A 55,679-nucleotide genomic window follows, 5' to 3' on the forward strand; every position below is an offset into this window, starting at 1 on the left:
CCACACCCCTGCAGCACCCACCGCCCCCACCGCACAGGAGATCGACGACGATGCCCCTCAGCCCGACACCGCCCGCCCCCGCCCCGATCGAGGTGACCTCGTGAGCGTCGAGATCATCGCGCTGATCGTCCTGGTCGCCGTCTTCACGATCTCGGCCGTGCGCAACATCCACATGGGCGCCCTCGCGCTCGTCGCCGCCCTCGTGGTCGGCGTGCTCGTCGTCGGCGAGAGCCTCGACGACGTGCTCGGCGGGTTCCCCGTCGACGCCCTGCTGATCCTGCTCGGCATCACGTACCTGTTCGGCATCGCCAGGGTCACCGGCACCATCGACTGGCTGGTCGACCGCTCGGTGCGCCTGATCGGCGACCGCGTCGCGCTCATCCCGTGGGCGATGTTCGTCATCGGCACGCTCGTCGCCTGCCTCGGTACGTCGCACGCCGCGTTCACGATCGTCCCGATCGCGATGAGCCTCGCCCACAAGCACAAGATCCACTCGACGATGATGGGCATCGTCATGAGCTCGGCCATCGTCGGCGGCGCGCTCGCCCCGACGAGCATCAACGGCATCACCGTGATGACCGTGGCCCGCACCGCGGGGATCCCCTACAACCCCGCGCTGATGTTCGGGCTGTCGATCGGCATCAACACGCTCGTCGTGCTCGTCGCCTTCTTCCTGTTCGGCGGGCGCGAGCTCATCGCCCGGACGCGCGCCGCAGGTGCCGCCGCCGCCGCGGGCTCGGGTCGCTCGGGCTCGGGCTCGTCGCGTCGCCGTGCCGGCGGCCCCGGGATCGGCGGCTCCGGCCTCGCGACGACCGTCGCCACGAGCGAGGGCGCCGTCGGCACAGCCGCCACCGGTGCGGACCGCGCCCAGGCGGGCGCCGCCTCCTCGGCCACGACCGCCTCCGCGACGTCGACGGCCACCGCGACCGCCGCCTCCTCGGCCGTCTCGCTCGACGACGCCCCCGCCGAGAAGCTCAGCGGCTACCAGCTGCTCGTGCTCGTCTCGATCCCGGTGCTGATCGTCGGGTTCTTCACGATCACGCTGCTCGACGTCGACCTGAACCTCGGCGCCGTGGCGCTGACGATCGCCGTGCTGCTCGCCTTCGTGAACCCCGACGTGGGCCGCCAGGCGCTCGGCCGCATCGACTGGGGCACCATCCTGCTGCTCGGCGGGATCATCACCTACGTCGGCGTGCTGACCCGCCTCGGCGCCATCGACCAGCTCGGCGAGGCCGCCCGCTCGGTCGACTCCCCGCTGCTCGCCGCCCTCGTGATCTGCGTGATCGCCGGGCTCGTGTCGGCCTTCGCGTCGACGATCGGCATCCTCGGCGCGCTCATCCCGCTCGCCGTGCCCCTGCTGATCCCCGGCGGAGGCCTCGAGATGACCGGCTTCATCTACGCGCTGGCCATCTCGGCGTCGCTGGTCGACTGTGCGCCGTTCGGCACGACGGGCGCGACGATCGTCGCCTCGGGCGTCGAGGAGGAGCGCCCGCGCCTCTACCGCCACCTCATGTTCTGGGGCCTGTCGATGGTGATCATCGGGCCGGTCGTGACGCTGCTGCTGTTCGTGGTGCCCTTCCTCTGGGCCTAGCCCCGCCGGGCCGGCGCTGAGCCGACCCGAGAGCGACGAACCTCCGTGATGTCCCGCGGAGGTTCGTCGCTTCCACGTCGGCACCTTCCTCTGCGAGGAGGCGCGGGTCAGGCCGCGGGGGAGCTGCCCGTCACGGGACGCAGCAGCGCCGCGACGACGTCGCCCATCAGGTCGCCGGGCGCGACGTCGCCGGTGGCCGGCGCGTCGAACGCGGAGCCGACCGAGATGGTGATGAGGAGGCGCGCCAGCTGGTCGGAGGAGAGCCCGGTCGCGTCGGGCGTGCGTCCCTGGAACACCTGGTCGACGAGGCCGCGCAGCGTGTCGAGCACGGCCCGTCGCTGCTCGACGAAGACCTCCATGACGCGCGGCTCGGCGAGCGCCTGGGAGCGGAGCTCGGACATGAGGCTGAAGTCGTCGGCTGTGCCCGGGCCGTACGGCGCGAACGCCGCGCGGATCGCGGCCGGCAGGTCGGGCAGGTCGGTGCCGGGCACGCGCATCTCGTGCAGGGCCCGGAGCGCACCGTCCGTCTCGCGACGCAGCAAGGTGACGACGAGGTCGGCCTTCGAGTCGAAGTTCGAGTAGACCGCGCCCTTGCTGAACCCGGCCGCCTTGGCCACGTCGTCGAGGGTCGTCGTGTGGACGCCGTGGCGCGCGAAGAGCCGGCTCGCAGCCTCGATCAGGCGCTCACGCACCTCGGCGCGCGGCGGGCGCTTGGCGGGGGCGCTCCCGGTCGTGGACATGCCGTCACCCTAACGTCCGGGCGACGGCTGTCGTCTGCGGCGCGCAGGGCCGGGATCCCTTGCATACTCGCGGGTATCCACCCGCTAGGATCGTCCTGCCTGGTGGACCCGAGGCACCAGGAACGACTGAGCGCGCGTCGAGCGAGGCCGCCCGAACGAGCCGCCGCCCCGCGCGCTCGGTCCCGCTCCTCCTCCCGGGCTGCCCGGTGCGCGGCCCGCCGCGAGGTCGTCTCGCCTGCCCGCCGCGTGCGCACGGCCCTGCTGTGGATGAAGGAGGTGTAGCGCCTGTGCACTTATCCACAAGGGACAGCGCAACAAAAGTCCTGATCAGAGGCCCGCGTCCGAGTTACAGCCATGTAATTTCCACACAGTAGTCCACAGCTCGGACCAGTTATCCCCCGAAGGAGTCGCTCACGACACACGTTTTCCACACACTTCTCCACATGCTGTGGGGAGGGTCGCGCATCCCTCCTGCACCCCCGGGCTGGGTGCACCTGGCCCTCGCGTCGAGGCGCGGGCGCTCGCTAGGCTCCCGACCGTGTACGTCCTCTTCACCGTGGCGATGTTCGCCGTCAGCCTGATCGCCCTCGTCGACATCGTGTCGCGCGACGACTCGCAGGTGCGCGGGCTGCCCAAGCTCGTCTGGGTGCTGCTCGTCGTGTTCGTGCCGCTGCTCGGCAGTGCCCTGTGGTTCATCGTCGGCCACGACTGGAGCGCCGCCCGCGCGGCGGGGTCGTTCGGGGGGAGGTCGTCCGAGAACGTCTCGTTCGGGGACCCGCGTCGATCGGAGCGGGTCGGCTTCGGGGGCTCGCGTCGCGCCTCCTCGTGGTCGTCGCAGCCGACCGCCCCGCGGCAGAAGACGACCGAGGAGCAGCTCGCCGACCTCGACCGCGAGATCGAGTTCCACGAGCAGCAGGCCCGCCTGCGCGCCCTCGAGGTCGAGGTGGAGAAGCGCAAGCGCCTCGAGTGACCGCGACGCGGCCTGACCGGGCGGCGGGCTCGACCGCGATCGGGCCTCAGTCGTAGACGCGGCCGAGCACCCACTGCCCTGCGCCGTCGCGCAGCACCTCGAACATGTGCGTCGTGCCGACGCCGTCGGTGGCCTGGAACCGCCACCCCACGAACTGCTGCGGCGGGTGCGTGATCAGCGCGGGCACGAAGGCCGGCTCGTGCCACATCTCGGTCGGGGTGTCCGTCACGCGCCACCGGGTGCCGTCGTGCACGAGCCGGTCGGGCGTGCCGTCGACGAACCAGAGCGCGACGGCCGATCGGGTGGTGGAGATGTTCATCGGGGCCGCCTCTCTCTCGAACACGCGTTCGAACAGGAGGCGAGTGTAGGCAGGCCGGATCGGCTCGCGCAACCGCTCCGGCGTGTCGTCAGCCGCACCTCCTCGATGCTGCCCCTGCCCCTCCTCGACGCCGGCCACAGCCCCTCCCGAACCGCGTTCCGAACCATGAACCGGGTTTGTTCGCGGTTCATGGTTCGGAACGCGGTTCGAGGTGTGGCGCACACTCGGGGACGCCTCGGCGCGCGGCCGCAGGCATGCGCCGCATCTGCCCGCCGCATGAGGGCAGCGGCAGCGTCAGCCGCGCGCGGGCAGCGCCCCGAGCGGCATCCCGAGCGCGGCGGCGACGCCCGGCGCGACGACCGCGCCGGCGACGACGTTGAGCCCCGCGGCGAGGGCCGGGTCCGCCGCGGTCGCCGCCTCCCAGCCCTGGTCGGCGACGGCCACGACGTACGGCAGCGTCGCGTTGGTCAGCGCGCGCGTCGACGTCTCGGGCACGGCGCCGGGCATGTTCGCGACGCAGTAGTAGACCGTGTCGTGCACGGCGAAGGTGGGGTCGTCGTGGGTGGTCGGTCGCGACCCCTCGAAGCAGCCGCCCTGGTCGATCGCGATGTCGACGAGCACGGCGCCCGGCTTCATCGTCGCGACCATCTCGTCGGTGACGAGCTTCGGCGCCGCCGCCCCCGGGATCAGCACGGAGCCGATCACGAGGTCGGCCTCGCGCACCTGCGCGGCGATCTCGAACGGCGACGAGTGCCGCGTCGCGACCCGGCCGTCGAAGCGCGACTCGAGCGCACGGAGGCGCGGCAGCGACAGGTCGACCACGGTCACGTCCGCGCCCAGGCCGAGGGCGTTCGCGGCCGCGTGCTCGCCGGCGACCCCGCCGCCGATCACGACGACCTTCGCGGCCGGCGTGCCGGGCACGCCGCCGAGCAGGGTGCCGCGACCGCCGGAGGCGCGCATCAGGTGGTACGCCCCGACGGTGATCGACAGGCGCCCTGCGACCTCGCTCATCGGCTGCAGCAGCGGCAGCGAGCGGTCGCGCAGCTGCACCGTCTCGTAGGCGATCGCGGTCGTGCCGGAGGCGACCAGCGCCTCCGTCAGGGACCGGTCGGCGGCGAGGTGCAGGTAGGTGAAGACGACCTGGTCGGCGCGCAGGTGGCGGTGCTCGGACGCGATCGGCTCCTTGACCTTGAGCAGCAGGTCGGCGGCCGACCAGACCTCGTCGGCGGTCGCGACGATCGTCGCGCCGACGGCGGAGAAGTCGTCGTCGTGGATGCGCGAGCCGAGCCCGGCGCCCGCCTGCACGAGCACCTCGTGGCCGCGACGCACCAGGGCGTCAGCCCCGGCGGGCGTGAGGGCCACCCGGTTCTCGTTGTTCTTGATCTCGGTGGGGACTCCGACGCGCACGGTTGCTCCGATCTTCGTCAGGAGCGCCTCGTCGCGACCCTGCTCATCCAGTGTGACCCGATCGTGGCGATCGTTCGTTTCAGACCTGTTTCGACCGAAGGATCTTCTGCGAGGATGCCCCATGGCTGCATCCGACCCGAGAGAAGACCTCCCCGCGAGTCCGGGGCCGAACGATCTTCGCGCCTCCGGCCCGCTCGACGAGCTCGACCTGCGCCTCCTCGACGTGCTCGGGACGGACGCGCGCATCTCGAACGCCGCGCTCGCCGCGGCGGTGGGCGTCGCGCCCTCGACGGCGCACGTGCGGCTGCGCTCGCTGATCGACCGCGGGGTGGTGACGGGGTTCCTGACGAGCATCGACCAGCGCAGCCTCGGGCTGCCGCTGCAGGCGATCGTCGGCGTGACCCTGCGGCCGGGGTCGCGGCAGGCCGCGATCACCGCGTTCTCGGAGGCCGTGCGGAGCCTGCCGCAGGTGCTGCAGGTGTTCTTCCTCGGCGGGCACGACGACTTCATCGTGCACATCGCCGTGGCCGACTCGAGCGAGATCCGCACCTTCGTGGTCGACCATCTCTCGGCCCAGCCGTCGGTCGCCTCGACCCGCACCAGCATCGTGTTCGACTACCACCGCAACGGGGTCGCGGCGTCGTTCCGCTGAGGTCGGGCACGAGGAGGCGCGGGTCACGACCCGGCAGGAGGCGCGGGTCACGGTCCCCTGGGAGTCGCGGTCGGCCTCCGCCCGCCTCGCCTACCGTCCGCCTCATGAGAACGACACGAGCAGCCCTCATCACCAAGACCCCTGCCCGCACACCCTCCAGCCGCACACCCTCCAGCCGCACACCCTCCACCCGCACGCCGTCGGCCCGCGCGACCCTGACCGGCGCCGCGCTCGCCGTCGCGGTGCTCGGGGCCACGGCCGGCTGCACCTCCGCGGAGGCCGAGGACACGACCCCCACGGTGACCGTCACCTCCGCATCCGACCCCGTCCCGTCCGAGTCGGCGACCTCCGCCGTCTCGCCGGCGGTCGAGCTCGTCCGCGAGTACCTGGACGCCGCCACGGCCGGCGACGCGGCCGCGGCCTGGGCCCTGCTCACGCCCGAGGCGCAGGCCTTCTACCCGTCCGAGCAGCAGTTCGCGTCGGCGTTCGGCCGGGACGGCACGGTCACGCCCGAGGCGGCCGGTCAGCTCGCCGGCGCGACCTTCCAGGAAGTGGAGGCCCTCGAGGGCGCCGTCACCGTCGTCAGCGCGACGACCGAGGCCGAGGCCGACGCGTGGATCGTCCGCGAGTCGTCGGCGGGCCTCCGCATCGACGACGCCGGCGTGCCCTCGACCGGCGACTCCGTCTACGAGTGGACGAACCCGGCCGCGGGGGCGGAGGACGTGCAGTCCGACGCGGGCGCCGCCTCCTTCGACGACTCGGCACCCGCCTCCCTCTCGTTCGCGTCGCCGGCCTCGGCCGACGCGACCGGGCCGTCGACGGTCGGCTACCCGACCGGCCTGTTCGCCTTCATGGACGGGGTCGAGACGCCCGTCGACGAGCCCGTCTCGGCCGGCTCGGGCAGGGAGTTCACGATCCCCGTGGGCTCGGCCTCGACCGACGGCGCACCCCGAGGGCTGACCGTCGTGTGGCAGGTGGGCGACGCGCCGGCGTCGTTCCGCAGCAGCACGGTGCTGCTCTGACCGCGGCGGGCGCGGCGGCTGCGGCGGCTGCGACGACCGTGACGACCGTGACGGCCGCGGCCGCGGCCGCTGCCGCTGCCGCGCCCGCCGATGTCCGTCCGGCGCACTGACCACCGCCCTGCCCGCCGGGGCAGGTAGCCTCGCCCTCATGGACGACAGCGACCTCGCGGGATCCCTCCTCGCGGCCCTCCCCGTGTCGGGAGTGTCCGTCGCGACGATGGGCGGGCTGCTGCGCACCGAGACGGTGTCGGCGAGCGACCCGGTGGCGGCACGGCTCGACGAGCTCCAGTTCGACCTCGGCGAGGGTCCCTGCTGGGACGCCGTCAGCGAGCGTCGCCCCGTCTTCGAGGCCAACCTCAGGATCGCGCCGCGACGCACCTGGCCCGCCTTCTCGCGCGCCCTGCTCGACCACGACGCCGTGGAGGCCCTCCACGCGTTCCCCCTGCTGCTCGGCCCCCTCGCCCTCGGCGCGATGGAGCTCTGGTGCGACCGCCCGGGCGACCTGCCCGACGCGAGCGCACGCCGCGCCTCCGCCCTGGCCGGACAGGTCAGCCGGCACCTGCTGCGGCGTGCGGTCAGCGACGTCGCCGACGACCAGGCCGAGGAGGTGCGGGTCGACAAGTACTCCCGGCGTCGCATCCACCAGGCGACCGGCATGGTGCTGGCCCAGGCCGACCTCTCGGCCGAGGACGCCGAGCTGCTGCTCCAGGGCCACGCCTTCGCGCAGGGCGTGCCGATGCGCGAGGTCGCGGACGCGGTCCTCGACGGCCGGCTCAGCTTCGCGTCCGGGGCCGACGGGATCGTGGAGCGATGAGCGCCGACGGCCGCGACGCCCGCGGCGAGGCGAGCCGCGAGGCCGTCCTCGTCGACACCTTCGCGGCCCTCGCCGACAGCCTCGTCGCGGGCTTCGACGTCATCGAGCTGCTGCAGACGCTCGTCGAGACCTGCAGCCGGGTGCTCGACGTCGACGAGGCGGGGATCCTGCTGGCGGACGAGGACGGCGACCTCGAGGTCGTCGCCTCGACCAGCGAGTCGAGCACGCTCGTCGAGACCATGCAGCTCGACGCCCGCTCCGGCCCGTGCTGGACGAGCTTCACGACCGCCGCGCCCGTCTCGCTGCCCGACGTCGACGTCGACCGGGAGCGCTGGCCGGAGTTCGTCGAGGTCGCACGGGAGCAGGGCTTCCGCTCGGCGCACGCCGTGCCGCTGCGCCTGCGGGGCACCGTGATCGGCACCCTGAATCTGCTCCGGAGCACCGTCGGCGAGCTGAACGACCGCGACGTCCGGGTCGCGCAGGCGCTCGCCGACGTCGCGACGATCGGCATCCTGCAGGAGCGCACCCTGCGCGAGAGCGCCGTCGTGCAGCAACAGCTGCAGGGCGCCCTCGACACCCGCGTCGTGATCGAGCAGGCCAAGGGCGTCGTCGCGCACGTGCGGGGCGTCAGCACGGACGAGGCGTTCGTGCTGATCCGCCGCCACGCCCGCGAGAAGCGGCTGAAGCTGGCCGACGTCGCCGCGCAGCTCGTCGAGCGCCGCCTGACGCTGTAGCGCTGGGCCCGGCGCCGCGGCGCGCCGTGCGCCCCCGCCACGCTCCGTACCCCGCGAACCCGCGCACACCCCTCGGCGCGAGCGCGGGTCTGCGCGGGTCCCGAGGGTGCGGACGCCGCTCGCAGGGCGAACGGAGCGGCGGTCGCGCGCGCCTCCGTGAACCGCGACGGCGGCAGCGCCGTACATTCGGCAGATGCACCTCTCCCACGAGGTCGACCCCCGGTCGGCCACGGCTGTCGTCCGCGCACGCCTGCCGCGCTCGGTCGCCGACTCCCTCGCCCTCGCCGCCGACCTGACCGGTCGAGGAGGTGCGGCGCCCGTCCCCGGAGCCGGCTCCACCGCCGACCTGTGGTTGGCCCTCGCCACCCTCGCGGCCCACGACGTGGGAGCGGCCCGGGCCGTCGAGCCGCACCTCGACGCGACCGCGATCCTCGACCAGGCGCGGGAGGCGGGCACGGTCGTGCTGCCGGCCCGCGCCTCCTCGGCGGAGGGGTTCATCTGGGGCGTGTTCGCGGCGGAGGGCCCGGGCACGAAGCTCGTGGCCGAGCCCGCCGACGCGGCCCGCACCTCCTGGACCCTCAGCGGCACCAAGCCGTGGTGCTCGCTCGCGGGCGTGCTCGACGGCGCGCTCGTGACCGCCTGGGTCGGCGACGAGCGTCGCCTGTTCGCCGTCGACCTCCGCCAGGCCGGCGTCGAGGTCGTGCCCGGCGCCTGGCACGCGCGCGGCCTGGTCGAGATCCCGTCGGGACCGGTGACGTTCGCGTCCGTGCCCGCGACGCCCGTCGGGGAGCCCGGCTGGTACCTCCGCCGACCCGGCTTCGAGTGGGGCGGCATCGCCGTCGCCGCCTGCTGGTACGGCGGGGCGGTCGGCGTCGCCGGCGCCCTGCTGAGGTCCGCGGTCGCCCGCGACCCCGACCCCTGGGTGCTCCGTGCGCTCGGCGTCGTCGACGAGCGCCTCGGCGACGCACGTCGCGCACTCGAGGAGGCGGCCGTCGCCGTCGACTCCGGCCGGGCGGTCGGGCAGGAGGCGCGGCTCCTCGCGAAGAGGACGCGCGCGACGGTCGCCCACGCGGCCGAGGACGTGCTCGCCGCCGTCGGCGGAGCGCTCGGCCCGGCGCCGCTCGCCTCCGACCCGGAGCACGCCAAGCGCGTGGCCGACCTCGAGCTGTACCTGCGGCAGCGGCACGCGTCGAAGGACGACGCGTCGCTCGGCGGCGCCGTGCGCGACGCGGCCGTCACCGCGGCTGCAGCCGTCGCCGCGGCAGCCGCCGTGCCCACGGCCGACGAGGTGACGCTCCCCGGGGGTCCCGCGGCGCCGGACGCCCCCGGAGCGTCATCTCGACGAGCCGCCGACGTCGGCGGAACCGTCGCTGGCGCCCGCACCGCCAGTGCGGGCAGCACGGGCAGCACGGGCACCGCGGGGATCGCCCTGTGGTGAGCTTCGACGCCCGCGAGCCCGGCACCTCCGTGGCGACCTGGCGCTCCGACCCGCGCTGGGCGACCCTGCCTGCTCCGCGCCCGCTCGACCCCGCGCTCGTGCCCGCCGTCGCCGAGCCGGACGCGCCCGGCGCGTTCGACCTGGTCGCCGCCTCCGGTCCGGTGGTCGTCCTCGCCGCGCACGCCGACGACGAGACGCTCGGCGCCGGCTCGCTGATCGCGCAGCTCGTGCGGCACGGCCGTGCCGTGACGGTCGTCGTCGTGACCGACGGTGCGGCGTCGCACCCGCGCTCGGCGTCGACTCCGGCCGGGTCGCTCCGCGAGCTCCGCATGGCCGAGGCCCGCGCCGCGCTCGACGAGCTCGCCGGGCTCGGCGAGCTCGCCGACCTCGGCGACCGCGTTGGGCTCGGCGACCCTGCCGGCTCGGGCGACCCTGCCGGCTCGGGCGACCCTGCCAGCCTCGGCGACCCTGCCGGCCTCGGCGACCCTGCTGACCTCGGCGACCCTGCCGGGCTCCGCGATCCTGACGTCCAGGGCGCCCGGATCGAGCTGGTCGCCCTCGGCGTCGCCGACGGCGGCCTCCGCGAGGCCCGCGACGACGTCCGTCGCCAGCTCGCCGACCTGCTCGACGCACGGCGGCCCGTGCTCGTCCTCGCCCCGTGGCGGGGCGACGGGCACCGCGACCACCGGGTGCTCGGCGAGGTCGCGGCGGAGCTCGTGGGAGGCGACGGGTCCGCGCTGCCGGACGCCCGCCTCCTCGAGTACCCGATCTGGATGTGGCACTGGGGCGGGCCCGACCACCCCGACGTGCCGTGGGACGCGCTCGTGCGCGTCGAGGGCGACGAGGAGGCGGGCCTCGCGAAGCAGCGGGCGCTCGCGCGGTACTCCTCGCAGGTGCTGCCGCTGAGCGACCGGCCCGGCGACGAGGCCGTGCTGCGGCCCGACTTCGTCGAGCACTTCGTCGGCGGCGCGGAGGTCTTCGTCGAGGCGCCCGCCCCCGCGCCCGCACCCGCACCCGCACCCGAGCCGACGCCCTCCGCCGAGGCCACGTTCGAGCTCGCACCGTCGTTCGACGCGACGCACGCCCGCCGCGACGACCCGTGGGGCGTCACGACGCGCTGGTACGAGCGCCGCAAGCGCGCCCTCGTGCTCGCCTCCCTGCCCGACGAGCGCCTCGGCCGCGTGCTCGAGATCGGCTGCTCGATCGGCGTCGTCACCGAGCAGCTCGCCCCGCGCGCGGACTCCGTGCTCGCCGTCGACGTCTCGTCGGTCGCCGTCGAGCGGGCCCGCGAGCGCCTGGCCGCCCAGCCGCACGTGCGCGCGGAGGTCGCCGACGTCTCGGCCGGGCTGCCCCAGGGCGACCACGAGCTCGACCTCGTCGTGCTCGGCGAGGTCGGCTACTACTTGTCTCCCGAGGCGCTCGGAGCGCTGCTCGTCGACGTCGACCGCGTGCTCGCGCCCGGCGGCTCGCTCGTCGCCTGCCACTGGCGGCACGGCGCGGACGACTTCGCCCAGGGCGGCGACGAGGTGCACGAGGCGCTCGCCGCCTGGGCCCGCGACGCCGGCCTGACGCGCGTCGTCGGCCACGTCGAGGAGGACTTCCTCCTCGACGTCTTCTCGCGCGACCCCCGGTCGGTCGCGAGCAGGACGGGCCTCCGATGACCTCGCAGCCCGTGACCCCGCAGCCCGCGACCCCGCCGCGCATCGCCGGCGTCGCGGTCGTCGTCCCCGCGCGCGACGAGGCGGAGCTGGTCGCCCGGTGCCTCGCCTCGATCCGCGACGCGCGCCTCCTGCTGGCCGGTCGTGCCGCAGCGAACGGCTCCGCACCAGACACGGCAGCAGGGAAGGGCCGAGACGAGGAGGTGCGGGTCGTCACCGTCGTCGTGGCCGACGACTGCTCGGACGACACGGCCGCCATCGCGGCCGCCGCGCCCGACGTGACGGTGGTCGAGACCCGCCTCCGCTCCGTCGGCGCCGCCCGCTCGGAGGGCGCCCGGGTCGCCTTCGCCCGGCTCGCCGAGCTCGGCGTCGCCCCCGACGCCGTCTGGCTGGCCGCCACGGACGCCGACTCGGCCGTCCCGCCCGCGTGGCTGACATCGCAGCTCGACCTCGCCGATCGCGAGGGGGCGGACGTCGTCGTGGGCACGGTGCGCCCGGACTTCGCCGACCTCTCGGACGCCCAGGTCGCGGCCTGGCTGTCGCGGCACACTCCCGGCCGGCCGAACGGACACGTCCACGGCGCCAACCTCGGCCTGCGGGCGACGGTCTACGAGGCGGCCGGGGGGTTCGGCGAGCTCGACCTGCACGAGGACGTCGAGCTCGTGGCCCGCGCCCGCGCCGCCGGGGCGGTCGTCGTCGCGTCGGAGGCCGGCGAGGTCCTCACCTCGGGCCGCCAGGTCGGCCGCACCCGCGGCGGATACGCCGGCTACCTCGCGAACGACCTGCTCGCGTAGCGCCGCCGCACCCGCGCGCGCCCGGACGACTCGACGCGAAAGGGACGAGGAGCCGCGGGGCCCCGCGTCATCTCGTCCCTTTCCCGTCGCCTAGGCCTGCTGCGGCAGCGCCGCCTCGATCACGCCGACGATCGCGGGGTCGTCCGGCTCCGTCGTCGGGCGGAAGCGGTGCACGTCGCCCGAGGGCGTGACGACGAACTTCTCGAAGTTCCACTTGACCTTGCCGGCCTTGCCGTCGGCGTCGGCCGTCTTCTTGAGCTCGGTGTAGAGCGGGTGCTCCGAGCGGCCGTTGACGCGCACCTTCTCCATCATGGGGAACGTCACGCCCCAGGTCGCCGAGCAGTACTCGTCGATGGCCTCGGACGAGCCCAGCTCCTGCAGGAACTGGTTGCTCGGGAACCCGACGACGGTGAAGCCGCGCTCGCCGTAGGTCTTCTGCAGCTGCTCGAGCTTCTCGTACTGCGGCGCCAGGCCGCAGCGCGACGCCACGTTGACGACGAGCACCACCTTGTCGGTGAAGGCGCCGAAGCGGGTGTGCTCGCCGCGGAGGGTGGTCAGGTCGATGTCGTCGAGGTCGCTCATGGGCGCGACGCTACTCGCACACCTGACGAGCGACCTGCACCGCAGCACGACGCCCCTCCTCTCGTCAACCCCCTCTCGGCGACTTGTCCCGGCCTGCGTCTCCGGCCAAGATCAGGGGGATGTCCGCCGATCCCCGACGCCGTGTCCTGGTGGAGGCGCACGGCGACGACGTCGACGGGGCGGCCCGGTTCTTCGGCTCGGGCTACGGCGAGGTGGGCGGCCTGCGGTTCGTCGCCTCCGACCAGCCCTTCCACTGGCGGCACACGACGCGCGGCGACGGCGAGCTGACGCTCCGCACGACGCACTTCTCGGGCGAGGTCACCGGCACCATCCAGCCGCGGGGCGAACGCATCATCCAGTGGATCGGCCGTGGCTCCGCCCTGATGGACATCGGGCGCGACGAGGTGACGCCCGAGCTCGGGCAGCCGATGCCGTTCCCGTGGGGCCGGCCCTTCTCGTTCCGCGTGACCGACGTCGAGCAGAACCTGCTGCACCTCTCCGACCGCGTGCTCGACGAGGTCGCGTCCGAGCGCGAGGACGCCTACCCCGGCTCCGTGCGCTTCGACCACACGGCCGTGATCGACGACGAGGGGCGCACGCGCTTCAACGCCGCCCTCCGCCACATCGCGCGGACCTACCTCGACGACGCGTCCGACGACACGGTCCGGGCCGAGACGGCGCGCTACGCGGCGAGGGTCCTGCTCGACACGTTCCCGCACACCTCGCGTCGGCTCCCCGACGAGGTGCTGGCGCCGCGCAACGCGTCGCTCCGCGAGGCGGTCGAGTACGTCCACTCGCGCGCCCACGAGCCGATCACCCCGAGCGGCGTCGCCAAGCACGCCGGGCTCACCCCGCGCGGGCTGCAGCAGGCGTTCAGCCGGCACCTCGACACGACGCCGTCCGAGTACCTACGCGCCGTGCGGCTCGACCGCGTGCGGGAGGAGCTCGTCGAGGGGTCGGCGGACACCGTGACGGTGGCCGAGGTGGCCCAGCGGTGGGCGTTCGCGCACCTGGGACGCTTCTCCGCCTCCTACGTCCAGCGCTTCGGCGAGTACCCGCGCGAGACGCTGCACCGGGCCTGACCGGCCTGCGGCCGGGTCGTCCCGGGTGCGCCTCGGCCCGGCCGGGGGACGACCACGGCCAGGTCGCCGGAGGTGCGGTGCGCGTACCGTGGGAGGCTCGCCCGAACGACCGGAAGAGCCGCATGAAGCGCATCAGCTACGCCGAGGACCACCTGGTCACCGGCGACGACATCGCCGACGCGGTCCTGGCCTACGCCCAGGCCCTGGCGATGAAGGGGCGGTCGGACTCGATCGACGTCCCGGCGATCGACCGCAACGGCGCGCCCCGGGTCTTCAGCATCCTCGTCGGGCCGGCGAGCCAGATGCTGACCTCCGACTCGCTCAGCGTCGACGAGGCCCGCGGCGCCGAGATCACCGACGAGGGCCTCGTCGCCGAGCTCGCGAGCCGCACCGCCGCACTCGCCGGCCCCTCGCCCGTGTCGGTGCCGCGCGGCACCGAGGTCGTCGACCTCGAGACCGAGCAGTTCGGCGTCGCCGACCTCGGCAGCGACGCACCCGACGAGGACGCCGACGACGCCGACGACGAGGGCGACAGCCCCAGCCGTTAACCCGGCGGCCATCTCTGCGGCACGTGTCGTGCATATGGTCGTGGCGTCCCGACGCCCGACCGTTCCGAACGCACGACCGACCCGGTCGACCCGACCGCACCAGAGAGAGCTCCCGCATGCGCGCACGCCGCCCGGCCTCCCGCCCCACGACACCGCCCTCCACACCGGCCGCGGCCTCGACCTCCTCGCGGGCCGCCCGCGTCCGACGCCCGCTCGGCGCCGTCGCCCTCACCGGCACCGCGGCCCTCGCCGCCGCCGGCCTGATCGGCCTCTCGGCACCCGCGAGCGCGGCCGTCGTCGCGGCCCCGATCGAGGTCTTCGCCGACCAGGAGGCCTTCGACCTGCAGCCGGTCGGCTCGTACGAGACCGGCACCTTCGACGCCAGCGCCGCCGAGATCGTCGAGCACTGGACCGGCCCGGACCGTGAGGATCCCCGCGCGACGCTGCACCGCCTCCTCGTCGTCAACGCGGCGGAGGCGGTCGTCGAGGTCCTCGAGATCGGCGACCCGCAGGCGCCTGAGCGCGCCGACTTCACCGTGCAGACCACCGGCGTCACGGCCGCCGACGGCTCGGTCGTCCCTGCCGGCGCCGTCGCCAACTCGGTCTCGGTGCGGGCCGACGGCCTCGGCGCCGTCGCCGTCGAGAGCGACGACAAGACCGACCTCGGCTGGGTCGTCTTCTTCGACGCCGCAGGCGACGGAGGCGCCCTGGGCGCCGTGCGCGTCGGCTCGCTGCCCGACATGGTCGCCTTCAGCCCCGACGGCGCCCGGGTGATCGTCGCGAACGAGGGCGAGCCCGCCGAGGACTACTCGGTCGACCCCGAGGGCACGATCAGCGTCGTCGACGTGCCCGCGACCGTCTCCGCGCCCGCGCAGGCGGCCGTCAGCACGGCCGACTTCCACGACTTCGAGGTCGGCGGCAGCTCGGTCCTCGACCCCGAGGTGCGCATCTTCGGCGGTCGTGACGACGCCGGCACGGTCACGCCCGAGTCGCCCCTGCTGTTCCCCGTGAGCGAGAACCTCGAGCCCGAGTACGCCACGTTCTCGGCCGACGGCGCGACCGCGTGGGTCTCGCTGCAGGAGGCGAACGCCCTCGCGATCGTCGACGTCGCCTCGGCGACCGTCACCGAGGTCGTGCCGCTCGGCACCGTCGATCGCGCGGTGGTGCCCTTCGACCCGTCCGACCGTGACGCCGGCATCGCGATCGGCACCTGGGCCGGCGTCGAGAGCTACCTGATGCCCGACACGATCGCCAGCTACGAGGTCGGCGGCTCGACCTACGTCGTCACCGCCAACGAGGGCGACTCGCGTGACTGGGACGGCTACAGCGAGGTGTCGCGGGTCAGCGCCCTCGGTCGCGGCGGCGTCCCGCCGGTCTGCGCCACGTCCCCCGCCGCCGGCTCGCTGGCGCCCGCCGCGCTCGGCCGCCTGAACGTCACGACGGCGAACGGCCTCAGCGCCGACGGCTCCTGCTACGAGACGCTCTACACGTTCGGGTCGCGGTCGTTCAGCATCCTCGACGCGAGCGGTCAGCAGGTCTTCGACTCGGGCTCCGACTTCGAGGAGGTCACCGCGGCCGCCGCGCCCGAGTTCTTCAACTCGAACCACACGGAGTCGAACCTCGACGGCCGCAGCGACGACAAGGGCCCCGAGCCGGAGGGCGTCGCCCTGGGCGAGATCGACGGACGCACCTACGCCTTCATCGGCTTCGAGCGCGTGGGCGGGATCGCCGTCTACGACGTGACCGTGCCGACCGCCGCCTCCTTCGTGGCCTACGTCAACAACCGCGACTTCACGGCGCCGCCGGCCGACGCCTCGCAGGCCGCGCTCTCGGCGGCGGGCGACCTCGGGCCGGAGGGGCTCGCGTTCATCCCCGCCGCCGACTCGGCGACCGGCGAGCCCATGCTCGCCGTCGGCAACGAGGTCTCGGGCACGACGACGCTCTTCGCGATCACGGTGCCCGCGGCGGTCGAGCCGCCCGTCGTCGTGCCGCCGGTCGACCCGCCCGTCGTGGTGGACCCGCCGGTCGTCGCGCCGGGCGACGGCGCCGGCACCCCGGGTGCGGGTGCGGGTGCGGGTGCGCCGGGTGCCGGCACCGGTGCAGGCGCAGGAGGCGCGGGCACGTCGTCCGCAGCCGGCACGACCCGCGACGGCCTCGCCTACACCGGCTCGGAGCTGGCCACCTGGGCCCTGCCCCTCGCCGGCGGACTCGTCGCCCTCGGCGCCGTGCTGCTGGTCCGCGCCCGTCGCAGGGCGGCCCGCCTGCGCGGCTGACGCCTCCTCCTGCTGGGTGCAGCGCTTCGAACCGCGTTCCGCTCAAAGAACCCCGTTGCTCGGTGGTTCTTTGAGCGGAACGCGGTTCTGTGCGGTGTGCGGTGAGCGGCGTGCGGTGCGAGGCGTCAGGCGCGAGGCGCGTCCTCAGGCGGAGGTCGAGGCGGCCGGCGCGATGACGTGCAGCACGCCCGGGGCGACCTCGACGGTGACCGGCATTGGCCCGACGCGCTCGCCGTCCGCGTAGGCGACGATCCCGTCGCCCGACTCGATGACGACCTTCCGCACCCGATGCACGTGCACTCGCGGGTCGGCGAGGTGCGTGCCCTTCGCGACCTTGAGGAACAACCGCAGGAACTGCAGCCGCCCGAGCCGCTCAACGATCAGCACGTCGAGCAGGCCGTCGTCGAGGCGCGCGTCGGGCAGCACCGTCATGCCGCCGCCGAACGAGCGGCCGTTGCCGACGGTGACCAGCGTGCCCCGCACCTCGCGGGAGTCGCCGTCGAGCTCGAGCCGGTACGAGAGCGGCCGCAGGCGCAGCAGCTCGATCAGCAGGGCGAGGTCGTAGCGGCGGCGGCCCTTGGGCCACCGCAGGGCGTTCGTCCGCTCGTTGACCACGGCGTCGAAGCCGGCCGAGACGATGCAGCCGAACCAGGTCGACCCTCCGTCGTGCGTGACACGGCCCGCGTCGATCACCAGCGGCGGCCGGTCGAGCAGCGAGACGAGGAGGCGCGTCGCGGCCTCGGGGTCGTCGTGCGGGATCCCGAGGGTGCGGGCCATGTCGTTGCCGGTGCCCGTCGGCACGATCCCCAGCGCGACCGGCACCCCCGCGACGAGTCCGACGCCGAGGTTGACGACCCCGTCGCCGCCCACGACAACCAGCGCGTGGGGGAGGGTCAGCACCTGCGCGCGCGCGGCCGCGGCGAGGGCCTCGACCGTGGGCTCGCGGAGCGGGACGACGTCGTGGCCCGCTGCGCGGAGGGCGTCGACGACGGCGTCGCCCACGCCTCGTCCGCGTCCGGACGACGCCGACGGGTTGATCGCGACGACGACGCGGCGGCGGGGAGTCGGTTCCATCCCCCGATCATGTCAGCGCGGGCGCCGCGCCGCCCCGGCGGCTGCGCCGTGCGGCTGCGCCGTGGCCGGGCCCGGCCGCCGGCCTGGCCCGGCTCTGTAGGCGACATGGGACGAGGGAGGCGTGGGCCCGCACCGTCCCCGTCCCTTTTCCCCGCCGATCTAGGCCCGCGGTGTGCGGCAGCGCACTGCACCGGGAAACGAACACTGCACCAGGTCTAGACCCGGTGCAGTGTACGAAACGCGGTGCGATGCCGCGCGGCAGCGGCGGCTCAGCGGCGGCGGCGCTCCGCACCGATCGCGGTGAGCAGCAGCACGCCGCCCGCGACGAGGTGGGTGATGTCGTCGCCGAGGTTCAGCGCGAGGAAGTTGACGTCGGTGTCGCGCACGAGGAACCCGGCGACGCCGAGCACCACGAAGAGGAGGCCGACGGCCCCGTTGATCGTGCGGGCGGGGGCACTGCCGGAGGCACCCGCGATGAGCAGCGCCGCGCCCGAGAGCACCCAGATGACGATGAGCGCGGGGTTGACGTTGAGGAACCCCAGCTCCGCTCCGGTCGTGTCGAAGAACGAGCCCATGTTCTCGGCGAAGAACCCGCAGGCGCCGACGAGCAGGACCAGCGTGCCGATCGTCAGGGCTGCGGCCCGGTTGGGCGACTCGCGGATCGTGGGCTCGTACGCGGCAGGGGTCGTCGTGGTCATCCCCCGATCATGCCAGAGCGTCCCCGAGGGAGGTGCGGTGCGGCTCGCGCCGCGGCCCCTCCCGCCGCCTTCGGCCCCTCCCGCCGCCTTCGGCGCCCCGGACCCGAGATTCGCCCGCACCGCGTCTCGTGCTGAGCGCCGCGTCCAGTCCCGGTGCAGTGCACGGAACGCGGTGCGCTGTGGCTCGCGCCGCGGCCCCTCCCGCCGCCTTCGGCGCCCCGGACCCAAGATGCGCACCGCATCGCGTCTCGTGCACTGCGCCGCGTCTAGTTCGGGTGCAGTGCACGGAACGCGGTGCGCTGTGGAGCGGCTCGCGCCGCGGCCCCTAGCTGGCGGCGTCCGCCGCCGCCGCGCCCTCCGGCGCCGCCGCGGCGCCCGCGACGCCGCCGTCCGCCGCCGCGGCCGCGTCCTCCGCCGCGCGGATCGCGGGCACACGCGTCGCCTGGCTCATGAACCGCCGCACGTCGAGGTCGACGATGATGTCGGCGGGCCGAAGCGGGCGGGTCAGGTAGAGCCCGTCGAGGGCGGTGATGCGGCTCAGCGCGACGTAGGTCTGGCCAGCGCTGAAGACCCGCGTGCCCAGGTCGACGATGGCGCTGTCGTACGTCTTGCCCTGCGACTTGTGGATCGTCACGGCCCAGGCGAGGCGCAGCGGGAACTGGGTGAACTCGGCCACCACGTCCTTCCGGAGCTGCTTGGTCGAGGCCGACCACGAGTAGGCGAACTTCTCCCACACGGCCGGCTGCACCTCGTGCTCCTCGCCGTCGACCTCGACGAAGACGGTGTCGCGCACCTTCGTCACGGTGCCCGTGGTGCCGTTGACCCAGCGCTGGTCCTGGTCGTTGCGGAGGAACATCACGCGGGCCCCGCGCTTCAGCTCGAGCGCCTCGTCGGCGGGGAACGTGCGTCCGCCGAACTCGCCGCTGACCTCGGCCTTGGCCGTCAGCACGCGCCCGGGCAGCCGCTCGAGCTCGACCTTGTTGATGCGGGTGACGGTGTCGTTGCGGGTCGCGAGCGTGATGGCGGTGCCGTCGGTCGGCGCGGGGCGGGCACCGGCCCCGTTCAGCGCGCCGGCGATCTCGGCGGTGACGCGGCCGTGGCGGACGGCGTTGAGCATCTCCTTGAAGTCGCCCTCGGTCTGCCGGTGGATGAACGCCAGCTCGTAGATGCGCAGCGAGGCCTCTTGCCAGACGTGCGCGTCGAAGAACCACATCGACCGGTAGTTGTCGCGGAAGTACGCGCGCTCCTCGGCGTCGCCGGGCACCGGGGGCAGCTGGTACGGGTCGCCGAAGAGCACGACCTGCACGCCGCCGAACGGCTCGGACCGGCGCTGGCGGGCCTGGCGCAGCGAGCGGTCGATCGCGTCCATCAGGTCGGCGTTGACCATCGAGACCTCGTCGATCACGAGGGTGTCGATCGTGTTGAGCAGCTTGCGCAGCTCGCTCTTCTGCTCGATGTCGTGGTCGGCGATCAGCCCGATCGACAGCCGGAAGAGCGAGTGGATCGTCTGCCCGCCGACGTTGAGGGCGGCCACGCCGGTCGGCGCGCAGATGACGACCTGCTTCGACGTGTTCCACGACAGGTGGTTGAGCAGGGTCGACTTGCCGGTGCCGGCCCGGCCGGTGACGAAGATGTGCTCGTTCGTGTCCTCGATGGCGTCGAACACGGCCTGCTGCTCGGCGGAGAGGGCGACGGACACGGGCGGCACGGACCTTTCGGGCGGGGGGAGGCGGAACACCCAACCTACCCGCGCCTCCTCGGCTGCACGGCGGATCGTGACCTCGGCCGACCTATGCTGTGGACATGTCTTCGTCCGTGGGGGAGAGGAGGCGACCGTCGTCGTGGTGGCCCTTCGTCGCCATCTGGGGCGGCGCCGCGCTCTTCGTGGTCATCGGGTTCGCCGTGACCGTCGTGGCGCTGAACGCGACCGTGTACAGCGCCGGCGGCTTCGCGCGCGGCTACCTCGACGCGATCGACCGCGGCGACACCGCCAGCGCGCTCACCCTCGCCGGCATCGAGCCGACGGGCGAGCTCGAGGACGCCCTGCTCACCGTGCCCTCGCTCGGCGGCCTCGCCGACGTGCAGGAGGAGAGCGAGCTCGACCTCGGCGACGGCACCCGCACCGTGACGCTCTCGTACACGCTCGACGGCACGCCCGGCCAGTCGCAGTTCGTCGTGCAGCAGGCCGGCACGCGCTTCGGCTTCTTCCGTGCCTGGAGCTTCGCGCAGACCCCGACCGCGACCCTCGACGTCACGCCGATGAACGACCCGCGCTTCACGGTCGACGGCCGCCTCGTGACCACCGAGAGCGGCGACGTCGCCACGCGCTTCGAGGTGCTGGCCCCCTCGCGCTTCGTCCTCTCGCACGAGAGCGCGTACCTCGAGGCGCCGACCGTCGGCGTGACGGTCATCAGCGCGGGGGGCACCTCGTCGGCCAGCGTCGCGACCGTGGCCCGCGCCTCCTTCTCGCAGGTGCTGCAGGAGCAGCTCGACACGATGCTCGACACCGACTGCGTGACCCAGCCGGTGCTGCTGCCCGCCGGCTGCCCCTTCGGGCGGCAGGTCGACGACCGCGTCACGGGCGAGCCCGCGTGGAGCATCGTCGCCTACCCGCAGGTGGCCGTGCAGCCCGGCACCGTGTCGGGACAGTGGCTCGTCACCGAGGCCGCGGGCACGGCGCACCTCGTCGTCGACGCGCAGTCGCTCTTCGACGGGCGCCGCTACGCGATCGACGAGGACGTCCCCTTCACCGTGAGCTACACGATGAGCATCGGCACGGACGACGTCCTGACCTTCCAGCAGTAGGCCGTCCTCACCGACGGTCGACCCCGGTGGACCGGCACGACGTGCTCTCCCGGAGGCGGCAGGCAGCTGTTCCTGCCGGCTCGCGGCCGCGCGTGCGGGACCGGACACGAGGAGGCGGCCCCCGCCCCGGTGGGGGAGGGGGCCGCCAGGTGCTGCACCGGCCGCGCAGGCGGGTCGCGCTACCGCGCGGCGACCTCGTGTCGGCGGCGTCGGCGGCGGGCCGCCTCGAGGGCGAGCACCAGCCCGCCGGCCGCGAGCAGCACGCCCGCGACCAGCCCGGCGTCGACGGCGGACTCGGGGTCGCCGCCCGTGTAGGCGAGCGAGCCGTCGTTCGAGCCGGGCCGCAGCGGGGCGCGTCCGGCGTCGGCGGCCGCCGTGTCGACGACCCGGAAGGCCGCCCGCACCGCCACCTGCGACGTCGCGCCCAGGGCCTCGACCTCGTGCGTCCCGGTCGTCGCGGCGGCAGGCACCGTGAACGACCCGCGGACGATCCCGTCCGCGTCGGCGGTCAGCGTGCCGAGCGCGATCGGGTCGCTGAACAGCGTCAGCGACACCTGCTCGCCCGGGGCGAAGCCGTCGCCGTCGACGGGGACGACCGTGCCCCGCGTCGCCGAGTCGGCCAGGACCCGGATCGACGGCGTCCACGCCCCCGGGGTGCCGGGGTCGCCGGGCGTGCCGGGGTTCCCGGGCGTGCCGGGGTCGCCCGGGTTCCCGGGGTTCCCGGGGTCGCCGGGGGTTCCCGGGTCCACCGGGCCCGGGTCGACCGGTGCGGCCGCGATCACCGCGGTCGTGGTCGTCGCCGAGCTCGAGCGTCCGTCGTCGACCGTGACCGTCACCGTGTAGCTCCCCGGCAGCGCGTAGGTGTGCGCCCCCGAGACCACGCCGTCGGCGACCGTCCCCGGCGTGACGGCCGTGCCGTCGCCCCAGTTCACGAGCGCGGTGACGCCAGCACCAGCGCCAGCACCGCCGGCACCGCCGCCGACCCCGCCCGTCACGGTCGCGAGCGCGCCCGAGACCTCGACGCCGGCCGTCCCGGCCAGGCCGGCCTCCGCGCCCGTGGCGACCAGCGCCTCCGGCGGTGCGAGGCGCGTGCCGTCCGTGGCGATCGCGAAGACGTGGATCCGCCCGGCCGACCGCGGGTCTCCCGTCTGCGTCGGCATCGTGAGCGACACGGCACGGGTCCCCTCGGGCAGCGTGACGGGTGCCGTCGAGTAGACCCCCGCGACGGCCGAGTCGGAGCCGTTCGCCCCGTTCGTGCGGCCGTCCGACGTCGCGACGACGACGTTCCCGAACGAGGGCGTGGTCACGCCGCCCGTCCAGTCGCCGAACTCGATGGGCAGCTCCTGCGTCGTGCCGTCGTCGAAGGTCAGCGTGCCGACCGTCTGCTGCGGCTTCTCGGTCGCGGTGCCGATCACCGACAGCTGCGTCACGTCGTCGCCGAGGTCGAGCGGCAGCACCTGGCCCTGCCCCGTCGCGTTGTCCGGCTCACCGGCGGGGATCGCCGGCAGGTCGAACGTCAGCTCGGTGCCGGGCACGGCCACCTCGGTCCCCTGCACGAAGCCCCCGCCCGCCAGCGACGGCCGCGAGAACCCGTTGCCCAGGTAGTCGCAGTTCGCGGCCTGTCCGGGCTCGCCGAGGCAGACGCTGTCGAAGGCGTCCTCGAACGCCGGAGCGGTCCGCGAGACGACCACCGAGGTCGTCGTGCTCGCGGAGTCGGTGCCGTCGGTCGCGGTCACGATCGCCGTGTACGTCGCCGGGGCGTCGAAGACCCTCGCCGGCGCCGTGACGTCCCAGCCGCCGAGGGCCGTCGGGGTCAGGGTCGCCTGCTGCGGGCCCTCGCCGTCGAGCCAGTCGACCGTCGCGACGAGTCCGTCGGGCACGGCACCGGCGTCGCCGCCGCCGGCCTCGGGCGAACCCGTCGAGGAGGCGCGGGTCACGGTGGCGACCGCGCTCTCGAACGAGGCGCCCGCCTCGCTCGTCAGGCCCGGCTTGCCGCTGACCGTGAAGGCGCCGGCCGGTGCCGCCGGGTCGGCCATGAGCTCGATCTCGCTGAGCGTGGCCGCTCGTCCGTCGGTGGTGCCGGTCGTCGCGATCCGGTACCAGGTGAAGGGCCGTGGGTCGGTGACGGCGAACGGCCGGGTCTGCAGCGCGGACGGGAACGTCTGCGCCGCGCGCTCGTCGAGCGGCAGCCAGGTGGTGCCGTCGGTCGAGCCCTCGAGCGTCCAGCCCGTGGGGGCCGCGGAGCCGTCCGGCCCGTTCGTCAGCGTGTACCGCGACACGGTGACCGGACCGGAGGCCGAGCGCCAGGTGACGTCGGCGTCGGGCAGGTCGAACGTCGCCGCCGTGCTCGCCGAGTCGTCGGCGAGCCGGGCGACGTCGGTGCCGTCGCTCGCGCTGAGCACGCCCTGGCCCGCCGTGGTGGCGTCGACCAGCGCCGCCGCCGGGTAGGCGGGGTCGGGTGCGTGGGCCGCCCACCCGCTCGGCTGCTCGCCCATCCGGAACTCGAGCACGCCTCCTCGGCTGATGCTCTGCTGGCTCAGCGACGCGGTGTCGATCGCCTCGCCGTCGAGGGTCGCCGACTGCACGTAGACCGCGTCGGTCGAGTTGCCCTCGGCGCGGACCGTGAAGTCCTTGCCGTTCTCGAGGTGGATCGTCGCCTCGTCGAAGAGCGGCGAGCCGATCGTGTACGAGTCGGTGCCCATCGCGAGCGGGTAGAAGCCGAGCGCCGAGAAGAGGAACCACGACGACATCTCGCCGTTGTCCTCGTCGCCGGGGTAGCCCTGCCCGATGTCGCTGCCCACGAAGAGGCGCTGGGTGATCTCGCGGACGACCCGCTGCGTCGTGGCGGGGTCGCCGTTCGCCGCCGAGACGTAGGGGATGTGGTGCGAGACCTGGTTGCTCATGCCGAGCTGGCCGATCCGCACGTCGCGGGCCTCGACCATCTCGTGGATGACGCCGCCGTAGCCGCCCGGCTTGTCCGCCTCCTCGGGTGTCGCGTAGAACTCGGCGAGCTTCGCGTCGAGGCCCTCCGAGCCGCCGTACAGCGCGGCGAGGCCGGGCACGTCGAACGGGGCGTGGAAGGCGAAGTTCCAGCCGTTCGTCTCGGTGTAGGCGCCGCCCCACGACTCGGGGTCGTAGGTCTCGGCGGGCTCCGCGAAGGCGCCGTCGGCGTCGCGCGCCTGGAAGAACCCGGTCGCCGGGTCGAACAGCGTGCCGTAGTCGCGGGCGCGGTCGAGCAGCCAGGCCGACTCCTCCCTCAGCTGCGCACGCCGCGCCTCCGGGGTGGCCGGGTCGTCCGCGAGCTTCGCCGCCATCTGGCCGAGGCCGAAGTCGTTGATGTGGCCCTCGAGCCCCCACGACACGCTCTCGCCCGTGCTCGACGGCGTCCAGCCGAGGAACAGCGACTGGTCGAGGCCCTTGCGGCCGACGCCGCTCTGGGTCGGCTGCACGCTGGCGTTCTTCAGCGCCGCGTCGTACGCCTCGAGCGCGAGGTCGCCGTCGACGGCTCCCTTCACGTAGGCGTCGGCGAACGCGACGTCCGAGCTCGTGCCGGTCATCAGGTCGGCGTAGCCGGGGCTCGACCAGCGGGCGATCCAGCCGGCGTCGCGGTGCTGCTGCACGAAGCCGTCCATCAGCTCGCCCGCGATCTCCGGGTAGAGCAGCGAGTAGGCGGGCCAGACCGTGCGGTAGGTGTCCCAGAAGCCGTTGTTGACGTAGACCTTGCCGTCCTTCACGGCCGCGTTCGTCGTCGTGTCCGTGGCGGTGCCGACGGTCGGGGCGACCGGGCTCGCGTAGCGGTAGGTCGGCGCGGCAGCCGTGCCCGTGTTCTCGAACTGCGAGTTCGGGTACATGTTGAGGCGGTACAGGCTGCCGTAGAGCGTCGCGAGCTGGTCGTCGCGGGCGCCCTCGACCGTGATCACGCCGAGGCGGTCGTTCCACTGTCGTTCGGCGTCGGTGCGCACCTCGTCGAAGCTGCGTCCGGTGAGCTCGAGGTCGCGGTTGTGCGCCGCCTGCTCGGACGAGATGAACGACGTGGCGAGGCGGAGCTCGACGACGCCGGCGGCGCTGCCGGCCCCCGCGGCGGAGACGTCGAACGAGGCGTACCGAGCGCCCGTCCGGTCGCCCGCGGCCGCGCCGACGGAGGTGGGCGTGCGGTCGAACTGGCCGCTGACGAACATGCGGGTCGCCCCGGTCGACAGGCCGGATCCGCCCTCGACCCAGCCGGAGACCCGGCCGTCGGCGGAGACGGTGAGGCCGGAGTTCCCGGCGACCTGGTCGACGAGCACGCTGCCGGTGCGGTCGCCCGCGGCTGCGCCCTCGGTGCCCGTGCCTTCGGTGCCCTCCGTCTCCGGGAAGGCGAACCGCAGCACGGCGCCGTGGTCGGTGGGCGTGACGGCGGCCTCGAGGCCGCTCGTCGTGTCGACGCTGTAGAGGTCAGGGCGCGCGATCTCGGCGCCGTGGTCGAACTGGAGGGCCCGGGCGGCGAGCGAGGCGTCGGGCGCGGTGCCGCCTCCTGCGGCTGCGTCCGCGGCGGTCACGGCCGTCGTCGAGGGCAGGATCGCGAGCTGGTTCCGGTCGCCCATCCACGGGCTCGGCTCGTGCGAGACGCCGATGCCCTGCAGGCGGGGCAGGTTCGCGTCGTCGTTGCCGCGCTGGTAGTCGTAGAGCCAGGTCTGGCTCGACGCGTTCGTCATCGGGGTCCAGAAGTTGAACCCGTTCGGCACCGTCGCCGCGGGCACGTTGTTGCCCCGGCTGAAGCCGCCGGTCGAGTTGGTGCCGCGGCGGGTGTCGACGTGGTTCACGAGGCTCGAGCCGTCGACCCGGGCGGGGGCCGGGTCGAGGTCGAGGTCGTCGACCCAGCCCTGGAACCTCGTGCCGACCGCGCCGCCGGCGTTGTCGTAGCGGAGGAGGACCCGCGTGACCGTCTCGCCGGCGAGGTCGCCGAGCGGCACCCGCACCGAGTTCCACTGGTCGGCGTAGAGGATCTTCGACGATCCGCGGTCGGCGGCGGAGGTGCCCTCGCCGTGGGCGTCGACGATGCCCGCGACGTCGCTCACCGTTCCGCCGCTCGCCAGCTCGAGGTCGATCGCGGCGTAGGTCGCGGGGTACTGCAGGTCGCCGCCCAGCTCGGGGAAGATCCGGTACGAGAACTCGGTGTCGTCGCCGATCTCGAGCTCGAGGCCCTCGACCAGGACGTTCGTCGCCTGGCCCGCGGCAGCCGTGTGCTCGCCGGCGTAGCGCAGCGACTTGGTGCCGCTGAAGCCCGCGCCGGGCTTCATGTTCGGGCCGCTGACCGGGCCGCCGCCGACCACGGTCACCATCGGTCCGGACTCGGGCACCGCCTCCGTGCCGTCCCCGAGCGACCAGTCCGCGAGCTGGGTGAGGCCCGCACCCGCGTTCTGCGTGATGTCGAGCCGGTACGCGTCGTAGGCGCCCGGGGCGGCGACCGCGTACTCGTTCGTCGCGCCCCGGCCCGTGAACGCCACGGCGGGCTGCGCGTCGAGGTCGACCCAGTTCCTGCCTCCGTCGGAGGAGCCCTGCAGCGTGACCGCTCGCGGGTCGCGCTCGGGGGCGTCGTTGCCGCTCGTCAGCGACCACTCGGTCGCGGTCTGCGGGGAGTCGAGCAGGTAGGTGATCGTCGCGGTGCGCTGGAAGGCGAGCCACTTGCTGGCCGGGTTGCCGTCGGTGAGGTTCACGGCGATCTCGCCCGGGGCGTTGTCGGCGCTCGCCGAGGCCTCCGTCACGTGGCCGAGCAGGCTGCCGGGCGGCAGGCCGTTCGAGGCCTTCACGGTGCCGAGGTCGTCGGGCGTCGCGGGCGTGCTCGCGAGGGGCTGTGCGTCGTCCGCCTCGAAGCTGGTGCGCCAGTCGCTGCCGAGCACGGCTGCGGCCGCGCGCGAGTCGGTGCCGCCGCTGCCGGTGCCGCCGCTGCCGCCCGCGGTGCCGTCGCCGCCGCGGCCTGCGGCGCTCGCGGCGTCGACGCCGACGAGGGCACCGGTCGCCGCCAGGGCCGTCGCGGTCACGATCACCCCCGCCCGCTGTGCTCGCGTGCGCCAGGTCGCCCCGGGTCGCTGCGGTCGCTGATCGGTCTGTGAACGGCCTGACGCCATCGTCGTGCTCCTGCGGGTGATCCCGTGATCTGGGTGAGGCCGCTCGGGAGCGGCCGCGCATGGCGGGGTACACCTGTCGTCGATGACAGCGCCGTCAGCTCGTCATTCCTATCGGCACCGTGGCCCCCGGTCAAGGGGCGCCCACTGGTTCCGGGGTACAGGCGACGGGTCTCGGGGGCGGGGCGGCGCCTCCTCGGCTCGGCCCCCTGCCCGCCGGTGAACCGTCACGAAGTGCTCTCCCGCCGCTCGTCGAGCAGCAGTTCGTGCCGGTTCGAGCCGGTTCACCGCCGGGGGCGGGGCCGGCAGGTCAGGCGCGCGAGGCGACGTGCGCGGCGAGGACGTCGCGGGTCGACGTCCAGTTGCGGCCCTCGCCCCAGCGGTCGTTGTCGACGCGGCGCAGCTGGCCGTCGCCGCTGTACATGCTCACGAGGTACTGCATGCCCTGCCAGGCGGGGAACGCCTCGTCGGTCTCGCGCGAGAACCGGCGCATGCCCTTGCTCATCGCCGAGAGCAGTCCCGTCGTACCGGCCCACTGCACGCGGAACGGCTCGCCCGTCAGCGACGACATCGTGCGGGCGAGCTCGCGGGCGGTGACGCGGTCGCCGGCCACCTCGACGTACCGCGGAGCCGAGGCGTCGAGCGCGACGGCGGCCGTGACGGCGGCGGTGTCGTCCTTCGAGGTGAAGTCGAGCACCTGGTCGGCGTCCGACCAGAACAGCACGAGCTTGCGGTCGGCCAGCACGATGGGCGCCTGTCCGGTGAGCATGTCGGCGAACGCCCCGTTCAGCACCGAGGTCGCGCGGATCGGGGAGGCGTCGAGCACGCCCGCGAACTCCCGCCGGAACTCGAGGTTCCGGTTCGACCGCGGCGGCAGGGACCGGTAGTCGGCCGAGTAGTCGGACGGCACGAAGCGCGGCACGCCCTCGGCGACCGCGGCCTCGAGCAGCGCGGTCTGCGCGTCGACGATCACGTCGTGCACCCCGCTGACGGTCGACACGACGACGTCGACGCCGCGGACCGCGTCGCGCAGCGCCGCCGGGTCCCCGTAGGAGGCGCGGGTCACGACCACGCCCTCCGTCCCGCCGAACAGGCGGTCGGCCGAGCTGCTCGCGGGGCGGGTGAGCACGCGGACGTCGGCGCCCCGGGCGAGCAGCTCGCGGACGACGCGGCGACCGAGGTCTCCGGTCGCTCCGGCGACGAGGACTGTGGGCATGAGGGGGCTCCTGACGTGGGTCCTCCATCAGTACGCGCCCCGCGCCTCCTGCGCCTGTGCGCGCCGCTGCGGCCGCGGCTGCGGCTGCCGCTGCGGTGCGCCGGCGTCCGTCCGCACCCTCGAGAGCCGCGCACACCCGCGCTCGCGCGGAGGGGTGTGCGCGGGTCCGGCGGGTGTGCGCGGTGCGCGGCGCCGCGGCCGCGGCCCGGGCTACCGCACGGAGGCGCGGCGCAGGAACCCGAATGTCCCGGCGATCGACAGCCCGGTCAGCCCGACGGCCGCGACGGCCAGCCACCAGGGGCGGAACGCCTCGGCGACGGCGGCGAACGACGGCACCGTGACGAGCACGACGACCGCGATCACGGCGACGGCGGTCACGCTGATCGCCAGCGGCCCGCGCGGCCCGAACCGCAGCCACGCGGCGCCGAAGGCGCCACCGATCGACAGCGCGAGCCACGACCCGAGGAAGGCGACCACGGCGAGCACGAGCGGGTCGCCTGCCCCCAGCACGTTCACGTCGAAGACGTAGAACCCGCCGAACCAGTGGCCCGTGAGCAGCTCGAGACCGAGCATCCCGACGAACACCGCGGTGACGAACACCGCGGTCAGGGCGTGCGTCGCCGCCGTGCCGAGGGCGAAGTCGCGCCGGGTCGTGCCGAGGGCTGCCGCCAGCGGGAACGTCGACGCGACGGAGGCCACCCCCGTCGCGACGAGGTAGCCGCTGAGCGCCCAGGCGACGCCGGGGTTCTGCCGTGCGCCCGCGGCGTAGGCGACCGTGCCGACGTCGACCCCCGCCCGCTGGATCGCGAGCTGGATGACGATCGACACCACGAGGGTCACGCCGATGACGAACAGCGGCACGAGCAGCAGGTTCAGGCGGCGGGCGAAGTGCAGGCGCACGACGGGCGCGATGCGGGAGGCGGCGCGCACCTCCTCGGATCGGCTGCGGGCGGTGAGCGGTGCGGTGGTCACGAGCGGGCTCCTTCCGGGGCGGTGCGGGCGTCGGCGGTCGGCCCGCCGAGGCCGCCCCCGCCGAGGTCGTCGCCGTCGTCGGCGTGGTGCACGGTCGAGGAGGCGGCGCTCGCGGCCCCGAGGGCGGCCACGACCTGCTGCAGCCCGACGGGTGAGAGCTCGACGCCCGCTGCGGCTGCGTCCGCGCGGACCCGCTCGTCGGCGGCCCCCTCGACCACGGCCGTGGTGAGCCCGCCGATGCCGTGGCTGCTGAGGACGGTCCGGCCCGCGAGGAACGCGGTGACCGACCGGGTCGTGCCGGCGACCGAGTACGCCGAAGCGCGGGCGTCGTCGACGTCGCAGTCGAGCCGCACCTGCCCCTGGTCGAGCACGACGACGTGCTCGAGCAGCGACTCCATCTCGTCGATGAGGTGCGTCGACAGCAGGATCGTCCGGGGGTGCTCGGAGTAGTCGGCGAGGAGGCGGTCGTAGAAGAGCTGCCGGGCGGTCGCGTCGAGGCCGAGGTACGGCTCGTCGAAGATCGTCAGCGGCGCACGGGACGCGACGCCGATGACGATGGCCACGGCCGAGGCCTGCCCACGCGACATCTTCTTCACCGGCGTCTTCTCGGGCACCCGCAGGTCGGCGGCGAGCGAACGCGCCAGCTCGGCGTCCCAGCCGCGGTGGAACGCGGGCCCGACCGAGAGCACCTCGCGCAGCCGGAAGTCGTCGGGCCAGCGCTGGTCGTCCTTGACGAACGAGGTGCGGGCCGCCGCCCGGGCGTCGTCGGCGGGGTCGTGCCCGAAGACGTGGACCCGGCCGCCGGAGGGGCGCTCCTGCCCGGCGACGATGCTGAGGGTGGTGGTCTTGCCGGCGCCGTTGCGGCCCAGCAGGCCGCAGATCGTGTCCTGCTCGACGTCGAACGAGACGTCGGTGAGGGCGTCGGTCGATCCGTAGCGGCGTGAGAGGTCGGTGATCTCGATCGCAGTGGTCATGGTGCGGTCTCCTGATCGATCATGCGCCGCAGGTGGGCGGCGTCGATGCCGAGGGCGGCTGCCTCGAGCACCAGGGGGCGGACGTACTCGGCCGCGAACGCCGCGCGGCGCTGCTCGGCGAGGCGCTCGCGGGCGCCCTCGGCGACGAACATGCCGATGCCGCGGCGCTTGTAGAGCACGCCCCGGTCGACCAGCAGGTTGACCGCCTTGCCGGCGGTGGCGGGGTTGATCCGGTAGAACGCGGCGAACTCGTTCGTCGAGGCGACCTGGTCGCCCTCGGCGTACGTGCCCGAGAGCACGTCGCCCGCGATGCGGTCGGCGAGCTGCTGGAAGATGGGCGTCCCGTCGTCGAACACGTCGCCTCCTTCGTCCCGGTCGGTGCATTGGTTAGTTGGTTCAGTAATGAACCTAGGAGGCGGTGCTCCCGCTGTCAAGGGACCATCGCCTCCTCGTCCCGTCGGTTCCCTCTCCCGCGTCCACGGACCGACGAGAGATGCTCCCTGCACAGGTGCAGGGAGCATCTCTCGTCGGTTCACGGCCCGTCAGGGCCGGGGAAGGTCAGTCGGCGTCGATGACGACCGTCGTGATGACCGGCGTGCGACGGTGGCGACGGAAGAACCAGCGGCTCAGGCCGTCCTCGATGGCGCGCTCGGCGGCCTCGCCGTCGACGTGGCCGCGAGCGGTGGCCTGCTCGAGGGCCTTGGCCGCGACGTCCTCGGCCTGGTCCTCCCAGCCGACGGCCTCGACGAAGCCGCGCGGGATGAACTCGACGGGCTCGACCAGCTTCTGCGTCGCGAGGTCGAAGATGCCGAGCACCGTGATGTGGCCCTCCTCGGCGAGCGACAGGCGGTCCTTGAGGGCGTCCTCGGTGGCGACGCCGATCGTGGCACCGTCGACGAACACGTAGGGCGCGGGGATGCGTCCGGCGATGCTGGCGCGGCCGCGGTCGAGGTCGACGACCACGCCGTCCTCGACGACGAGCACGCGGTCCTCGGCGACGCCGGTGGCGATCGCGAGGTCGGCGTTGGCCGTCAGGTGGCGCCACTCGCCGTGCACGGGGAGGACGTTCTTGGGCTTGACGATGTTGTAGCAGTACGTCAGCTCGCCGGCGCTGGCGTGGCCGGAGACGTGCACCTTGGCGTTGCCCTTGTGCACGACGGTGGCGCCCCAGCGGATCAGGCTGTTGATGACGCCGTAGATCGCGTTCTCGTTGCCGGGGATGAGCGAGCTCGCGAGGAGGATCGTGTCGCCCTCGCCGACCTTGATGATGTGCTCGCGGTTCGCCATGCGCGACAGCGCCGCCATCGGCTCGCCCTGCGAGCCGGTGCAGATCAGGACGATCTTGTTGTCCTGCATCTTGCTGAGCTGCTTGAGGTCGACGACCAGGCCCTTGGGGATGTTCAGGTAGCCGAGGTCGGAGGCGATGCCCATGTTGCGGACCATCGAGCGGCCGACGAAGGCGACCTTGCGGCCGTGCTTGTGGGCGGTGTCGAGAACCTGCTGGATGCGGTGCACGTGGCTGGCGAAGCTCGACACGACGATGCGCTTCGGCGCCTCGCGGAAGACGCGGTCGATCGCGGCGCCCAGGTCCTTCTCGGCCGTCGTGAAGCCGGGGACCTCGGCGTTGGTCGAGTCGGTCATGAACAGGTCGACGCCCTCGTCGCCCAGGCGGGCGAAGTGGTTGAGGTCGGTGATCCGCTTGTCCATCGGGAACTGGTCCATCTTGAAGTCGCCCGTGTGCAGCACGAGGCCGGCGCTCGTGCGGAGCGCGACGGCGAGGCCGTCGGGGATGGAGTGGTTCACGGCCACGAACTCGAGGTCGAACGAGCCGGCCTGGTGGTGGTCGCCCGCGGCGACCTCGTGGGTGATCGGCGTGATCTTGTGCTCCTGCAGCTTCGCCGTGATGAAGGCGAGGGTGAGCTTCGAGCCGACCAGGGGGATGTCGGGGCGCTCCTTGAGGAGGTAGGGCACGCCTCCGATGTGGTCCTCGTGGCCGTGCGTCAGCACGATGGCCTCGACGTCCTTCAGGCGGTCGCGCAGCGGCGTGAAGTCGGGCAGGATCACGTCGATGCCGGGCTGCGTCTCTTCCGGGAAGAGCACGCCGCAGTCGACGACGACGAGCTTGCCCTTGTGCTCGAAGAGGGTCATGTTGCGCCCGACGTCGCCGAGGCCGCCGAGCGGGGTGACGCGCAGGGCGCCGCGCTTCAGGGGCTGGGGCTTCTTGAGGTCGAGGGAGTGCTTGGTCGCTACGTTCGGCATGCTGGCCGCTTTCTGTGGGGGAGTCGCGCGAGGTGTGCCCGCACGGAGGTGTCGGTGTTCTGCCGGCGTCGACCCGCTCGGCGGGCTGCCCGGCCCGCTGTGGCGGGACCGGCGAAGGAGGCTCAGGTCTCGGTCGGCGACTCGCTGTCGAGCGCCGTCGAGATCGACCACGTGGCGATCCGCCTCGCCGCCCGTGTGGGTTTCGGCGGAGGCGTCCGTTGCGTCCACTGGCGTGGTCGCGTCGACCACAGAGAGCGTGGCCAGACGAACTGTCGGACCGCAGTCTAGGCCACCCGGCTCGACGCCCGCCTCCTGCTCTCCTCGCTCTCCTCATTCAGGAACATCTGTCCTGATCCTCGCACCGGGGGGGACTCGCAGTCCTGAGTCGTGCACGACTCAGGACCCGAGCCCCCCGACTTCCTGGATCAGGCCTTCGCGAGCTGCGGGTACAGCGCCTCGAGCGGTGCCGAGAGCGCCGCCCGCACCTGGCGAGAGGTCTCGTCGGCGAGCACCTCGTGCTCGCCGGCCTCGAGGGCGTCGAGGACGTCGGCGACGAGCGCGGCCGGGTCGGTCTTGGCGTCGGTGACGCCGGCGGCCATGGCGGTGTCGACGTAGCCCACGTGCACGCCGACGACCTGCACGCCCGCGGGGTGCAGCTCGAGGCGCAGCGAGTTGGTGGCCGACCAGAGCGCGGCCTTCGTCGCCGAGTAGATGCCGGCGACGGCGTACCAGGACAGGGCGGAGTGGATGTCGATGATCGCGGTGCCGCCGCCGTGGGCCGAGAGGAGGGGTGCGTAGGCCCGGGCGAGGAACAGCGGTCCGAGGAAGTTGGTCTCGACGTTCGCGCGGATCTCGTCGTCGGTGTGGCTGAGGATGCCCGGCGTGGGGGCGTTCGCCCCGGCGTTGTTGACGAGGACGGTCACGTCGGGCGCGGCCTCGACGACGGCCGCGATCGAGGAGGCGTCGGTCACGTCCAGGGTGAGGGGCACGACGCGCTCGTCGTCCCAGGTGCGCGGGGTGCGGGCGGTGGCGTAGACCTTGGCGGCGCCGCGGGCGAGGGCGGCCTCGACGAAGCGGGTGCCGATGCCCCCGTTCGCTCCGGTGACGAGGACGACGGAGCCGGTGATGTCGGTCATGGGTGTTCCTTCCGAGGTGGTGCGAGGATGAGGCGGCTCGAGACCGAGTCGCCGTAGGTGACTCACGTCATAATTGAGTTTAGTCAGTTTCTATTCCGACCAGTGTCCGTCTCAGGAGATCCGAATGACGCCGTCAGCCCCGCCGCTCGGCCGGCGCGAGCGCAACAAGCAGGAGAAGCTCGAGCGCATCACGCGCGCCGCGTCCGACCTGTTCTCCCGGCACGGGGTCGACGAGGTGACGACGCAGCAGATCGCCGAGGCGGCCGACGTCGGCGCCGGCACGCTGTTCCTCTACGCCCGCACGAAGGGCGAGCTGCTGCTGCTGGCGCAGAACGCGGCGTACGCGCGGTCCCTCGACGAGGGGATCCGCGCCTCCTCGGCCGCCTCGACCGCGCTCGACGCGGTCGTCGCCGTCCTCGAGCCGATCGTGCACTGCAACCGGGCCCAGGTCGAGAACGGCCGCACCTACCTCCGCGAGATGGCGTTCGGCGACGCGACGGAGCCGCACCACGCGGAGGCGCTCGCGATCGTGGCCAGGACCGAGGAGGCGGTGGCCGGGATCGTGGAGCGCCTCACCTCGGCGACGCCCTCCGACGCGGCCGCGCTCGCGCACGTGGTGTCGGCGGTCATGATGCTCGCGATGTCGTCGGCGGTCGACGAGTCCGTCCCCGACGACGAGATCGTCGCGGGGGTGCGCCGCCAGCTCGAGGTCGTCATGCCGCGCTGACCTACGGGAGGGTGACGACGGCCTTGCCTCGGATGCGGGTCTTCCCGAGGTCGTCGAGGGCGGCTGCCGTCTCGGCGAACGGGTGGGTCGCGCCGACGACCGGGCGGATGGCGCCCGCGTCGACGAGCGCGGCGATCTCGCGGAGCTGGTCGCCGTCGGCGCGCATGAAGAGGAACTCGTAGCGGACCCCGAGCCTCTTCGCCTGGGCGCGCACCGTCCGGCTCAGCCCGGCTATCGCGAGGCGCACGACCGGGTTCAGGCCGGCGGCCTTCGCGAAGGCGGGGGTGGGCGGGCCCTGGATGCCGATCGCGAGGCCGCCGGGGCGGAGCACGCGGAGCGACTTCGCGAGGTTCTTGCCGCCGAGGCTGTCGAGCACGAGGTCGTAGCCGGACAGCTCCTCCTCGAAGTCCTGGGTGCGGTGGTCGACGACGACGTCGGCGCCGAGCTCGCGGAGGAACTCGGCGCTCGACGAGGAGGCGGTGGTCGCGACGTGCGCGCCGAGGTGCTTAGCGAGCTGGATGGCGATGGTGCCGACCCCTCCGGAGCCTGCGTGGATCAGCACCTTCTGGCCCGGTTGCACGTTCCCGCGCTCGACGAGGGCCTGCCAGGCGGTCAGCGCGACGAGGGGCAGCGACGCGGCCTCGACGGTGCTGATCGAGGTCGGCGCGAGGGCGACGTCGGGCTCGGCGACGGCGATCCGCTCGGCGAAGGTGCCGATGCGGTGGTCGCGGGGCCGGGCGAAGACGGCGTCGCCGGGCTTCAGACTGCGGACCGAGCCGCCGACCTCGATGACCGTGCCGGCCAGGTCGTGGCCGAGGGCCAGGGGCGCCTGGTACGGGAGGATCAGCCTGAACTCGCCCTCGCGGATCTTCGCGTCGAGGTGGTTCAGGCCCGCTGCGGCGACCTGGACGAGCACGTCGTGGTCGCCGACGGTCGGCTCGGGCACGTCGGCCTCGTGCAGCGGCTTCCTGTACGCGTCGAAGACGAAGGCTCGCATGGTGCTGACTCCTGATGGTCGGTGGTTCGCTGCGTCGACCATCGAGGTCGACTCGACTCAATAATGAGCACGCTCACTTATATTGTCAACACGACGGTTCGACGTGCCCTGCACGCCCGGCTCTCCTCATTGAGGACTCGAGTCCAACGACCTCCTGGATCGGCAGGTCCCGCCCGTATGTCCGCATCGGGCGACCGAGCAGCGAGTGCTCGAACGGCTCGCCGACCGCCTCCCAGCCCTCGCTCTCGTAGAGGCGGAGCGCCGCCGCGTTGTCGAGCAGCGCGTGCAGCACGACCCGCGTGTGCCCGAGCTCGGCGAGCTGATCCGTCACGTGACGGATCAGCGCCCGGGCGAGACCCTGCCCCTGCGCGGCCGGTGCGACGGCGAGAAGCCCCAGGACTGCAGCATCCGTCGGGTCGGACGGCAGGCCGCTCCCCGGCGCCGTCGCCAGGACGAACCCGCCGAGCGTGCCGTCGACCTGCTCCGCGACGAACCAGCTGGTGCTGCGGTCGAACTTCGGGCGCGCCCGCTCGGCGACGCCGGGGAACGCCTGGCCGTCCCGGTCCGCGCAGGCTGCGACCCAGAGTGCGACGCACGCCTCGGCGTCGGCGGTCGTGGCCGGGCGGAGGGAGGGGCTGATCGCAGGGGTGTCGTCCATGTGTCGATCATGCCGGGGACGACCGCCTCCTAGGATCGCGTGCATGGGGGGCAAGGGAAAGAACGTCGACGTCGTCCGTGCGGAGATCCTCGGTGCGGTCGACGAGCTGCGAACCGTGGCGACGCTCGGCCACGACGACGCCCGTGTCTCGGTCGCAGCCCAGCTCGGCGATCTCTTCGCCGGCCTCGTGACCGCGCAGGAGGTGCGCGTCGCGTCCCGGGACGCGCTCGCCCTCTGGCGAGGCGGCATGGGCTCGTTCCAGGACGTCGGCAACGCGGACGCGGAACACGCCGTCGAGCGGCTCCGTCGGGCCCTGCGTCGCGGCCGGTGGTCCCGGCCGACCCGTCCGCGTCGCTGACCGCAGCCCCGAGTCCCGGGACGACCGCGTCGAGTGGTCGGTTCCTGTCCCTCAGAGCGTCGGCACCGACCGGAACGGACCACTCGGCGCGCGGACGCGGCACGGACGCGGCACGAAGGCGCACGCTCGCCGACCCTGGGCGCCAGCCCCGCTCCCGTCGAGGCCCGAGGTATATCGTTCGGGCATCGCTCGACCCTCGACAGGAGATCATCATGGGCACCTCGCGCACACCCGGCACCTTCGGCATGGACCTCGACGGGATGTGGCAGGCGATGGACCAGCTCCGCTCCACCTTCGACCGTCGTGACGGCGCCCGCGCCCCGCGCGGCGAGGTCCGCGCGGCGATCCTCGCCCTGCTCGGCGAGCGGCCCATGCACGGCTACCAGATCATCCACGAGATCGACGAGCGCAGCGGCGGCGACTGGAAGCCCAGCGCCGGCTCCGTCTACCCGACGCTGCAGCTCCTCGCCGACGAGGGCCTGATCGTCGCCGAGGAGACCGACGGCCGCAAGGTCTGGTCGCTCACCGACTCGGGCCGCGCCGCCGCCGGCGTCGACCCCTCCGACCCGTGGGCCGCCCCGCGCTCCTCCGGCGACCGTCGCACCGCCCTGCCCAAGGCCGGCGTCGAGCTCGCCCGCGCGACCGCCCAGATCGGCCGCACCGGCACCTCCGCACAGGTCGACGAGGCGGTGGCGGTCCTCGACGAGGCACGCCGGCGCATCTACTCGATCCTCGCTCGAGACTGACGCGGGTGGCGTCGCCCCGTCCCGACGAGGCCAGCTCCGCGGCCGGAGACCGCGGCGCCGCCGAGCGCGACCGCAGCTCCGTGGCACGTGACCGCGACCCCACGGTGCGCGACCGCGCCGGCCGCGCCCGGTACCGCCGCATCCTGCGGTTCGCGTCCCGCCACCTCGCGGTGACGTGGTGGTTCGAGCTCGTGCTGCCCCGGTTCGGGCTCCGCTGGGTCGCCGAGCGCACCCGCGCCCGGCGGATGCAGCGCTTCGCCCGCGGCTTCCACGGCCTCGCGCTCGACCTCGGCGGCCTGATGATCAAGGTCGGCCAGTACCTGTCGTCGCGCCTCGACGTGCTCCCGCCCGAGATCACCAAAGAGCTGGAGGGGCTGCAGGACGAGGTCACGCCCGTGCCCTTCCCCGAGATCCGGGCGCTCGCCGAGGCCGAGCTGGGCATGTCGCTCGACCGGGTCTTCGCCTCCGTGTCCCCCGAGCCGATCGCGGCCGCCTCCCTCGGCCAGGCGCACCGCGCCGTCCTCGGCCCGGTCGACTCGGCCGACACCGGTCTCCGCGACGTGGTGCTCAAGGTGCAGCGCCCCGGCATCGACCGCATCGTCGACGTCGACCTCGCCGCGCTCCGCAAGGTCGGCGGCTGGCTGAGCCACGTCCGCCTCGTCTACGACCGCGTCGACGCCCCTGCCCTCGTCGAGGAGTTCGCCCGCACCAGCCTCGAGGAGATCGACTACCTGCACGAGGCCGCCAACTCGGCCCGCTTCGCCGCCGACTTCGCCGACGACGACCGTGTCGGCGTGCCCGACGTCGTGTGGGAGCGATCCACCCGCCGCGTCCTCGTGCTCGAGGACGTCTCCGCCATCAAGATCACCGACGCCGAGGGCCTCCGCGCCGCCGGCATCGACCCTGCCGAGGTCGCCCCGGTGTTCGCCGCGGTCATGTTCGACCAGCTCTTCGGCAACGGCTTCTTCCACGCCGACCCGCACCCCGGCAACATCTTCGTCACGCCCGTCGAGGCCGCCGAAGGCGAGCGCCCGTGGCGGCTCACCTTCATCGACTTCGGGATGATGGGGGAGGTGCCCACCGGCACCCGGAACGGCCTCCGTCAGCTGCTCATCGCGGCCGCGTCGCGCGACGGCAGCGGCATGGTGAACGCCATGCGCGACCTCGGCGTGCTGCTGCCCACCGCCGACACGGTCGGCCTCGAGCGCGCCGTCACCGCCACGTTCGCCCGCTTCGGCGGCATGGGCTTCGCCGAGCTGCGCGAGGTCGACCCGCGCGAGTACCGCGAGTTCGCCGGGCAGTTCGGCGACCTGATCCGGTCGCTGCCGTTCCAGCTGCCCGAGGACTTCCTGCTCGTCCTGCGGGCGGTGACCCTCACCTCCGGCGTGGCCAGCGCCCTCGACCCGGTCTTCAACCTCTGGGACTCGGTCGAGCCCTACGCGGCCCGGCTCGTGCGCGACGAGCGCGGCAACGCCGTGCAGGACGTCGCGCGACGAGCGGCCGACGCGGTCGGCGTCGCCGCCCGGCTGCCCGGCCGGCTCGACCACCTCGTCGGCCGCCTCGAGGACGGCACGCTCGAGGTCGGCAGCCCCCGCATCGAGCGGCAGCTCGGCCGCATCGAGCGGACGGCCCGGCGCGTGCTGGCCGCGGTCCTGTTCGGCGGGCTGCTGATCGCCGGCGCGGTGCTGCGGGCCGACGGCGACGTGCTCGGCACCGTGCTGATGGCCGCCTCCGCGGTGCCGCTGCTGTACGCGCTGCTCGCCGGGCGCCTCCCCGGCTAGGAGGCGGCGCCTCCTGCAGGGCTCAGGCGGTCGCCGTCTCGTGCAGCACCTTGCGGGCGACCACGTTGCCGAGCAGCTGCGCCACCTGCACCAGCACGATGATCAGCACGATCACGGTCACCATGACGAACGTGTCGAAGCGCTGGTAGCCGTAGGTGATGGCGAGGTTGCCGAGTCCGCCGCCCCCGACGAGGCCGGCGACCGCGGTCGCGTCGACCAGGGCGACGAAGATGTAGGTGAGGCCGAGCACGAGCGGGCCGAGCGCCTCCGGCACGACGATCGTGACGAGCACCCGCAGGGGCGACGCTCCCATCGCGGCGCCCGCCTCCACCGATCCGCGGTCGACCGCGACGAGGTTCGTCTCGGCGATGCGCGCGATCGAGAAGGTCGCGACGATCGTCAGCGCGAAGATGGCGGCGCCCGTGCCGATGCTCGTGCCGATCACGACGCGGGTCAGCGGCGAGATGGCGACGATCAGGATGATGAACGGGATCGGCCTGATCACGTTGATGACCGCGTTCAGGGTCGTGAAGACCGCGGCGTTCTGCAGCAGGTTGCCGCGTCGGGTCGAGTAGAGCACCAGCCCCAGCACGACGCCGAGGACGGTCGCCAGGACGAACGACACCGTCACCATCTGCAGTGTCTGGAGCAGCGCGGTCCAGATCTTGGGCCAGAGCACGGCCGGCTCGATGTCACGCACCGGCGACCACCTCCGTCACGCTCGTGGTGCGGCGCAGGTCGACGACGGCCGCGTCGATCGCTGCGTCGTCGCCGAGCAGCTCGACCGTGAGGTCGCCGAACAGCCGGGACTGCAGCTCGCTGACGCCGCCGTAGACGACGTTGAAGTCGACGCCGTGGGTGCGAGCGACGCGGGAGAGGAACGGGTCGTTCGACTCGCGGTCCTCGACGTGGAGGCGGACGATGCGTCCCGTGTGCACCCTGCGGATGCGCTCGAGGACGCCGGGCGTCGCCTCGTGGTGCAGCACGGACGACACGAACCGCCGCGACGTGGGGTGCTGCGGGTCGGCGAACAGGTCGTAGACGGAGCCGGTCTCGACGACCTCGCCGCCCTGCATCACGGCGACGCTGTCGGCGAGCTCGCGGATGACGTCCATCTCGTGGGTGACGAGCAAGATCGACAGGCCGTACTCGTCGTTGACCCGGCGCAGCAGGTCGAGCACCTCGCCGGTGGTCTGCGGGTCGAGGGCGCTCGTCGCCTCGTCCGAGATGAGCACGTCGGGGCGGTTCGCCAGCGCGCGGGCGATGCCGACGCGCTGCTTCTGGCCGCCCGACAGCGTGGCCGGGTACTCGAGCGCCTTCTCGCTGAGCCCGACGAAGTCGAGCAGCTCCTCGACCCGGTCGACCGTCTCGTCGCGCGACAGCCCCGAGAGGCGCAGGGGGTAGGCGACGTTGCCGTAGACGGTGCGCGACGAGAGCAGGTTGAACTGCTGGAAGATCATCCCGATCCGGCGTCGGGCCGCGTAGAGCTCCTTCCCGCGGAGCGCCGAGACCTCGCGGCCGTCGACGACGACCCGGCCGCTCGTCGGCCGCTCGAGGGCGTTCACGGTGCGCAGCAGCGTCGACTTGCCGGCTCCGGAGTAGCCGACGATGCCGAAGACCTCGCCGCGCGCCACCTCCAGGCTGACGTCGCGGAGGGCGTCGAACCGGCGCCCCTGCACCGTGTACGACTTCGAGACGTGCTCGAACGAGACGACCGGGTCCGCGGTCACGAGGTCAGCTCGCGGGCGGCGGTCTCGAGGTCGGCGAGGGTGCTGCGCAGGTCGGCCGCCGAGACGTCGACGAGCACCGTGTTCCCGAACGACTCCTTCTCCAGGGCGGCTGCGACGCGCGGGTCGGCGTAGGCGTCGGCCAGCCTCGTCCAGGCCTCGTCGTCGGCGTCGTCGGCCCTGGTCACGACCGCGTTGACGTAGGGCCGCGACTCGTCGCTGAGCGAGTCGTCGAGGTAGAGCGCGTCCTCGGCGTCGATCTGCTGCGACGGGTCGAAGTAGGAGGTGCCGACCACGACCGCGTCGAGGCTCGGGTCGTCGAACTGGGTGGGGATCGTCGTCGCGCCGATCGGGACGAACTCGAGGCCGAGGTCGTTCGACACGACGTCGTCGACCGTCGGGTAGACGCCGACGTCCGGGCCGAGCTCGATCAGCCCGGCGGCCTGCAGGATGAACAGCGCCCGGGCACCGTTCGACGCGTCGTCGGGGATCGCGATGCGCGCGCCCCGGCCGAGGTCGTCGAGGTCGTCGATCGTCGCGGAGAAGACGCCCCACTGCGTGATGGTGGTCGAGAAGACCGGCGTCAGGTCGGTGTCGTTGGCGACGTTGTACGCGCTGAGGAACGCCGTGTGCTGGAACGCGTTCGCGTCGACCTCGCCGGCCACGAGGGCCGAGTTCGGCAGGGTCCAGTCGTCGAAGTTGACCCAGGTGACGTCGAGGCCGTCCTCGGCCGCGACGGTCTTGACGGCGTCCTGCAGGTCGCTCTCGCCGCTGCCGGCGATCTTCACGCTGATCCGGTCGCCGCCGCCTCCTGCGCCTCCGCCGGTCGCCGCCTGGGCGCCGTCGCCGGCTCCCGCGGTGGCCGAGCCGGCCCAGAAGCCGCCGCCGACGAGGGCCGCGGCGACGACGACGCCGAGCCCGGTGAGCAGGCCGCGGCGACGCTTGCGGCGCGAGTCGTCGAGGGAGGCGCGGAGCCCGGCGGGAGCACCGGCGGGCGCACCGGCGGGCGGGTCGGCGGCGGGCGTGGACTGCGGTGCGTCGTGATCGGACACGGGGACTCCTCGGGGTGGTGGGCGGTGTGCTGTGGACGGCGGGCCGGTCGCTGTGGCCGGTGCCGGGGTGATGGCTGCCGACCCTGTCACGGCGGCGGAGCCCGCCGCGAGGACTCTTGCGACATGTGTCGTGACGTGTCGTCATGTGTCGTCGGCCCTGTCGCAGGAGGCGCGGGCATGACACAAAGGAGCGCATGACCGACAGCACGAGCGACCCCACGGCAGGCCCCGGCACGCCCCACCTCGACGACCGCATCGAGGCGGTCTTCGGCCCCCTGGTCGACGAGATCGCGGCGGGCGCGGTCGCCCGGGAGCGCGACCGCCGCCTCCCCGTCGACGAGGTCGACCTGCTGCGCCGGGCCGGCTTCGGCGCCCTGCGGGTGCCGGTCGAGCACGGCGGCTGGGGTGCGTCCCTCGAGCAGGAGTTCCGCCTCCTCGTGCGCCTCGGCGAGGCCGACTCGAACCTGCCGCAGCTGCTGCGCGGGCACGTCGCGTTCGTCGAGACGCAGCGGGCGCAGCCGGACGGGCCGCTCCGCACCGAGTGGCTCGAGCGGCTGGCGGCCGGCGACGTGCTCGTCGGCAACGCGCAGGCCGAGCGCGGCGACGCGACCGCCGTGACGACGCGGCTGACCGAGGTCGACGGCCGCCTCCGGCTCGACGGGCGCAAGTACTACAGCACCGGCACGCTCTACGCCGACTGGATCTGGGTCGGGGCGCTCCGCGGCGACGAGCCCGTCGCGCTGGCCGTGCGCGCCGACGCGCCGGGCGTCACGCGCCTCGACGACTGGGGCGGCTTCGGCCAGCGCCTCACCGGCAGCGGCACGACGGTCTTCGACGACGTCACGGTCGACCCGGCCCAGGTGCTGCCCTGGAGCGACAACGCCGAGCGTCGCCCGCTCGCCTACACGCAGGCGCTGTACCAGCTCGTGCTGCTCGCGGCCGAGACGGGGATCGCCCGGGCGGTGCTGCGCGACGCCGTGGACTTCGTCCGGCCCCGCACCCGCACGTTCGGCGTCGCGGGGGTGTCCCTGCCGCGCGAGGACCCTCTCGTGCAGGGCGTCGTCGGCCGGCTGTCGAGCATCGCGTCGGCGGTCGAGGCGGTGACGCTGTCCGCGGTGCGGGCGCTGGAGGCGGCGGACGCGCGCGCCTCGGACGACGACTACCAGGAGGCGCTGGCCACGGTCTTCGAGGCCCAGCAGGTCGTGCTGCCGCTCGTCCTCGAGGCCGCGACCGCTCTGTTCGAGGTGGGCGGCGCCTCCGCTGTGGACGCCGACCGTGCCCTCGACCGGCACTGGCGGAACGCCCGCACCATCGCGTCGCACAACCCCGCGATCCACCGCGAGCGGGCGCTGGGCGACCGCCGCCTGAACGGCACGCCGTTCCGCACGGGCCCGCAGGTGGCTGCCGCGGCGCCTGCTGCGCCTGCGCCCGCGGCCGCCCACCCGGACCTCGTCCGCACCCCCTAGACCCGCGCGCACCCTCCGGCGCGCACGAGGGTGTGCGCGGGTCCCGAGGGTGCGGACGTGCGCCCGGCTGACGGGTCCTCAGGGCACGCACGCGCCTCCGGCTAGCGGGACCCGGGAGGCGTGCCGCCGCCTCCTGCGCTCCCGCCCCCGCCGCCCGACGGCGCCGCGCCCGCCGTGGGCGTCGTGCGGGTGTCGACCCGCACGGTCAGCGACACGACGTACCCGGCCGAGGCGTCGCCCGTCACCGTCGCGAGCTGCAGCGCCCCGCCGTCGTCGCCGAACACGCCGTCGCCGTCGAGGCTCACCTGGTCGAGGTTCGTGGTCGAGCCCGAGTAGGCGGGCAGCGCGTAGACCGTGCGGCAGACGTCCTCGGGCAGGGCGAGCTGCGACGTCGCGATCGCCGAGGTCGACTCCGTGATCGAGCCGACGTCCGGGTACACCTCGAAGTGGACGTGCGGCCAGCGGCCCGAGTAGCAGGCGGGCACGATCGAGGTGTAGGCGACGGTGCCGGTCGAGTCGGCGACCTGGACGCCGCGCAGGTAGGTCTCGTCCTCGATGCCGTCCGAGTACATCGAGTAGCCGCCCGCGGCGTCGCAGTGCCACACGTAGACGGCGACGCCGGCGAACGCGACGTCGCCGGAGGCCGTGTCGAGCACCGTCAGCCGCAGGCTCATCGGGACGCCGTCGGCGGTGGCGCCCCCGCCGATGCTCGACCGGATGTCGCTGCGGACGATGCCCGACCGCTCGAGCACGTCCACGCCGTTCGACCCGTCGCCGGGGTAGGGGCCGGCCGTCTCGTCCGGGATCTCCCCGGCCGCCGTGGCCGCGCCTCCTGCCCCTTCGGTCGCCGTGCCGGTCGCGGTGCTGCCCGCACCCGACCCCGACGACCCGCCGGAGGCGCCCGTCACGCTGGTGCACGCCGCCAGCGCCAGCGAGCCGGCGCCGAGCCCGATCAGGCCGAGCACGGAGCGGCGGCTCAGCAGCGTGCGGACGTCGAACGCCACGCCCTGGTCGACGACCTCCTCGTCGGCTCGGTCGAGCAGGCGGCCCGCCCAGGCGGGGCCGTCGGGGGTGGACTCGGGCTCGGGGATGCGGCTCATGCGCCCACCTTCGCGGCGTCGTCGATGAGCACCCCCTGCGGCTCCGATGAGCCAGCCATGAGCCCTGCCCCCGCCCCCGCCGGTGCGGGCGACCCGCCGAACCGACGCGAACTGCTCCGCCCGCAGACGGGAGGAGCACTTCCTGCCGGTTCACCGTCGGGCTAGTCGTCCTCGTCGTCTGGTTCGTCCCACCATGCCCGGTCGGCGAGCTCGCGGTACAGGCGTCGCTCACGAGGACGCGAGGGGCGGTTCCAGGAGTAGACGCCGACCCAGTCCTCGGGCGGCAGCCAGCGGACGTTCCACTGAGCCAGCTGTCGGGCGATCTCCGGGTCGCGGGTCATGACGTCGATGCCGCCGTCGTAGACGTAGACGGCCCAGGACATGTCCTCGGGCATCAGGAGGTCGTCCCCGCCGCCGTCGTGCGCGACGAGGAAGAACCGGACCAGCGCCTCCCCGTCGAAGTCTCGTCGCTGCACGGAGAACGCGAACTCCCGCACGTCGTCGTCCTCGTCGTCCTGGTCGGGGAAGGTCGCCCACGGACGCAGATCGGGGATCACGGTGTCCTGCCGGTCGCGCACTTCGCTCGCACGCTCCCACGGCGTACCGACCACGAGGGCGTGCGGCGTGCCCGTCAGGTGCTGGAGGTCCGAGACGATCCGGATCCAGCGCCGCCACGCCGCGCGCCTGTCCCGTCCGTCACGGATCACCTGGCGCCCGTGGGTGAGCGTGTGGAACCGCACCCACCCTTCGCCCGAGGTGTCGCGCACCGTGTGTCCCAAGGGGATCGTGCCCGGCCAGTGCGCGTTCCAGCGGTCCAGGAGCTCCTGGGCATCGGGGACGGTCTCGTCGCCAGGGGTGACGAACGGCGGGGGCGGGCGGTGCGGCATGTCGTGATGGTGCCACAGCCACAGCCACAGCCACAGCCACAGCCACAGCCGCAGACGGAGGCGGCAGCGTCGACGTCCAGGGGCCGAGGAGGCGGCGGTCACGCCCCGCGGCCGGTGGCGCCCCGCCCTCGACGGCGGCGGAGGTCGTCGGTAGCGTGGGCGGACGCCGTCGAGGGGACACTGCATGAACACCGCCACAGTCGTCATCGCGCTGATCGTGCTCGCCATCGTCGCCGTGACCGTCGCGATCATGCTCCGCGACCGGCGGGACCGCGCGCTGGCCGCCAGGCTCGACGAGTCCGACCCGGGGGCAGGCGTCCGCGCCCAGGCCGACGCCGAGCGGCACCAGGCCGGCCCGCGGGGCGAGGCCGGCGGTTCGTCGTGGTCGGCTGCCGGGAAGAACTCGGCCTGACCCGGGGCGGGCTGCCCGGCTGGGCTGTCCGGCTGTCCGGCTGTCCGGCTGTCCGGTTCGCCTGGCGAGTGGTCAGCAACTGTCCTTCCGGCCTGCCTGGAGGACAGTTCCTGACCACTCGACGCAGCCCCGCGCCTCCGGCGGGCACAGAGGCACCCGCACCCGCGCCCGCCGGCTCGACATGTGCACGCCGTGCATGATTCTCCTGCTGTTCACCGACGCGGCCCGCCCGTCGGCCTAGCGTCGCCGGTGCAGGAGCAGCGCCCGTCACCGCGACGGCACGCGCGCCTCCTGCCTCCGGACGGCGACCTGCCCCGGAGCGGACGACAGAGGGGCGACATCGATGGACGTCTTCGTCACGGTCACGCTGGTGATCGTCGTGGCGCTCGTGTTCGACTTCACGAACGGGTTCCACGACACGGCCAACGCGATGGCCACCTCCGTCGCCACCGGGGCCCTGAAGCCCAAGGTGGCGGTGCTGATCTCGGCCGTGCTCAACCTCGTCGGGGCGTTCCTCTCGACCGAGGTCGCGAGCACCGTCTCGAACGGCATCATCCGCGAGGGCGACGGGGGAGTGCAGGTCACCCCGACGATGATCTTCGCCGGCCTCGTCGGCGCCGTGATCTGGAACCTCGCGACCTGGTACCTCGGCCTGCCCTCGAGCTCGTCGCACGCCCTGTTCGGCGGGCTGATCGGCGCCGCCGTGATCGGTGCCGGAGTCGGCTCGGTCGACTTCGCCGTCGTCCTCTCGAAGGTCGTGCTGCCCGCGCTCATCTCGCCCCTGGTCGCCGGCACGGTGGCGCTGGTCGCCACCTACGCGGCCTACCGCATCACGAAGCAGGCGACGCTGCGCGGCTCGACCGCCGGGTTCCGGCACGGCCAGACGATCAGCGCCTCCCTGGTCTCGCTGGCCCACGGCACGAACGACGCGCAGAAGACCATGGGCGTCATCACCCTCACCCTCATCGCGGCCGGCTACCAGGGCGCGGGCACGACGCCGCAGCTCTGGGTCGTCCTCGCCTGCGGGCTCGCGATCGCGCTCGGCACCTACCTCGGCGGCTGGCGGATCATGCGCACCGTCGGCAAGCGCATCACCGACGTCCAGGCGCCGCAGGGCTTCGCGGCGGAGACGAGCTCGGCCGCCACGATCCTCATCTCGTCGCACCTCGGCTTCGCGCTCTCGACGACCCAGGTCACCTCCGGCTCGATCGTCGGGGCGGGCCTCGGCAAGAAGCTCGCGACCGTGCACTGGGGGGTCGTCGGCAAGATCGCCTCGGCCTGGGTGATCACGCTCCCCGCGGCGGCGCTCGTCGGCGGCGTCAGCGCCTGGCTCGCCAGCACCAGCACCGTCGGGCTCGTCCTCGTCGCGGTCCTCGCGCTCGCCGGGGGCTCTGCCTTCGTGTTCCTCGCCCGTCGCCACCCGGTGACGCACGAGACCGTCAACGACAGCGAGGAGGCGCCCGCCGCGACCCAGCCGGCCGGCGCCTCCCGCGGACAGGGAGAGTGACCGTGTTCCTCGGGGTGGACTGGGGCGCCTTCGTGGTCGTCTTCGTCGTGGCGCTCGCCGCGACCGCCGTCATCGTCACGTTCTTCGCGCTCGGCATCCGGCTGTTCGCCGCGGGGGCGACCGAGGCCGTCGCCGGCGGCCCGGTGTCGGCCGGGGCCGGTGCCGGGGCCGGTGCCGGGGGCGGTGCCGGCGACGCCGGAGCTGCTGCACCCGCAGGAGGCGGTGGTCGCGCAGGAGGCGCCGGTCGCCTCCCGGCAGCGCCCGCCGCCCCTCGCTCGCTCCCCGCCACCGTCGGGGGTGCGGCCTGCTTCGCCGTCGGCATCGCCGCCGTGCTCGCCGGCCTGTGGCTGATCGTGCCGCAGTTCCACTGACGCCGTCCTGCGGGGCCGGCTCGCGCCTCCTCGGCTCGCGCCTCCGCGGTTCCCCGCACGGGTCGGCCGCTCGAGAGGCCCCGAATCGATGTCGCCCGCGCGTGCGAGGTCGATTCGAGGCCTCTCGTGCTGCGTCAGTCGCGGCAGCGGGCAGGCGGCGGTCAGGCGGCGTCTGCCGCGTCCGCCCCGCGGAACGTCGCCCGGTAGGCGCGCGGCGTCGTCCCGAGCACCCGCGTGAAGTGGTGCCGCAGCACGGCGGCCGACCCGAACCCGGCCTGCCCGGCGACGGCGTCGAGCCCGAGCCCGGTCACCTCGAGCAGGTGCTGTGCCCGCAGGAGGCGCTGCCTCGTCAGCCAGGCGGCCGGCGTCGTGCCCAGCTCGGCCTTGAACCGGCGGGCGAAGGTGCGGGGCGACATGTGGGCCCGCGCGGCGAGGGCCTCGACGGTCTGCTCCTCGCCGAGGTGCGCGAGCATCCAGTCGGTGAGGGGAGTCAGCGAGGCGTCGGCCTCCTTCGGCAGCGGCGTCTCGATGAACTGGCTCTGGCCGCCGTCGCGGTGCGCGGGCACGACCATGCGGCGGGCGACGACGTTCGCGGCGGCGGCCCCGGCGACGCGACGGACGAAGTGCAGGCACGCGTCGATGCCGGCGGCGGTGCCGGCGCTCGTGATGACCTTCCTGTCCTCGACGAAGAGCACGTCGGGGTCGACGGTCGTGCCGGGGTGCTCGCGCTGCAGCCGCTCGGCGTACATCCAGTGGGTGGTGGCGCGACGGCCCTCGAGGACTCCGGCGTCGGCGAGCACGAAGGCGCCGCTGCAGACGCTGATCAGCCAGGCGCCGCGGGCCTCGGCGTCGACGAGCAGGTCGCGCACCGCCGGCGAGAGCGTGCCGTCGGCCCCGTAGCTGCCGAGCGCCGGGACGCAGACGACGTCGGCGTCGGCGGCCGCCTCGAGGCCGTCGGGGACGGTGATGCCGAAGCCCTGGTTCGTGGCGACGACGCCCGGGCGCTCGGTGACGACGTGGTGCTCGAACGACGGGCCGCCGTCGGCGCTGCGGTCGAGGCCGAAGACCTCGCAGAGCACGCCGAACTCGAAGGGGGCGACGCCGTCGGCGACGAGGGTGACGACCTTCATGCGGTCCACGGTGCCTCCCGGCATCTGGCAGTGTTGACGTGTTCGTTGGCGATCCTGCCACTGGTCGGGCTCGGCGTCCACTCGTAGGTTCGGGGGCATGTCGTCCGTCCCGCCCTCGTCCGCCTCCGTGTCTCCGTCCGTCTCCTCTTCTCCGACCGCATCCGCCTCCTCGTCTGCGTCCACCTCCTCCTCGTCTCCGTCCGCCTCCTCGTCCGCCGTCGCGCGCCTCCTCGTCCCGCCCACCGCGGTCGCCGCCCGCGCCCGGGAGGTCACCGCAGCCCACGCGAGCCCTGCCCTGCTGGGCCACAGCGTGCGCTCGTGGGCGCTCGCCGCCGAGCTCGGCCGCCGTGAGTCCGTCGCCTTCGACGCCGAGCTGCTCTGGGTCGCCTCGCTGCTGCACGACCTCGGCCTCGTGCCGTCGTTCGACGCGCACGCCGTCGACTTCGAGCACGCCGGGGGAGCCGCCGCCCGCGTCTTCGCCGCCGGGGCCGGCTGGTCGGAGCCCCGGCAGCGGCGCCTGGCCGAGGTGGTCGAGCGGCACATGTGGACGTCGGTCGACGTCGCGCTCGATCCCGAGGCGCACCTGCTCGAACGGGCGACCAGCCTCGACGTGAGCGGCACGGGAGGTGCGGACTGGGACGCGGCGTTCGTCGCCTCCCTGGTCGGGGCCGTCCCGCGGCTCGGCTTCGCCGCCGAGTTCGCCGCGGCGATCGGCGACCAGGCCGAGCGCAAGCCGGGCAGCCAGGCGGGCCGGACGGTGCGGGGCGGGATGCCCGGGCGCATCGCGGCGAACCCGCTCGACCGCCCGCTCCGTTCCTGAGGGGCGATGCGCGCACAACGGAATGCCCAGCCTCCGGTCACGGTTCATCCCGTAAGATCATGCACACGCATGAAATGCAGCGGATCGGAGCGCACCCCATGGCACACCCCCTCGAGTTCGGACTCGACACCTTCGGCGACGTCACCGAGCGTCCTGCCGGCGTCGACGGCGCGGGCGAGCTCGTCTCGCACGCCCAGTCGATCCGCGACCTCGTCGAGCAGGCCGTGCTCGCCGACCAGGTCGGCCTCGACTTCATCGGCGTCGGCGAGCACCACCGCGTCGACTTCGCCGTGAGCGCGCCCGAGGTTGTCCTCGCGGCGATCGCGGCCCGCACGCAGAAGATCCGTCTGGGCTCGGCCGTGACGGTGCTCAGCTCGGACGACCCCGTCCGCGTCTACGAGCGCTTCGCGACGGTCGACGCGCTGTCGAACGGGCGGGCCGAGGTCATCCTCGGGCGTGGCTCGTTCACCGAGTCGTTCCCCCTCTTCGGCCTCGACCTGCAGGACTACGAGGTCCTCTTCGAGGAGAAGATCCAGCTCTTCGCCGAGCTCCTCAAGGACGAGCCCGTCACCTGGCAGGGCACCAAGCGCGGCGCCCTCAGCGACCAGTGGGTCTACCCGCGTCCCGAGAGCGGCACGCTGAAGACCTGGGTCGGCGTCGGCGGATCGCCGCAGTCGGTCATCCGTGCGGCGCACTACGGCCTGCCCCTCTTCCTCGCGATCATCGGCGGCCAGCCCGCCCAGTTCGCGCCCTACGCCGACCTCTACCGCCGTGCCCTCGGCGAGTTCGGCAAGGAGTCGCAGCCCATCGCGATGCACTCGCCCGGCTTCGTGCTCGAGACCGACGCCGAGGCGAAGGAGGTGCTGTTCCCGTACCAGGAGGCGCAGACGAACCAGCTCGGCAGCGAGCGCGGCTGGCCGCCCTACTCGCGCGCGCAGTACGAGCAGAGCGCGGGCCCGCAGGGCGCCCTCTACGTCGGCTCGCCCGAGACGGTCGCGACGAAGATCGCCCAGAACATGGCGCTGCTCGGGGCCACGCGCTTCGACATGCGCTACAGCATGGGCCGCCTGCCGCACGCCGAGATGATGCGCAGCATCGAGCTCTACGGCACGAAGGTGGTGCCGTTGGTCCGCGAGATGCTCGCCTAGCCGACCCGCGCCTCCTCGGACCCTGCGCCCGGCCCCGTGCTCCTCGCACGCGGCCGGGCGCTCTGTCTCCCGGGCTCGGGCTCGACGTCGATCGCCGCAAATGCCGACAACGAGGCATCGAAACGGCGTTCTGCGACCGGAAATGCCGCTGTTGCGGGCTCCCCGGTCGGCATTTGCGGTCTTCCCTACGCCCGGCTCCGTCGCACCTCGCACGCGGCCGGGCGCACTGCTGCCCGCCCTGGTTCGACACCGTGGCGGCAAATGCCGACCGTCAGGCTGCGAGAACCCGTTCTGCGACCGGAAATGCCGCTGTTGCGGGCTCCTCGGTCGGCATTTGCGGCTCTTACTGCATCTAGCGCGGCGAGAGCGACGAGGAGGCGGCGGCCGCGTCGGGCGTCTCGCACACGTCGCCGGAGACCCCCACGGCGCCCACGGCTCCGACCCGCAGGAAGTCGAGGGCCGCGGCCGCCGGCGTGCCCTCGGCGGCGGTGTACGCGACGATCGCGAGCTCGCTGCCCGGCACGGTGAACACGTCGCAGTCGAGCTCGAGCGGGCCGACCAGCGGGTGGTCCATCACCTTGCGCGAGGACTCGTGCACGCCGACCGCGCCCCGGGCCCAGAGCTCGGCGAACGCGGGCTCGGTGGCGAGCAGCCCGTCGACGAGCGCGCGGAGGCGGGGGTCGGTCGGGTGGTCGACGAGCACCCGGCGCAGGTCGGAGACGAGGGCGGCCCGGAAGCGGGCGCCGCCCGAGCCGTCGAGGTGACGGGTCCGCACTGCCGTGTCCGCGCCTCCTGCGCTCGTCCGTGTCCTGTCCTCCGCCGCGGCGGCAGCCGGGTCGGCCTCGCGACGGGCGTCGCGGAACGCCCGGACGACGATGTTCCGCTCGTCCGCCGGCCAGCCGTCGGGGTCGCCGAGCAGGCGCCCCCAGAGCGGGCTCCAGGTGAGCAGGTCCCAGGAGGCGCTGAAGACCGCGACGGGAGTCTCGCGCAGCCGTGCGACGAGCCGCTGCACGCCCGGGGGGATGTGCCGTGACACGACGGCCGACGTCGGGGGCAGCAGGCCGGCGCTGCGGAACAGGTGGTCGCGCTCGGCGTCGTCGAGCTGCAGGGCGCGGGCGAGGGCGGTGGCGACCTGGTCGGACGGGTGCCGGGCCCGGCCCTGCTCGAGCCGGACGACGTAGTCGACCGAGAGTCCGGCGAGGGCGGCGAGCTCCTCTCGACGGAGGCCGGTCGCTCGGCGCACGCCGCCGGAGGGCAGGCCGGCGTCGGAGGGGGCGAGGCGGGCGCGCCAGGTCTTCAGCAGCCAGCCGAGCTGGTCGTCCTGTGCAGGCATGCGCTCATCCTCTCCTCCCCAGGGAGGTGCTGCCTGGTACTGGCAGTCCTCCTGCCGGGGCGGGCCACGCGCGCGTCGGCGGCGCCGCGCATGATCGACCCATGACCACGACACTCATCACCGGATCCAACAAGGGCCTCGGCCTCGAGACCGCCCGCCGCCTGCTGGCCGAGGGCCACACCGTCTGGATGGCGGCGCGTGACGCGTCGCGCGGGCAGCAGGCCGCCGACGAGCTCGGCGCGCGCTTCGTGCAGCTCGACGTCACCGACGACGCCTCGGTCGCCGCGGCCGCCGAGCTCGTCGGGGCCGAGGGCGGGCTCGACGTCCTCGTCAACAACGCGGGCATCACGGGGTCGCACGCCGACCCCGCCGACCTGACGGGCGCCGACGCGCTGCTCGTCCTCGACACGAACGTCGCCGGCATCGTGCGCACGACGCACGCGTTCCTCCCCCTGCTCCGCGCGTCCTCGGCGCCCGCGATCGTCAACGTGACGAGCGGGCTCGGCTCGTTCACCGCGGTGCACGACCCCGACCGCATCGAGTCGACCGTGGTGGCCCCGCTCTACACGGCGTCGAAGTCGGCCCTGACGATGCTCACCGTCCAGTACGCCAAGGCGCTGCCGGGCATCCGGGTCAACGCGGCCGACCCCGGCTACACGGCGACCGACCTCAACGGCAACAGCGGGCACCAGACGGTCACCGAGGGCACCGACGCGATCGTCGAGCTGGCGACGCAGGGGGCGGACGGGCCCACGGGCACGTTCATCGACCGCAGCGGCGTCGCGCCCTTCTAGGCGGTCGCAGGCGGATCGTCTGGTCGCGGCCGCCCGGGCGCGCGGCTCTCGGCGGCGTGCCGGGGGCCGTGCCTCGGGTCCGACCGTCCAGGCTTCGCCTTCGAGTCCGGTCGAGCTCGGCGGGACCGTCGGTGCGGCAGCGCCTCGCTTCGGCGCCTAGCGCGTGCCTGCGTCGCTCGCCTGAGCCGCGTCGGAGGCCGACTGCTGCTGGTGCTGCGGCGTCGGCTGCGGCGCGGCGGACTCGCCCGCGTCGCGGTGCGGCAGCGTGCCGCCGAAGAGGGTCGCGGCGGCGATGCCGAGCACGACGACCCCGAGCTGAGTGCGTGCGATCGTGCTGGCCATGGGGTGTCCTCCCGGTCGGGGCGCCTCGTGACGTCCGCGTCCGATCCAAGCCGCCCCGCGCCTCCCGCACGACCCCCAGAGAGAGCGCCCCTCGCTCGGGGCGCAGCCCAGGCGCGCGGCTCAGCCCCGGTCGCTCCGCGCCAGCGCCCCGAGCTGCTCGTTGTAGGCGGTCAGCTCGGCGTCGCCGTCGCGGTCGGCCTGGCGGTCCTTGCGCTTGGCCTCGCGGCCGTCGCTGCGGCTCCACATGATCGCGACGATGATCGCCATCGTGACGGTCGGGATCTCGCCGACGCTCCAGGCGATGCCGCCGGCGGCGTACTGGTCCTGCATCGGGGTCGGCCCCCAGGTGCGTCCCATGGCGCCGTACCAGTCGGCCAGGAACAACCCCGTCGCGGTCATGATGCCGATGCCGAAGAACGCGTGGAACCCCATGGTCGCCAGCAGCACGACGAGCCGCATCGGGTAGGGCAGGCGCCCCTTGACGGGGTCGATGCCGATCATCGACTGCACGAAGAGGTACCCGACGATCAGGAAGTGCACGATCATCCAGTAGTGGCCGAGGTGCGTCGTCGTCGCCCAGCTGAACAGCGACGTGTAGTAGAAGACGAAGAGCGAGCCGGCGAAGAGCACGGCGGAGACGATCGGGTTGCTGATCACGTGCGCGTAGCCCGAGTGCACGAGGATCATGATCCACTCGCGCGGCCCCCGCGTGCCGTCGGTGCGCTTGCGGATCGCCCGCAGGGCGAGCGTGGCCGGCGCTCCCGGCACCAGCAGCAGCGGGATCACCATGCCGAGCACCATGTGCGACAGCATGTGCGCGCTGAAGAGGTACGGCTCGTAGACGTTCGGGGCACCGCTCGTCACGTAGAAGAGCACGAGCAGCCCGGCGACCCACGAGGCCGTGCGGCCGAGCGACCAGCTGTCGCCGCGGCGGCGCAGGCGCACGACGCCCGCGATGTAGAAGAAGATCCCGAAGGTGCAGACGAGGGCCCAGAGCAGGTCGACGTTCCACTCCGTCAGGTAGCGGATCGGCGTGAGCTCGCGCGGCAGCGCCTCCTCCGTGAGGATCTCGGCAGGGGTCGGGGCGGCGAGGTCGCTGGCCGCCACCTCCTCGACCGGGGTCGCCGTACGGGCGAGCGCGGACGCGACGCCGGAGGCCAGGCCCATGAATGCCAGCTCGGCCGTGACGAACCACCAGAAGAACCGGGCTGTCCTGGCCGGCTGCGTCTCCATCCGCCTGACCAGGTACTGCCGCTGCACGACGCCGAACAGCCCGAGCGCGACCAGGGCGAAGGTCTTCACCAGCACGAGCACGCCGTAGCCCGTCGACAGCGCCGCCCAGTCGCCGATGCGCAGCGCCGCGCTGCCGATGCCCGAGACGGCGACGACGACGAAGCAGATGATCGCGATGGTCGAGTACCGCGCCAGCACGACGCCGATCCGGCCCTTCTCGAGCGTGCTCCGCAGCAGCACGAGCGCGACGAGCCCGCCCAGCCAGACGGAGGCGCCCTCGAGGTGCAGCGCGAGGTCGGTGACGGCCGCGTCGTGGCCGCTCGAGCCCGCGGCGTGACCCTGCTGGGCCAGGGGGATGAGCCCGCCGCCCGCGAGCACGGTCAGGGCGACGAGCGCCCAGATGTTCCGCAGCACGAAGCTGAGCACGGTGACCGCCGCCGCGATCAGGGTCGTGATGAGCCAGGCGCGGCCCAGCTCGGTGTCGGTGAGGAAGAACGCGAGCGTCCGGCCGAACTGCTCGTCCAGGGTGACGGGCACGTTGGCGACGCTGAGGAACGTGAAGAAGCTGGTGGCCGCGGAGGCGACGGTCCAGAACCCGGCAGCGCCGGCGGCGATGTCCATGGCCCGCTCGAACTCGGGCCGGTCGCGTGACAGGGCGAAGCAGGTGAGGAACAGCGTGCCGATCGTGACGGCCGCGCCGATGTTGCCCAGCATCTTGGCCATCGGCAATCCGTAGCGCACGACCTGCCCGGGGTCGACGACCAGCGGCGCGTCGGCGGCGCCGCCGAACTTCAGGGCGGCGACGAGGGCCGCGAACGCGACGACCACGAGCAGTGCGGGCCCGGCCGTGCGGGAGAGTCTGGGCATCGGTCCCATGCTAGGTCGCCCCGACTGGGAGCGGGAGCGGTCCGCTCGCCGCCGAGCGACCTGCGCCGTCCTGCCCGGGAACGCGGAAGAGGGCGGCGACCGAAGTCGCCGCCCTCTCCCGGGTGCTTCGTGAGAAGCGGAGGACTACTTGACCGCAGCCTTGAGCTTGCTGCCGGCGCTGACCTTGACCGAGTCGCTCGCGGCGATCTCGAGGGCCTCGCCCGTCTGCGGGTTGCGACCCGTGCGAGCGGCGCGGTGCGTCTTCTCGAAGGCGATCCACCCGGGGATGGTGACCTTCGTGCCGTCGGCGACCGACTTCGACACGACGGAGAAGAAAGCGTCGACGACGCCGCTGACGGCG

At 73.7% G+C, this 55,679-nt stretch carries 50 protein-coding genes (1 of these 50 only partly in view); 24 read left to right on the plus strand and 26 right to left on the minus strand.

All coding sequences use genetic code 11. The features are described from left to right. Positions 1-100 precede the first annotated feature (100 nt). Positions 101-1,591: an SLC13 family permease gene (locus tag ITJ48_RS15150; protein WP_194614280.1), complete on the plus strand. Its 1,491-nt coding sequence runs from the start codon at positions 101-103 to the stop codon at positions 1,589-1,591. Positions 1,592-1,698: 107 nt separating this feature from the next. On the opposite strand, the gene ITJ48_RS15155 is transcribed toward ITJ48_RS15150, so the two are convergent. Further along, entirely contained in the window at positions 1,699-2,331 is a 633-nt protein-coding gene (locus ITJ48_RS15155; protein ID WP_194614281.1) for a TetR/AcrR family transcriptional regulator, read from the minus strand. Between the two features lie 538 nt (positions 2,332-2,869). On the opposite strand from ITJ48_RS15155, the gene ITJ48_RS15160 reads away from it, so the two are divergent. Then, a complete protein-coding gene (locus ITJ48_RS15160; RefSeq protein WP_370544952.1) occupies positions 2,870-3,301 on the plus strand; it encodes a PLDc N-terminal domain-containing protein in 432 nt (143 codons plus the stop codon). Between the two features lie 46 nt (positions 3,302-3,347). Here the strand turns inward: ITJ48_RS15160 and ITJ48_RS15165 are convergent, their stop codons facing one another. Both ITJ48_RS15165 and ald read right to left on the minus strand, forming a co-directional pair. Then, entirely contained in the window at positions 3,348-3,620 is a 273-nt protein-coding gene (locus ITJ48_RS15165; protein WP_123548591.1) for a hypothetical protein, read from the minus strand. 294 nt (positions 3,621-3,914) lie between these two features. Next, positions 3,915-5,027 (minus strand): alanine dehydrogenase, encoded by a 1,113-nt coding sequence (gene ald, locus ITJ48_RS15170; RefSeq protein WP_194614282.1) that lies wholly within the window; start codon positions 5,025-5,027, stop codon positions 3,915-3,917. Positions 5,028-5,148: 121 nt separating this feature from the next. Between ald and ITJ48_RS15175 the strand changes: the two genes are divergently transcribed. The 7 genes from ITJ48_RS15175 (at position 5,149) to ITJ48_RS15205 (ending at position 12,139) form a co-directional block, all read left to right on the plus strand. Continuing rightward, a complete protein-coding gene (locus tag ITJ48_RS15175) occupies positions 5,149-5,679 on the plus strand; it encodes an Lrp/AsnC family transcriptional regulator (protein ID WP_194614283.1) in 531 nt (176 codons plus the stop codon). A 104-nt stretch (positions 5,680-5,783) separates the two neighbouring features. Then, positions 5,784-6,701, plus strand: coding sequence for a hypothetical protein (locus tag ITJ48_RS16350; protein ID WP_228506927.1), 918 nt, complete (start codon positions 5,784-5,786; stop codon positions 6,699-6,701). Between the two features lie 148 nt (positions 6,702-6,849). Next, complete coding sequence (locus tag ITJ48_RS15185; RefSeq protein WP_192170228.1) at positions 6,850-7,515, plus strand: ANTAR domain-containing protein; 666 nt, start codon at positions 6,850-6,852, stop codon at positions 7,513-7,515. Next, positions 7,512-8,249, plus strand: coding sequence for a GAF and ANTAR domain-containing protein (locus tag ITJ48_RS15190; RefSeq protein ID WP_194614284.1), 738 nt, complete (start codon positions 7,512-7,514; stop codon positions 8,247-8,249). The genes ITJ48_RS15185 and ITJ48_RS15190 overlap by 4 nt, the downstream gene beginning before the upstream one ends. A 193-nt stretch (positions 8,250-8,442) precedes the next feature. Then, positions 8,443-9,687, plus strand: a complete 1,245-nt coding sequence (locus ITJ48_RS15195; RefSeq protein WP_194614285.1) for an acyl-CoA dehydrogenase — start codon at positions 8,443-8,445, stop codon at positions 9,685-9,687. Then, complete coding sequence (locus tag ITJ48_RS15200; protein ID WP_194614286.1) at positions 9,681-11,348, plus strand: bifunctional PIG-L family deacetylase/class I SAM-dependent methyltransferase; 1,668 nt, start codon at positions 9,681-9,683, stop codon at positions 11,346-11,348. Before ITJ48_RS15195 ends, ITJ48_RS15200 begins: the two co-directional genes overlap by 7 nt. Beyond that, the gene (locus ITJ48_RS15205) at positions 11,345-12,139 is read left to right on the plus strand and encodes a glycosyltransferase family 2 protein (RefSeq protein ID WP_194614287.1); all 795 of its coding nucleotides are present in this window, start codon (positions 11,345-11,347) and stop codon (positions 12,137-12,139) included. The genes ITJ48_RS15200 and ITJ48_RS15205 overlap by 4 nt, the downstream gene beginning before the upstream one ends. A 90-nt stretch (positions 12,140-12,229) precedes the next feature. Here the strand turns inward: ITJ48_RS15205 and ITJ48_RS15210 are convergent, their stop codons facing one another. Beyond that, entirely contained in the window at positions 12,230-12,721 is a 492-nt protein-coding gene (locus ITJ48_RS15210) for a glutathione peroxidase (RefSeq protein WP_123548466.1), read from the minus strand. A 119-nt stretch (positions 12,722-12,840) separates the two neighbouring features. On the opposite strand from ITJ48_RS15210, the gene ITJ48_RS15215 reads away from it, so the two are divergent. From ITJ48_RS15215 to ITJ48_RS15225, 3 genes are all read left to right on the plus strand, one after another. Beyond that, positions 12,841-13,803 carry a helix-turn-helix domain-containing protein gene (locus ITJ48_RS15215; protein ID WP_194614288.1) on the plus strand — a complete coding sequence of 321 codons (963 nt, stop codon included), beginning with the start codon at positions 12,841-12,843 and terminating at the stop codon, positions 13,801-13,803. A 122-nt stretch (positions 13,804-13,925) separates the two neighbouring features. Further along, positions 13,926-14,351, plus strand: coding sequence for a hypothetical protein (locus ITJ48_RS15220; RefSeq protein WP_194614289.1), 426 nt, complete (start codon positions 13,926-13,928; stop codon positions 14,349-14,351). Positions 14,352-14,467: 116 nt separating this feature from the next. Then, positions 14,468-16,624: a choice-of-anchor I family protein gene (locus ITJ48_RS15225; protein ID WP_194614290.1), complete on the plus strand. Its 2,157-nt coding sequence runs from the start codon at positions 14,468-14,470 to the stop codon at positions 16,622-16,624. Positions 16,625-16,768: 144 nt separating this feature from the next. Here ITJ48_RS15225 and ITJ48_RS15230 read toward each other — a convergent pair whose 3' ends face one another. The 3 genes from ITJ48_RS15230 to ITJ48_RS15240 form a co-directional block, all read right to left on the minus strand. Next, positions 16,769-17,698 carry a diacylglycerol kinase family protein gene (locus ITJ48_RS15230; protein ID WP_194614291.1) on the minus strand — a complete coding sequence of 310 codons (930 nt, stop codon included), beginning with the start codon at positions 17,696-17,698 and terminating at the stop codon, positions 16,769-16,771. Between the two features lie 269 nt (positions 17,699-17,967). After that, on the minus strand, positions 17,968-18,396 hold the full coding sequence (locus tag ITJ48_RS15235; RefSeq protein WP_194614292.1) for a DUF4383 domain-containing protein: 429 nt from the start codon (positions 18,394-18,396) through the stop codon (positions 17,968-17,970). Positions 18,397-18,721: 325 nt separating this feature from the next. Beyond that, on the minus strand, positions 18,722-20,095 hold the full coding sequence (locus ITJ48_RS15240; RefSeq protein WP_194614293.1) for a DEAD/DEAH box helicase: 1,374 nt from the start codon (positions 20,093-20,095) through the stop codon (positions 18,722-18,724). 104 nt (positions 20,096-20,199) lie between these two features. Between ITJ48_RS15240 and ITJ48_RS15245 the strand changes: the two genes are divergently transcribed. Beyond that, positions 20,200-21,201: a hypothetical protein gene (locus ITJ48_RS15245; RefSeq protein ID WP_194614294.1), complete on the plus strand. Its 1,002-nt coding sequence runs from the start codon at positions 20,200-20,202 to the stop codon at positions 21,199-21,201. A 179-nt stretch (positions 21,202-21,380) separates the two neighbouring features. Here the strand turns inward: ITJ48_RS15245 and ITJ48_RS16560 are convergent, their stop codons facing one another. The 7 genes from ITJ48_RS16560 to ITJ48_RS15280 form a co-directional block, all read right to left on the minus strand. Next, positions 21,381-27,221, minus strand: coding sequence for a GH92 family glycosyl hydrolase (locus ITJ48_RS16560; protein ID WP_370544953.1), 5,841 nt, complete (start codon positions 27,219-27,221; stop codon positions 21,381-21,383). A gap of 394 nt (positions 27,222-27,615) precedes the next feature. Further along, positions 27,616-28,521, minus strand: a complete 906-nt coding sequence (locus tag ITJ48_RS15255) for an NmrA family NAD(P)-binding protein (RefSeq protein ID WP_194614295.1) — start codon at positions 28,519-28,521, stop codon at positions 27,616-27,618. A 210-nt stretch (positions 28,522-28,731) separates the two neighbouring features. Further along, on the minus strand, positions 28,732-29,493 hold the full coding sequence (locus ITJ48_RS15260) for a hypothetical protein (RefSeq protein ID WP_194614296.1): 762 nt from the start codon (positions 29,491-29,493) through the stop codon (positions 28,732-28,734). After that, on the minus strand, positions 29,490-30,467 hold the full coding sequence (locus tag ITJ48_RS15265; protein ID WP_194614297.1) for an ATP-binding cassette domain-containing protein: 978 nt from the start codon (positions 30,465-30,467) through the stop codon (positions 29,490-29,492). The genes ITJ48_RS15260 and ITJ48_RS15265 overlap by 4 nt, the downstream gene beginning before the upstream one ends. Continuing rightward, positions 30,464-30,823 carry a GntR family transcriptional regulator gene (locus tag ITJ48_RS15270; RefSeq protein WP_192042976.1) on the minus strand — a complete coding sequence of 120 codons (360 nt, stop codon included), beginning with the start codon at positions 30,821-30,823 and terminating at the stop codon, positions 30,464-30,466. Before ITJ48_RS15270 ends, ITJ48_RS15265 begins: the two co-directional genes overlap by 4 nt. A gap of 202 nt (positions 30,824-31,025) precedes the next feature. Further along, positions 31,026-32,726 (minus strand): ribonuclease J, encoded by a 1,701-nt coding sequence (locus ITJ48_RS15275; protein ID WP_194614298.1) that lies wholly within the window; start codon positions 32,724-32,726, stop codon positions 31,026-31,028. Positions 32,727-33,151: 425 nt separating this feature from the next. Then, positions 33,152-33,862: an SDR family oxidoreductase gene (locus ITJ48_RS15280; protein ID WP_194614299.1), complete on the minus strand. Its 711-nt coding sequence runs from the start codon at positions 33,860-33,862 to the stop codon at positions 33,152-33,154. A gap of 124 nt (positions 33,863-33,986) precedes the next feature. Here ITJ48_RS15280 and ITJ48_RS15285 point away from each other — a divergent pair, with 124 nt between their 5' ends. After that, positions 33,987-34,589, plus strand: coding sequence for a TetR/AcrR family transcriptional regulator (locus ITJ48_RS15285; protein ID WP_194614300.1), 603 nt, complete (start codon positions 33,987-33,989; stop codon positions 34,587-34,589). Position 34,590: 1 nt separating this feature from the next. On the opposite strand, the gene ITJ48_RS15290 is transcribed toward ITJ48_RS15285, so the two are convergent. Together ITJ48_RS15290 and ITJ48_RS15295 are read right to left on the minus strand one after the other, a co-directional pair. Further along, a complete protein-coding gene (locus tag ITJ48_RS15290) occupies positions 34,591-35,586 on the minus strand; it encodes an NADP-dependent oxidoreductase (RefSeq protein WP_194614301.1) in 996 nt (331 codons plus the stop codon). A gap of 85 nt (positions 35,587-35,671) precedes the next feature. Continuing rightward, on the minus strand, positions 35,672-36,244 hold the full coding sequence (locus ITJ48_RS15295) for a GNAT family N-acetyltransferase (RefSeq protein WP_194614302.1): 573 nt from the start codon (positions 36,242-36,244) through the stop codon (positions 35,672-35,674). A gap of 43 nt (positions 36,245-36,287) precedes the next feature. On the opposite strand from ITJ48_RS15295, the gene ITJ48_RS15300 reads away from it, so the two are divergent. The 3 genes from ITJ48_RS15300 (at position 36,288) to ITJ48_RS15310 (ending at position 39,129) form a co-directional block, all read left to right on the plus strand. Further along, positions 36,288-36,602, plus strand: coding sequence for a hypothetical protein (locus ITJ48_RS15300; RefSeq protein WP_194614303.1), 315 nt, complete (start codon positions 36,288-36,290; stop codon positions 36,600-36,602). Between the two features lie 212 nt (positions 36,603-36,814). Continuing rightward, positions 36,815-37,348, plus strand: a complete 534-nt coding sequence (locus ITJ48_RS15305; protein WP_228506932.1) for a PadR family transcriptional regulator — start codon at positions 36,815-36,817, stop codon at positions 37,346-37,348. Between the two features lie 80 nt (positions 37,349-37,428). Next, positions 37,429-39,129 carry an AarF/UbiB family protein gene (locus ITJ48_RS15310; protein WP_194614522.1) on the plus strand — a complete coding sequence of 567 codons (1,701 nt, stop codon included), beginning with the start codon at positions 37,429-37,431 and terminating at the stop codon, positions 39,127-39,129. Between the two features lie 22 nt (positions 39,130-39,151). On the opposite strand, the gene ITJ48_RS15315 is transcribed toward ITJ48_RS15310, so the two are convergent. The 3 genes from ITJ48_RS15315 to ITJ48_RS15325 are packed head-to-tail and all read right to left on the minus strand — an operon-like array spanning position 39,152 to position 41,908. After that, positions 39,152-39,829, minus strand: a complete 678-nt coding sequence (locus tag ITJ48_RS15315; protein WP_233569182.1) for a methionine ABC transporter permease — start codon at positions 39,827-39,829, stop codon at positions 39,152-39,154. Then, complete coding sequence (locus ITJ48_RS16805) at positions 39,822-40,859, minus strand: ATP-binding cassette domain-containing protein (protein WP_194614304.1); 1,038 nt, start codon at positions 40,857-40,859, stop codon at positions 39,822-39,824. The genes ITJ48_RS15315 and ITJ48_RS16805 overlap by 8 nt, the downstream gene beginning before the upstream one ends. Further along, on the minus strand, positions 40,856-41,908 hold the full coding sequence (locus tag ITJ48_RS15325; RefSeq protein ID WP_194614305.1) for a MetQ/NlpA family ABC transporter substrate-binding protein: 1,053 nt from the start codon (positions 41,906-41,908) through the stop codon (positions 40,856-40,858). Before ITJ48_RS15325 ends, ITJ48_RS16805 begins: the two co-directional genes overlap by 4 nt. A gap of 194 nt (positions 41,909-42,102) precedes the next feature. Here ITJ48_RS15325 and ITJ48_RS15330 point away from each other — a divergent pair, with 194 nt between their 5' ends. Beyond that, a complete protein-coding gene (locus ITJ48_RS15330) occupies positions 42,103-43,374 on the plus strand; it encodes an acyl-CoA dehydrogenase (protein ID WP_194614306.1) in 1,272 nt (423 codons plus the stop codon). 101 nt (positions 43,375-43,475) lie between these two features. On the opposite strand, the gene ITJ48_RS15335 is transcribed toward ITJ48_RS15330, so the two are convergent. Then, on the minus strand, positions 43,476-44,474 hold the full coding sequence (locus ITJ48_RS15335; protein WP_194614307.1) for a 3,4-dioxygenase subunit beta: 999 nt from the start codon (positions 44,472-44,474) through the stop codon (positions 43,476-43,478). A 161-nt stretch (positions 44,475-44,635) separates the two neighbouring features. After that, positions 44,636-45,361 (minus strand): hypothetical protein, encoded by a 726-nt coding sequence (locus ITJ48_RS15340; protein WP_194614308.1) that lies wholly within the window; start codon positions 45,359-45,361, stop codon positions 44,636-44,638. A gap of 184 nt (positions 45,362-45,545) precedes the next feature. Between ITJ48_RS15340 and ITJ48_RS15345 the strand changes: the two genes are divergently transcribed. From ITJ48_RS15345 to ITJ48_RS15355, 3 genes are all read left to right on the plus strand, one after another. Beyond that, on the plus strand, positions 45,546-45,773 hold the full coding sequence (locus tag ITJ48_RS15345; protein WP_194614309.1) for a FeoB-associated Cys-rich membrane protein: 228 nt from the start codon (positions 45,546-45,548) through the stop codon (positions 45,771-45,773). A gap of 343 nt (positions 45,774-46,116) precedes the next feature. Beyond that, the gene (locus tag ITJ48_RS15350) at positions 46,117-47,280 is read left to right on the plus strand and encodes an inorganic phosphate transporter (protein WP_192170212.1); all 1,164 of its coding nucleotides are present in this window, start codon (positions 46,117-46,119) and stop codon (positions 47,278-47,280) included. 2 nt (positions 47,281-47,282) lie between these two features. Further along, the gene (locus ITJ48_RS15355) at positions 47,283-47,651 is read left to right on the plus strand and encodes a peptidase (protein ID WP_228506934.1); all 369 of its coding nucleotides are present in this window, start codon (positions 47,283-47,285) and stop codon (positions 47,649-47,651) included. A gap of 161 nt (positions 47,652-47,812) precedes the next feature. Here the strand turns inward: ITJ48_RS15355 and ITJ48_RS15360 are convergent, their stop codons facing one another. Further along, positions 47,813-48,781, minus strand: coding sequence for a GlxA family transcriptional regulator (locus ITJ48_RS15360; RefSeq protein WP_194614311.1), 969 nt, complete (start codon positions 48,779-48,781; stop codon positions 47,813-47,815). Between the two features lie 97 nt (positions 48,782-48,878). Between ITJ48_RS15360 and ITJ48_RS15365 the strand changes: the two genes are divergently transcribed. Together ITJ48_RS15365 and ITJ48_RS15370 are read left to right on the plus strand one after the other, a co-directional pair. Then, complete coding sequence (locus tag ITJ48_RS15365) at positions 48,879-49,601, plus strand: HD domain-containing protein (protein WP_194614312.1); 723 nt, start codon at positions 48,879-48,881, stop codon at positions 49,599-49,601. A gap of 98 nt (positions 49,602-49,699) precedes the next feature. Then, positions 49,700-50,749, plus strand: coding sequence for an LLM class flavin-dependent oxidoreductase (locus tag ITJ48_RS15370; RefSeq protein WP_194614313.1), 1,050 nt, complete (start codon positions 49,700-49,702; stop codon positions 50,747-50,749). 352 nt (positions 50,750-51,101) lie between these two features. Here the strand turns inward: ITJ48_RS15370 and ITJ48_RS15375 are convergent, their stop codons facing one another. Continuing rightward, on the minus strand, positions 51,102-52,082 hold the full coding sequence (locus tag ITJ48_RS15375; protein WP_194614314.1) for a helix-turn-helix transcriptional regulator: 981 nt from the start codon (positions 52,080-52,082) through the stop codon (positions 51,102-51,104). A gap of 101 nt (positions 52,083-52,183) precedes the next feature. On the opposite strand from ITJ48_RS15375, the gene ITJ48_RS15380 reads away from it, so the two are divergent. Beyond that, positions 52,184-52,876, plus strand: coding sequence for an SDR family NAD(P)-dependent oxidoreductase (locus ITJ48_RS15380; RefSeq protein ID WP_194614315.1), 693 nt, complete (start codon positions 52,184-52,186; stop codon positions 52,874-52,876). Positions 52,877-53,032: 156 nt separating this feature from the next. On the opposite strand, the gene ITJ48_RS15385 is transcribed toward ITJ48_RS15380, so the two are convergent. From ITJ48_RS15385 to ITJ48_RS15395, 3 genes are all read right to left on the minus strand, one after another. Continuing rightward, positions 53,033-53,218: a hypothetical protein gene (locus ITJ48_RS15385; protein WP_192042992.1), complete on the minus strand. Its 186-nt coding sequence runs from the start codon at positions 53,216-53,218 to the stop codon at positions 53,033-53,035. Positions 53,219-53,338: 120 nt separating this feature from the next. Then, on the minus strand, positions 53,339-55,318 hold the full coding sequence (locus ITJ48_RS15390) for a cytochrome c oxidase assembly protein (protein ID WP_194614316.1): 1,980 nt from the start codon (positions 55,316-55,318) through the stop codon (positions 53,339-53,341). A 144-nt stretch (positions 55,319-55,462) separates the two neighbouring features. Then, on the minus strand, positions 55,463-55,679 hold the 3' portion of the coding sequence (locus ITJ48_RS15395) for an HU family DNA-binding protein (protein WP_043595940.1). 71 nt of this gene lie beyond the right edge of the window; 217 of the gene's 288 nt are visible here — the last part of the coding sequence; its start codon lies beyond the right edge, outside the window; the stop codon is at positions 55,463-55,465.

Origin of the sequence: Frigoribacterium sp. VKM Ac-2530 (genome assembly GCF_015350835.1) — a bacterium.
Lineage (GTDB): Bacteria > Actinomycetota > Actinomycetes > Actinomycetales > Microbacteriaceae > Frigoribacterium.

Coding starts and splice junctions, on each gene's coding strand:
- ITJ48_RS15155 (WP_194614281.1), bottom strand. CDS start 2,331: ATGTCCACGACCGGGAGCGCCCCCGCCAAGCGCCCGCCGCGCGCCGAG.
- ITJ48_RS15165 (WP_123548591.1), bottom strand. CDS start 3,620: ATGAACATCTCCACCACCCGATCGGCCGTCGCGCTCTGGTTCGTCGAC.
- ITJ48_RS15175 (WP_194614283.1), top strand. CDS start 5,149: ATGGCTGCATCCGACCCGAGAGAAGACCTCCCCGCGAGTCCGGGGCCG.
- ITJ48_RS16350 (WP_228506927.1), top strand. CDS start 5,784: ATGAGAACGACACGAGCAGCCCTCATCACCAAGACCCCTGCCCGCACA.
- ITJ48_RS15185 (WP_192170228.1), top strand. CDS start 6,850: ATGGACGACAGCGACCTCGCGGGATCCCTCCTCGCGGCCCTCCCCGTG.
- ITJ48_RS15190 (WP_194614284.1), top strand. CDS start 7,512: ATGAGCGCCGACGGCCGCGACGCCCGCGGCGAGGCGAGCCGCGAGGCC.
- ITJ48_RS15195 (WP_194614285.1), top strand. CDS start 8,443: ATGCACCTCTCCCACGAGGTCGACCCCCGGTCGGCCACGGCTGTCGTC.
- ITJ48_RS15205 (WP_194614287.1), top strand. CDS start 11,345: ATGACCTCGCAGCCCGTGACCCCGCAGCCCGCGACCCCGCCGCGCATC.
- ITJ48_RS15210 (WP_123548466.1), bottom strand. CDS start 12,721: ATGAGCGACCTCGACGACATCGACCTGACCACCCTCCGCGGCGAGCAC.
- ITJ48_RS15215 (WP_194614288.1), top strand. CDS start 12,841: ATGTCCGCCGATCCCCGACGCCGTGTCCTGGTGGAGGCGCACGGCGAC.
- ITJ48_RS15220 (WP_194614289.1), top strand. CDS start 13,926: ATGAAGCGCATCAGCTACGCCGAGGACCACCTGGTCACCGGCGACGAC.
- ITJ48_RS15225 (WP_194614290.1), top strand. CDS start 14,468: ATGCGCGCACGCCGCCCGGCCTCCCGCCCCACGACACCGCCCTCCACA.
- ITJ48_RS15230 (WP_194614291.1), bottom strand. CDS start 17,698: ATGGAACCGACTCCCCGCCGCCGCGTCGTCGTCGCGATCAACCCGTCG.
- ITJ48_RS15235 (WP_194614292.1), bottom strand. CDS start 18,396: ATGACCACGACGACCCCTGCCGCGTACGAGCCCACGATCCGCGAGTCG.
- ITJ48_RS15245 (WP_194614294.1), top strand. CDS start 20,200: ATGTCTTCGTCCGTGGGGGAGAGGAGGCGACCGTCGTCGTGGTGGCCC.
- ITJ48_RS15255 (WP_194614295.1), bottom strand. CDS start 28,521: ATGCCCACAGTCCTCGTCGCCGGAGCGACCGGAGACCTCGGTCGCCGC.
- ITJ48_RS15265 (WP_194614297.1), bottom strand. CDS start 30,467: ATGACCACTGCGATCGAGATCACCGACCTCTCACGCCGCTACGGATCG.
- ITJ48_RS15275 (WP_194614298.1), bottom strand. CDS start 32,726: ATGCCGAACGTAGCGACCAAGCACTCCCTCGACCTCAAGAAGCCCCAG.
- ITJ48_RS15280 (WP_194614299.1), bottom strand. CDS start 33,862: ATGACCGACATCACCGGCTCCGTCGTCCTCGTCACCGGAGCGAACGGG.
- ITJ48_RS15285 (WP_194614300.1), top strand. CDS start 33,987: ATGACGCCGTCAGCCCCGCCGCTCGGCCGGCGCGAGCGCAACAAGCAG.
- ITJ48_RS15290 (WP_194614301.1), bottom strand. CDS start 35,586: ATGCGAGCCTTCGTCTTCGACGCGTACAGGAAGCCGCTGCACGAGGCC.
- ITJ48_RS15295 (WP_194614302.1), bottom strand. CDS start 36,244: ATGGACGACACCCCTGCGATCAGCCCCTCCCTCCGCCCGGCCACGACC.
- ITJ48_RS15300 (WP_194614303.1), top strand. CDS start 36,288: ATGGGGGGCAAGGGAAAGAACGTCGACGTCGTCCGTGCGGAGATCCTC.
- ITJ48_RS15305 (WP_228506932.1), top strand. CDS start 36,815: ATGGGCACCTCGCGCACACCCGGCACCTTCGGCATGGACCTCGACGGG.
- ITJ48_RS15330 (WP_194614306.1), top strand. CDS start 42,103: ATGACCGACAGCACGAGCGACCCCACGGCAGGCCCCGGCACGCCCCAC.
- ITJ48_RS15335 (WP_194614307.1), bottom strand. CDS start 44,474: ATGAGCCGCATCCCCGAGCCCGAGTCCACCCCCGACGGCCCCGCCTGG.
- ITJ48_RS15340 (WP_194614308.1), bottom strand. CDS start 45,361: ATGCCGCACCGCCCGCCCCCGCCGTTCGTCACCCCTGGCGACGAGACC.
- ITJ48_RS15345 (WP_194614309.1), top strand. CDS start 45,546: ATGAACACCGCCACAGTCGTCATCGCGCTGATCGTGCTCGCCATCGTC.
- ITJ48_RS15350 (WP_192170212.1), top strand. CDS start 46,117: ATGGACGTCTTCGTCACGGTCACGCTGGTGATCGTCGTGGCGCTCGTG.
- ITJ48_RS15360 (WP_194614311.1), bottom strand. CDS start 48,781: ATGAAGGTCGTCACCCTCGTCGCCGACGGCGTCGCCCCCTTCGAGTTC.
- ITJ48_RS15365 (WP_194614312.1), top strand. CDS start 48,879: ATGTCGTCCGTCCCGCCCTCGTCCGCCTCCGTGTCTCCGTCCGTCTCC.
- ITJ48_RS15370 (WP_194614313.1), top strand. CDS start 49,700: ATGGCACACCCCCTCGAGTTCGGACTCGACACCTTCGGCGACGTCACC.
- ITJ48_RS15375 (WP_194614314.1), bottom strand. CDS start 52,082: ATGCCTGCACAGGACGACCAGCTCGGCTGGCTGCTGAAGACCTGGCGC.
- ITJ48_RS15380 (WP_194614315.1), top strand. CDS start 52,184: ATGACCACGACACTCATCACCGGATCCAACAAGGGCCTCGGCCTCGAG.
- ITJ48_RS15385 (WP_192042992.1), bottom strand. CDS start 53,218: ATGGCCAGCACGATCGCACGCACTCAGCTCGGGGTCGTCGTGCTCGGC.
- ITJ48_RS15390 (WP_194614316.1), bottom strand. CDS start 55,318: ATGCCCAGACTCTCCCGCACGGCCGGGCCCGCACTGCTCGTGGTCGTC.